Genomic DNA, 42,213 nt, shown 5'->3' with positions numbered 1-42,213 from the left:
TGATTTACAATACGCGACAAAAAATATGTTGATAACTTTCTCTGAGAACGAAGATGACAAAAAAATATCAGCTAAAAAACTAAAATATAAAATAATTAATAAACCTTTATATATCAGATATTTACTATGTAAAATTGTGGAAAACTAGCGCTAAAATTGATCTCTAAAAATAATTATTAACATTCCAAATTTATTTAAAAAAAAGAACAAAAAAAGTAGCAAACTAACTACGTCTCAGTCCTTAAGGTCTAAATCTAAATTAACCAAAATAATAGCTAATTACAATCTTTAGTTCATATATTTTTAATATTAAATTTATAAGAATTTAAAGCCAACTTAACATCATTGCTAATGGACGATTCAACTTATTTATGTCCAACTGTTAAACAAAAATCTATATAATCTATCCGGAAGAAAAAAACACATTGCAACATATGAGATTAATTGTGAGCTCCAAAAAGGCTATACTATAGAAACAAAAAAGGAGGTCCATATGGATCTCCTTCTTTGTTTCTATAGTGTATAACTTTTATCCGACCATTGAACTGGTCAATTTTCCATTACAAAGTTTTTTAGCTTCTGCTATGATCGCATTTGCATCGTAGTGCGCATTCTTCCACTGTGCATTTTGTTCAGCATGCTCAATGATCTTATCCGGAATACCTAAACGAACCACTTGACTATGATATCCATGATCTGCCATAAACTCCAATACAGCCGAACCTATGCCCCCTTGTAAACTTCCATCTTCAACCGTGATAATCTTATCAAACTTTTTAAAGACCTGATGGAGTAAGACTTCATCTAATGGTTTAGCAAATCGAAGATCATAATGTGCTGGGTGTATCCCTAATTCATTCAACTGCTGTACCGCTTTAACGGCTTCATTTCCTATAGCGCCAAAGCTCAATATAGCAAGCTCTTCCCCTTCTGTTATAAGACGTCCTTTTCCAATTTCTATTTCCGTAAATGGGCGACGCCAGTCTGGCATAACACCATTTCCTCTAGGATATCTAATAACAAATGGACCTTTATTGGGTAACTGAGCTGTATACATTAAATTTCGTAACTCTTCCTCATTCATCGGCGCAGAAACCGTCATATTTGGAACACAGCGCATAAATGCGATATCATAAGCTCCATGGTGTGTCGCACCATCCGCTCCTACCACGCCCGCACGGTCTAAACAGAAAACGACGTTCAGATTTTGCAATGCAACATCATGGATTACCTGATCATAGGCCCGTTGCATAAACGATGAATAAATATTACAAAATGGCAATAGTCCCTGAGTTGCAAGTCCAGCACTGAAAGTAACAGCATGCTGTTCGGCAATACCGACGTCAAATGCACGCTCAGGCATAGCTTTCATCATAATATTCATGGAAGAACCGGATGGCATTGCAGGTGTTATACCCACAATCTTATCATTCTCTTCTGCAAGCTCCACCAAGGTATGTCCAAAGACATCCTGAAATTTGGGAGCTACCGGTTTATCATTCGAAGACTTCTTGATCTCACCGGTAATTTTATCAAATAAACCTGGAGCGTGCCACTTCGTCTGGTCTTTCTCCGCCAACGCGAAGCCCTTTCCTTTGATAGTGACAGCATGTAATAATTTGGGACCTGGTATGTGTTTAAGATCTTCTAGCGTTTTAGCCAATTTTTTAACATCATGCCCGTCAACTGGCCCAAAGTATCTAAAATTTAAAGATTCAAATAAATTAGCATTTTTCAGCAAAGTTCCCTTTATGCTTTTTTCAAGCTTTTTGGCAATGCCAAGTGCATTGGGACCAACTTCTGAAATCTTTGTCAATACTGCTGCTATATCGTCTCTAAATCTATTGTATCGCTTAGAGGTGGTAATGCTTGTCAAATACTCCTTTAATGCACCAACATTCGGATCTATCGACATGCAGTTATCATTTAAGATCACCAAAAGATTTGATTTAGAAATTCCAGCATGATTCAATGCTTCAAATGCCATTCCTCCCGTCAAGGCACCATCACCGATTACAGCAATATGCTGACGGTCTTTCTCACCTTTTATCTGAGAGGCAACAGCCATACCCAGCGCAGCAGAAATAGATGTTGACGAGTGACCAACACCAAATGCATCGTATTTAGATTCAAAACGGTTCGGAAAGCCCGAAATTCCGTTCTCAATTCGATTTGTATGAAATATATCGCGACGCCCCGTTAGGATTTTATGTCCATAAGCCTGATGACCTACATCCCAGATCAATTGATCATACGGGGTATTCATTACGTAATGTAACGCCACCGTTAACTCGACGACTCCCAAACTTGCTGCAAAGTGACCACCATTAACCGAAACCTGATCAATAATAAATTGACGTAATTCCTGACTTAACTGTTCTAATTGGTCTTCCTTTAGCTTTTTAAGATCAGAGGGATCGTTTATTTTACTTAATAGTTCTCCAGCCTCAAACTGCATAGTACTGCTATTTACATGATATGTTCGTACAAAGTAACGACAATTTTATTTAATCTTTAAAATTAAATCGCATTTACATATTGAGGTACAACAAATAAAATAATGAATAGTTTGTATCGAAGTTATTCCAAAAGATTTTATATGTAAATTTGTATAAGATATGCAAGTAGAAGAAGGCTACGAAATCAAGCTTCCTCAATTTGAGGGACCTTTTGATTTATTATTATTTTTTATCGAACGGGATGAATTAAATATCCACGATATACCTATTTCAAAGATTACAGATGATTTTTTATCGTATGTGAGCCAAATGCAAGCGCTCAATATGGAAATGGCAAGCGAGTTTATCTTTGTTGCTTCGACACTGATGCGTATTAAAGCTAAAATGCTCTTGCCTCGTCTAGATCTTGATGAAAATGAGAATGAAATCGATCTTAGAGAAGATCTTGTTCAAAAACTTATTCTCTATAAGCAATTTAAAGAGACCTGTGACGATTTGAGAGTCTTGGAGGAGGATCGTCTCAAACTATACAATCGAGGCAACATACGCTATGATATCCAACAAAGACTAAAATTAGATTCTACCGGAGAAAATTTGGATAGCTTCGACCTTTATAGTCTAATGATGATTTACGAGCAAATGATGTATCAATTCCGTAATCGTCCCCCTGAAGTAACACATACAGTTTTCAAATATCCATACACCATTGAACAACAGAAGAAAGCAATAGCCGAACTAATTGAAATCAATAAAAAATTGGATTTTCAAGAAATTCTTAAAAACTCAGAAAATAAAATACAGTTTGTTTATAACTTTTTAGCAATTCTTGAAATGCTGCAACAGAGATTATTACAGATCGAAGTGGGCTTAGGCTATAACAATTTCAATGTAGGTGAAAGAGATCCAAATGAGGTAGAGGAACTCCGGCTTGAGGAGCAAGAAGCATAAAAAAAGACCTGTTTTGAACAGGTCTTTTTCGTATTAATCTTTTTTCTTAAAAGCATTCCAACCCTGGGCTGTTATCGGATAAAGATTCCCTGACTTGGAAATCATTTCACAGCCTTCAGTACTTGGGGTCATATAACCAATAATGCTAATATCCGGTAAGTTTTTGATTTTATCATGATCAGCCTGAGCTATTGTGAACAGTAGTTCATAATCTTCACCACCATTAAGTGCAGCTACGGTTGGATCAATACCAAATTCCCGCCCCGTATCATAAGTCATCTGATCCAATGGAATCTTTTCCTCATATAATCTGCAACCTTTGTCAGATTGCCTGCAAATATGTAGAATTTCCGATGCAAGCCCGTCTGAAATATCCATCATCGCTGTTGGCTTGATCCCTAGCTTGGCAAATAATTCAACAATGTCTTTCCGGGCTTCAGGTTTCAATTGACGTTCAACGATATAATCCTTTCCCTCTAAATCAGGCTGTACATTGGGATTTTCTAAATAGATATCCTTTTCACGCTCCAAGAGCTGTAAGCCCATATAAGCTGCCCCTAGATCACCAGACACACACAAGAGATCACCTTCCTGCGCACCACTACGATAAACGATCTGATCTGTATCAGCATAACCTATGCTTGTCACAGAAATAACCAAGCCTTGGGCTGAAGCGGAAGTGTCTCCGCCAATTAAGTCGACATTATATTTCTTACAGGCAATCAATGCTCCCTGATAAATCTCTTCTACAGCTTCCAATGGAAATTTTGAGGACAGACCTATTGAAAAGGTAATTTGTGAAGCTATTCCGTTCATCGCGTAAATATCGCTCAAATTGACCTGAACAGCTTTGTAACCTAGATGTTTTAACGGAACATATCTAAGATCAAAATGAATCCCTTCCAACAGTAGATCAGTAGATATCAAGGTTTTTTTACCTCCAAAATCTAGAACAGCAGCATCATCGCCAATCCCTTTAATTGTGGATTTTTCTGTTAATTCTACAGCTTTTTTTATATAATCAATCAAGCCGAACTCACCCATTTCTTCCAAATTGGTTCGCTCGGTGTTTTCAAAATCAAACATGCTAAAAAGTTTAAAAGTTTAATATAGATAATGCCTGCTGATAATCATCTCCCAGAGAGATATCCGGATGGCATTACAAAATAAGTTTTACTATAAGACCAATGCCCCCCTGCTTATACATTGGACTCTTTTCGTTGAACTGCATATAAACAGCTCAACGAAATCATTATTGACCATTGAAAACCAATCAGTTATTATCTTGGTATGATCAAAAATTATGCAGATTTCTATAAGCCTAAACTTGCCGATATTTCCAACATACGTTCAATAGGACGCTGGGCTCGGAGAATAACATCCTCGGGAAGAAGGATTTCAGGCGATTCATACTTCAGACAGTTATATAGCTTCTCAAGCGTATTAAGCTTCATATGCGGGCAATCATTACATGCACAGGCATTATTAGGAGGTGCAGGGATAAAAGTCTTATGTGGACTTGCTTTTTGCATTTGGTAGAGAATACCTGATTCTGTAGCAACAATATAAGCCTGGGCCGTATCTGTCTGGGTAAATTTAAGCATGCCGGCAGTCGATCCCACATAATCGGCTATCGCCAGTATATGATCTTCACACTCCGGATGGGCAATAAACTTAGCATCAGGGTGCTCGCTTTTCAAACGATCAATTTTATCTTGAGAAAAAATTTCATGGACCATACATGCACCATTCCAAAGCACAAGATCTCGTCCAGTTTTCTTTTTAACGTATGCTCCGAGATTACGATCCGGCCCAAAAATGATTTTCTGATCCGCTGGCAGGCTCTCTACGATCTGAACAGCGTTACTAGAGGTACATACGATATCGGAAAGCGCTTTCAATTCCGCTGTACAGTTTACATAAGTGATGACCAAATGATCAGGATATTGTTCCTTAAATTTAGCGAAAAGATGCGGTGGGCAAGAATCTGATAGCGAACAACCTGCTTTGGCATCTGGCAGAAGAACCTTTTTCGTCGGTGAAAGTATTTTAGCCGTCTCAGCCATGAAATGTACTCCAGCAAAAACAATTACATCTGCATCAGTTTTCGCAGCTTCCTGGGATAAACCAAGGCTATCTCCTATATAATCCGCTATATCTTGAATTTCAGACTCTTGATAATAGTGAGCCAAGATGACAGCGTTCTTTTCTTTCTTTAACCGTTGGATCTCTTTAATCAAATCCAGTGAGGGATCAATCGGAGCATCGATATAACCTTTTGCTTGAAGCTCATAATTTACAATTTCCATGCGAGTAGTTTCAACTTTTATGAACAGCAAAAATAAGCATTGTTAGATATATAAAAGTCAATTAAAAGCAAATTAATCAGGTCGTGGTAATATACCGCTCGCTTGAATGTGATGCATTATTAGATAATAACAGATAAAACACTGATATAAAACCTCTTATTAATCAATAATAGATTACAACGGATCTACCGAGTCTAGCTTATTGGATAATGTCAGTTTTCAAATTTGATCGAACAGCTACAACTGTTGCCCAATTACATGATCTTGCAGAACTGACAGTGAAATACCTATTTAAAAAATACAAATTAAACATTTACAAATATTAATAGTTAAATTAATTTATATAAAGTTTAATTACGCAATATTACGTCCATATAAACTCTTTTAGACTTGAATATTTAGGAAACTATTCGAACTCTTCATTTATACCAAAAGCTGAAAGGGTTTATTTCACATTATTTCGATCTTCGAAAATCAGTTTCATCCGCATCCAACCTTCATAGCCTAAGGAACGTTTTTAGGCATATTACAAAACAATGAAAAATATAGCAGAAAAGGAAGCTTTATTTATTAACATTTCAGATTAAAAAACGTTTTTGAGCTCGTATAGGCAAGATTAATGGATTCTGGATTGATCAATAATTTTATATCAAATTCTCAGCGGGTTTATTTTGTAAATTTGGAGTAAACTGTATATGCCTGCAGCATTGAAAGCGTACAAAATAGCTTCGAAAATAAAATAAACGCCCTCAGAATCGTCTATAGTATATTGTATCATCATCTTCCCTAAATATGCCATTCTAATCGCAAATATTTGAAGTTTATATATTTTCCATTTACCAACCACATACAGCAACGGAGGCCAGAATTGGGCGAAAATCAATTTTCATCAATAAAAATACGTCATAGACAATCAATACAAAACAATAATCTCTGGAATAAGTGCTTTTACATTTACATATAAAGATACTAACAGCTTATAGAAATGAATATAGGAATGTAGCGATGTAAATTTATGCCAATTCAGGGTCGATAGCGTTGAATGAAATAGTTCAAATAAACCCTATAAGAATTGGATATTTATAAGAAAATCTAAAAGAGTCAAGTAGAAGCGAATCTAGAAGAGAGTATTTCTCGGAAAATAAAATATATGACTAAATGATGCATACAGCATCCAAAATAAAGCGGATAAGAATTAAATATTGGCTACTATAATATAAGATAGTGAATTTATTTAATTCTAAGAGGCTTTAATGAAATTTTCACAATTCAATTTTACAAAATTCAAGAATAAATGATGGATCCCACCAAAATAGAATAAATTATACCGAGTATCAGATAAGAATCCAGTAAATAACTCCCTCAAAAGCTCAATATAACAGAATCCGAGCGTATATCCGGCTAGACCAAGCATCTAGCGATAATTATAGTATAAACCGCAAAAAATCCAACAAATATAACTTAAAAAATACTAATAAATATAATAACGAAATATAAACTTGTTAAAAAATATAAATTTTCACATTTATATTAAATTTAGTGAATTAAACCGCTTGATAGTCAAATATATAGATAATATTAAAAGATAACACTAAATATGCGACTGACAACGCATTTTCAAAGCAACTTAGTCGCTTAGAATTAAATATTCGAAACAAATAGCGAATCAAGTCAATATATTCAATCCATAAGGGCTTTATTTTAGAAAAATACGCTCTGAGAATGATATAAAAAGATACTCCATAACAATAATCCAGAATATTCGAATCTCACTGATCTAAATTTGGATAATTCCTCCATCTAAGGGATGTTGGGCTGCAAATATAGTAAGATTGTTTGTTCTACAATAAATTATTTGAAGAAATTATTTGCAATCCAAAATTATAAACAAGCTAATTTTAAAATTTCACTTAGATCGCAAAAAATTCACTATTTAAACGCATAGAATGCAATAAAAAGCACTGAAAACAAATTTTGTATAAATATCCAATTTTAACCGGGTTTATTTTTAAACAATAGGCTTGAGATTCTGTTTAAAATTCAATTCCGCCAAAACCAAACCGATATTATAGCCAATCCGAATACGATAAACCGATCCAGGAATAAAAATTCCAATAACCATTAAGGTTCAATTTTCATTTTGAAAAATTTGCTGATAAAATTATAAAATTTCGTAATCCAATTTAAACTCGTTGAGAAGGCCATATTCTAATATTTTTAAAAAAAATAAGCAAATAAGCAATCCTAAAACGACTTAAAATCCAAATAGCAAAATCAAGTAAATTACCTTTTTAAAGAAATTTCAAAGCAAAGATTAGTAGCTATTAGAATTCAATAAAAGAATTTATCTGGTTGAAAACCAAAAATATTGAAATCTCATAGCACCAAAATGAGAATTAAACCATTCCTTCATCAATTTCTATCAGTTACAATCCAATAAAATTGAAATAAGATCCAATAAGGGAAAATATCCAAGTATAAAACGGTTTAAAACTAAATTTTTCCTGAAAAAAATATAAATAACGCGCTGAAACTACTTTAAATCCATATACAAAAAAAAATAAAATAAATATCCAATCCTAAAGCGCTTCAAAAGCCAATAGGAAATTAAAAAAATAATATAAACTCAATTAGAATTAAATATTTCAATAGGGGACTTTATAATTCCCAGATATCGAAATCTAACCGCCTCTAATCGAACTTGACAAAACTAAACAAAGATTTTCGAACGTATTCCACAATCTTTTTTTTCAATAAATACTAATTACTTAAAATAGAAAATCTCTTATTGTTTATTATGGTGTGGAAAAGTGGTATAAATTAGGTTATTTCAATTTTGATTTTAGGTTTTTAATGAGTTTTCAACAATTTTTCAACAGGATTTATCTATTAAAGAGCTGATTTTTAAAATTCTAATTTATCGTATTTTTTATTTTCCATATATTTTTGTTGAATAGTTTTTGTTTAGAAAATGTGGAAATCTATGGATTTTTGTGCGGAAAAATTTTAGAAATAAGGCTTCGAAATAGGGGATTTGTGAATTGTTAAATACTTTTCATTTTTATTTAACCTTTTATTTACACGTTTTCCACATTTTTCGTTAATTTGAATCGTCACTTTTGGGGATAGTTTGTGAATTTTAATTTATATGGCAGATAGAAAGGTAGATTTTTTGGTCATTGGATCAGGTATTGCTGGATTGAGCTTTGCTTTAAAGGCATCGAAATTCGGTAAAGTATTGATAGTCACTAAGTCCAATGAGGATGAGTCTAATACAAAATATGCGCAAGGGGGAGTGGCTGCCGTTGTGGATAAGTCAGATAGCTTTGAAAAGCATATCATTGATACTCAGATTGCTGGGGATGGTTTATGCGATGTTGAAATTGTGGAAAACGTAGTAAGAGAAGCACCGGAACGGATAGCAGAACTTATTTCATATGGGACATCATTTGACAAGGAGGAATCGGGCTTGTATGACCTGGCAAAAGAGGGGGGACATTCAGCTCATCGTATTTTACATTATAAAGATATAACTGGTTACGAAATAGAGCGTGCATTATTGGCTCAAGCACATAGTGATCCCAATATTGAAATTGTAACACATTACTTTGCCATTGATTTGATTACACAGCATCATCTGGGTGAGTACGTGGATAAAAATAGGGAAGACATTACCTGTTATGGAATTTACGCTTTTAATACCTCATCACATTTAGTAGATCAGATTTTGAGTAAGGTCACCGTGATGGCCTCTGGCGGAGCCGGTCATGTTTATTCAAGTACAACAAATCCAACTATCGCGACTGGAGATGGTATAGCGATGGTGTATCGGGCAAAAGGTAAGGTACGTAATATGGAGTTTATGCAATTTCACCCTACTTCTTTATATAATCCAAAGGATTCGCCTGCATTTTTGGTATCCGAAGCTGTACGTGGATTTGGGGGAATTTTAAGGAGGATCAATGGTGAATCTTTTATGGAGGAGTACGATGAACGTGCTTCCTTGGCACCAAGAGACATCGTTGCTAGAGCTATTGATGCCGAGATGAAGAAATCAGGTATAGATTATGTTTACCTCGATATTACGCATCGGGATAAACAGGATATTATCAAGCATTTTCCAAACATTTATGAAAAGTGCCTTTCGATCGGGCTGGATATGGCGAAGGATTTTATACCAGTTACACCGGCTGCGCATTACCTCTGCGGGGGTATCTATGTCGATGATTTTGGACGCAGTAGCCTTGTTAATTTATATGCTTGCGGTGAATGTTCTTCTACTGGACTACATGGTGCAAACAGATTGGCTTCTAATTCGCTTCTTGAAGCACTTGTTTATGCGCATCGTATTTTCTTAGACGCCACAAAGTCGATAGGATTGATTAACCATATTGTTGACGTTCCGGAATGGGATGATTCTAAAACTTCACTTTCAAATGAGGATATTTTAGTAAGTCATAATTTGCGCGAATGCCAAAAGATTATGAGTGACTATGTTGGTATTGTTCGTTCCGATTTTAGGCTGGAAAGAGCCCTTAAACGATTACATCTGTTATATGAGGAGACTGAAGAATTTTATCGAAATACCAGGCTTTCTGTTAAATTGTGTGAATTGCGTAATGTTATTCAAGTCGCTTATATTGTGACAAAATCAGCTATGTTGAGGAAAGAAAGTAGGGGATTGCATTATACAACTGACTACCCTAAACATTCGGAAGTACTACAGGACACAATTTTTTAAGGAATATGGCACTTATTTTACCTGTTTTGGATAAATCTCCATTGATAGCCGAAGAATGCTTCTTAGCACCTAATTCAACGATTGTAGGCGATGTAGAGATTGGGCATCACTGTTCGGTATGGTTTAACGCTGTAATACGTGGAGATGTCAATTATATTCGTATTGGTAATTATACGAATATTCAAGATGGTGCTGTTATACATTGTACCTATAAGAAATGCGGTACAACGATTGGAAATTATGTAAGTATAGGCCACCAGGCTATGGTACATGGATGTATTTTGGAAGACCATGTACTCATTGGTATGGGAGCTATCGTTATGGATAATGCTATTGTTGAATCGAATGTTATTGTAGCAGCTGGAGCAGTGGTGTTAGAAAACAGCCGCTGTGAATCGGGATTTCTATATGCTGGGGTACCTGCGAAAAAGATAAAGGCACTTACTGAAGAGCAGAAAGATCTATTGCAGCAGCTACCACATAATTATGTTCTATACAGTTCTTGGTTTTAGCTTAATCGAATTAGCAGTGTTTTAAATTATTATTTTAGAATGGCCTCAGTTATTCTTTTTTGAGGCCATTCAATGAAAAACTATCTTTTTGTTCCCAATTAGCACGTATCGTAAATACTTTATTTAGATATATAACAGGTTCCGGAAAGGTTTTCTTTTCGACATCTCCGGTATCCCAGATTCCATTATCATTGTCGTCGCGAATTACACGTATGCTATACTTTCCTCCTGGATACTGTTTGTATACGACGGTCGGATTGTTCATGTTTATTTTGTCGACGCGGGAGACTTTATCTTTTTTCTCATTGATTAACTCTACCAGATATGTTATATTGCTATCTAGATCTGTAAAATCAAATGTCAGATCCCCATAGTTTTCACTATCGTCATAAGTCAAATCCAGCTTTTTCTCTTTATTCTGCTCGCCAAAATAGCCTGTTATGGCGCCTTCTGTAAACTCAATTTGGTACTTTTTATCTTTTCTCCAATTATATCGAATATGGTAGATATTGCTATTCGCTGTATCAACGGCAAGTTGGTAATTGGTTCGGACCAATGAGTCTTCTTTGAATTTCAACTTGGTTTTATCTATATTCTTGATCGGTGTGAATGCAGATACCTGAAGGTGTGTAATCCGATCTACTCGCCCATTATTCGGGGTAAAAATAGGATCAATTGTCTGCTCTATTTTTACATTCCCTTTTCTAATTAGAATGGTGTCCAATGGCCTTTCATTTTCTGTCAGAACCAGCTTTAGGGAGTCTATTTTTAAATTTGGAATAAACAAAGTAGCGGAGTCTGATGTATTTGAAAAGCGTACTATTTTATCCTTGTTGTTTACTTCATCATTTAGGATATTGAGTTTGGGTTTGTCCACTCGCCTGTTAAAAATAAGAAGTATACTTCCATTTTTTTCAAATTTCTTCTCTTGCGTTCTAAACTTTTTTGGGGTTCCTTTGAATATCTCCAAATTGATATTGTTTAAGTCTCGCGCTAGCACGATAGAGTCTTTTAGGAAACCTATTTCTTCATCAGCGCCATTATAGATCCTATCATTGTTCTTTTCTTGAAGTGCGTAAATGCGATAGGTTCCTTCTCTCAAATTGTTTAGTTTGTAATTGCCTGCAGTGTCTGTTGTCGTAAATATATTCGCTTTCTTCTTCCCGAAAATGGAATCTTGGCTAGTGGGGATCAATAAGACTTTAACATCTTTTTGGACCTCTTTGGTCACTGCGCTTTTTACATTACCGGATATACTGAGCGAATCTATTTTGTCTCCTGTTGCGAATACATAAGCATAATTGACCAGTGCATTTCCTGCGTTATAATCGACTAGTCCTTTACCGAAATATATGCTGTAAGTTGTATTTTTTTCGAGAGAATCAGGTAAGGTAATTTCTAGATTTTTTTTCTTGACCTTGAATTCTGGGTTACTCCCCATGTCTGGCGTAATACTGAATTCTTTTTGCTGATTTGCCAGTTTGATATACTCGTCGAAAGTGATAACTATTTTTTTTGCTGTAAAATTCTTCGAAAAATTCGTAGGACTTTCCAGTAGTATTTTCGGGGGAATGGAATCTTTTGGCCCCCCCGTAGGCTGTTGTATGCTCGCACATTGTATGGACAAGCCAATAAGCATAATAAACATGCTTAAAATAAGTAATCTTGTTTTTAAGCTACTTTTTAGCCTTTTTGAACCACTTTTATTTTCTTTTAAAGAAGTTGTCATAAAAAATAGAATATTGTCTTAAATCGCTTATTTTAAGCTATGTAATATTTTATATATAAGTATTTGTATATCAGTTATTTAACTCATATGTACCATCAATACAGTGATATCGGAAGGTGAAACACCCGAGATTCTTGAGGCTTGTCCCAGTGTACGTGGTTTTACCTTTGATAGCTTTTGTCTTGCCTCAATGGATAATGACGTTAGCAAGCTGTAGTCGAAATCAGGGTTTATTTCTCTATCTTCCATCTTCTTCATACGATTAACTATTTCCATTTCTTTATCGAAATAGCTTTCATATTTGAGATTGATCTCTGCTTGTTCGATGGTGTCGTTATCAAATTGGGATACATAATTTGCAAAGCCTTCATCTCCTTTCAGAATATCGTGGATACCAACTTGTGGTCTCGCAAGTACATTACTCAACCTTGTTTTCTGAGGAAGAGCGCTCGAGCCAACTTCTGCTAATACTGCATTCATCTTTTCGACATTGGTTGAATTTTGTTTTAGATACTCAATTATTTTAGTTGAGTTATCAATTTTGTCTTGCACTTTTTTGAGTCTTTCTTCTCCTACTAATCCCAATTTATAAGCTAATGGGGTTAGGCGAATATCAGCATTGTCCTGGCGCAAAAGTAGACGATGTTCTGCTCTTGATGTAAACATACGGTATGGCTCTTCAGTTCCTTTTGTTACGAGATCATCGACCAATACACCTATATAAGATTCGGATCGTTTTAGAATAAGTTCCTTATCATCGTTGATGCGTTGATGCGCATTTATCCCGGCTAGGAAACCTTGAGCGGCGGCCTCTTCATAACCAGTAGTCCCATTGATTTGTCCTGCAAAAAATAGATGTTTCACCAATTGGGTTTCTAGGGTTAGATCCAATTGCATTGGTGGAAAGTAGTCGTATTCTATGGCATAACCTGGTCGGTACATCTTTGCATTTTCAAAACCAGGGATTAATTGCAAAGCTTTTAATTGTACATCTTCCGGCAATGAAGTCGAGAATCCATTGACATAGATTTCTACTGTTTTAAAACCTTCGGGCTCCACGAATATCTGATGTCTTTCACGCTCGGCAAAGCGATTTATTTTATCTTCTATAGAAGGGCAATAACGCGGACCCAATCCTTTGATGCGTCCCGTAAACATGGGTGATTTTTCAAACCCAGTACGAAGCATTTCGTGAACTTTATCGTTTGTGTAGGTAATCCAACAACAGCGTTGCTCAGTAGGTATTTCTACATCTGTATAAGAAAACCGCCCTCTTTTTTCGTCGCCCCACTGTTCTTCCATTAATGCATAGTTGAGGCTTCTCCCATCTATGCGTGGTGGAGTTCCTGTCTTCATTCTTCCTGATTCGAAACCAAGGGAAACAAGTTGTTCGGTTAAACCTGTGGCTGCCTTCTCTCCTGTTCTACCGCCTCCAAATTTCTTATCGCCAATGTGAATTACACCATTTAGAAAAGTTCCATTGGTCAGTACCACAGCGTCCGATTCTATTTCTATTCCCATCGAAGTGATGACACCGCAAGCTTTTCCATTTTTGACGATAACTTCTTTTACGGTATCTTGCCACATATCTAAATTTGGAAGAGACTCCAATTGTAACCTCCATTCTTCAGCAAAACGCATTCGGTCATTTTGTGTACGTGGACTCCACATAGCTGGACCTTTCGAAAGATTGAGCATTCGGAATTGAATGGTTGATTTATCTGCTACGATACCAGTATATCCGCCCATAGCATCAATTTCTCTTACAATTTGTCCTTTTGCTACACCACCGATAGCGGGGTTACAACTCATTTGGGCTATTACTCCCATATTCATTGTGATGAGTAAAGTGGACGAACCTAAGTTAGCTGCTGCCGCCGCTGCCTCACATCCGGCATGCCCCGCACCAACGACAATTACATTATATTTTTTAAACATTTTTCTATTCTTGTTCCACGTGAAACGTGGTATTTTTATTTCTTTGTAAATTTACGTTTTCTTTGTGTTCCACGTGAAACCTCTGGTGAAATTTTACATAAAATCAGCAAGATATAACCATCTTTCGGATTTATCGTCTATCTGTTTTTGGATAGATTGAATTTCTTCCGCTAAGGAAGAAAGTTTTAGATGATCTGTTACCTGGTTTAGTTCCTCCGTTTTTAATGCTACTTGTGTTTCCAGTTTCTCGATTTCTTCTTCTAGTTTGTTATATTCCAATTGTTCCTTGTACGAGAGTTTTTTCTTTTCCTCTTTTACAATTGGCTTTACCTGTTCTTGGCTTATCCTTTTTTGTTTTTCCTTTTCTAATTTTTGAATTTCTTCCTGTTCAAGTTTAAAGTCGGCATAATTTCCATTGTATATCTGCACGATCCCCTTTCCTTCAAAAATGAAAAGTTGATCCGTCAATTTATCTAATAGATACCTGTCGTGTGATACTAATATGAGTACTCCTTTGTAGTTGTCAAGAAAATCGTCCAGCACGTTTAATGTATCAATGTCCAAATCATTGGATGGTTCATCCAGGATTAAGAAATTTGGATTCTTCATTAAAACACGCATTAATTGAAGTCTTTTTTTCTCCCCTCCACTTAATTTGTTAACGAAACCAAATTGTTTTTCAGGAGGAAATAAAAAGTGGGTTAGCAGCTGTGAAGCTGTGATTACTTCCCCATTTGCCATTTCAATATAGTCTGCTATATTTTTTACAACATCTAATACTCGATCGTTTTCATTTACTTCCAAACCTCCCTGTTTATAGTAGCCATATACTGTGGTTTCCCCTACTGCTATAGACCCTGTATCAGGTTTTTCTTCTCCCGTGATTAAATTAAGAAAGGTTGATTTTCCAGTACCATTTTTTCCAGCTAGACCAATACGATCACCTTTTTTAAAGGTGTATGAAAAATCATGTATGATTTCCTTTGCTCCATAACGTTTGGCAACATGTTCTAGTTCGAGTATTTTTGAACCCTGTCTGCTTACTTTTACACTGAGTTGTACCGAGTCGTTTCCTTTAATTGCTTTAGATTTTTCTTCCAAGTCATAGTATGCTTCAATACGTGATTTGGATTTGGTACCACGTGCCTGTGGTTGACGACGCATCCACTCCAATTCACGGCGAAGTAGATTTCTGCTTTTCTCAACCATAACCGCATCAATAGTTTCGCGTTCGGACTTCTTTTCTAGAAAATAAGAATAGTTACCTTTATAGGTAAAGAGATTGCCCCTATCCAGCTCTCGAATCTCAGTACAGATATTATCCAAGAAGTAGCGATCGTGCGTTACTAAAAGAACGGTTTTGCTACCTGTTGTTAGTAGTTTTTCTAGCCATTCAATAGTCTCTATATCCAAATGGTTGGTGGGTTCATCTAATATATAAATATCCGGATCGTCTATCAAAAGCTTGGCTAGCGCAAGGCGTTTTCGTTGGCCTCCTGATAAACTTTTGATATCTTGATGGAAATCCATAATGTTTAAACGATTAAGAATCGTCTTAATATTATGTTCATACTCCCAGGCATTCAATGAACTTATTTTTTCTGTAAGATCTTCTAATTTTTTCTGATCGATATCAGTTTCCAATAACAGCTCCTCGTACTCACGGATAAGACGTTGTTGATCGTTGTCTGTACTATAAATAAAATCGTTGATTGATTTTAATCCTGTGAAATCAGGATCCTGTTCTAAGAAACCAATTTTTATACCTTTTTCTTTTACAACTTTTCCTGAGGTTGGTAAGATTCGCTCTGCTAAAATAGCGAGTAAGGTTGATTTACCTGTGCCATTGATTCCGACCAAGGCCACACGTTCTCCCTTCTGGAGACCGAAATGTAAATCTTTAAAAAGCCATCGATCATGGAAGGAATGGCTTACTTGTTCTGTAGCTAAAATACTCACGTTATATCACCCTAAATTATATTCAGTCAATTTACACGCCAAAACACTACCAGGAGGTTTCTTCTCTAGGTAGTTTATATCGTGTTGATAATCAATACTTTATTTATATATCTATTGATTATCAGTTATTTATATATTGAATCAATAATCGTTTTGATTGTTGACTAATTTAATCTATCGGGTGGCATACGATCAAATGCTAGCATTTACCATCGGGTAAAATTAGTATATCCCGAGGTTGGCATGTTCATTTGGAATGCTCGCAAAAATAAAGAAATAGTTTCTTATTCGATGCGAAAAAAGCTTCGTTATTTGATTAATTGGCAATAATGATACTGCCTTGATAAAATTAATTCAATGCGTAATCAGCTATCAGATTGAAACGTGGTATTTCAACTTGAAAGCTGCCGTTGTCCAGTGTTCGGATCATATTGTAATATCCTTCCATGAATCCGAATTCGCTATTGAGATTGCAACCTGAGGTATACTGATGAGTCTGGCCAGGTTCTATAATAGGTTGTTCGCCTACTACCCCTTCTCCAGATACCTCCCTATAGTCTCCTTTTGCGTCAAAGATTTTCCAATAGCGACTTATCAATTGAACCGTGTAATCGCTGAGATTTTCTATGCTGATATGATAAGCAAACATGAAATGTTCACGGTCCGGATTCGAATACTCTGATTGATAGATGGTTTCAACCGAGATTTTTACGCCTTCTGTAATTTGTGTGATCATTTGAATGATGTTTATTGTTGCAATGAATATTTACGCTAAAATACTAATAATGAGTTTAAAAATCGAAATTATAATCATTTTAAAAGGTTAAATAATGCTAAGTTTAAAATTAGTATAGCCAAATGGACCTTAATTAGTAGGTTTGTATTATGGCAAATGGTATCTTATATTTAATTCCTGTTCCATTGAGTGATGACGCAGCTTTCCAATCGTTTACTGCATATTTAGTGGAAACAATCAATTCATTGGACGAGTATATTGTAGAAAATGAAAAAACGGCTCGTAAGTTTTTAAAACTTGCAGGTTTAAAGATTCCGCAGAGCGAACTAAAAATTCATGATTATGGAAAACATGCGCGGGATAAGGGAAATATAAACGACTTTTTGGGAGGCTTGAAACAGGGCAAAAATGTTGGTTTAATGTCTGAGGCAGGATGTCCTGGTGTTGCTGACCCTGGAGCTTCTATTGTAGCACGGGCACATCAATTGGGTATTAAAGTAGTTCCTCTTGTTGGACCAAGCTCTATTTTACTAGCGCTTATGGCTTCTGGATTTAGCGGTCAGAAATTTGCTTTTCATGGGTATTTACCTATCGATAAAATTGATCGAGCTAAGGAAATTAAAAATCTCGAACAACAATCAGCACGCGAAAAGCAGACTCAGATTTTTATTGAAACTCCATTTAGAAATAATCAGCTTTTGGCTGATCTACTAAAAATATGTAAACCTTCCAGCTTACTCTGTGTTGCGTCAAATGTGACTGCGGCCGATGAAAATATCCAAAGTTTGACGATTGGTGAGTGGAGAAAACGATCGTATGATTATCATAAAAAGCCTACTATTTTTTTACTTTATGCATGATGTTTTTATAGCTCCCCCCTACCCTATCTTCCTTGATGAAGTTTAGTTGAGAAGCTAAAAGCTGTTTTTATTCGATTGAATCATGTTTTATTAAAGTAAGTGAGTGGTCACATTTAGTTTTTAATAAAAATGTAAACTGGCTTATCTATACAGTTTCTGAACAGATTTTGTGAAGTGTAGAGTATGTTTTAATATATAACACAATGAATTACTGTAAATTACTGTTTATTATATTTTTCTTTTCATTAGTTGGATTCGGTAAAGATGTTTCTGCGCAGTCTTCTACGTATGTGATCGTCCATGGAGCTTGGGGTGGTGCTTGGCAGTTTAAAAATACTGCAGTTGAGTTAGCGAAGAAAGGAAATGAGGTTTACCGCCCTACACTAACAGGCTTGGGCGAGCGTTATCATTTAGCAGATACCTCTATTCGATTGCAAACTCATGTCAATGATGTTGTAAATACGATTCTGTTTGAAGATCTTCATGATATTATACTGGTGGGACATAGTTATGGTGGTATGGTAATTACGGCTGTGGCCGATAGTCTTCCGGATAGAATACGTAAATTGGTTTACTTGGATGCTATACTTCCAGAGGATCAGCAATCCGTAATAAACTTAATGGGGAAATCTACTGCAGCAAATGGGCTGTTAAAATTAGAAAAGGATGGTTATATTTTTCCTTTCTGGGTGAAGGACGTTAAGAAGCTTCCTAGAGATGTCCCCCACCCGCTAAAAACAATGACAGATAAGATTAATTTAAAAAATCCGAAACGACTTATGATCCCAAGTACATACATTTTGACTTATACGGATGGTACAGCAATTGAGGAGGACGATTTTTACCCGTTTTATAAGAAAGCTAAAACCATGGGTTTTAAAACAATCGAATTTGTTGGAGATCATAATCCACAAATAAAAAGGTTGAAAGAATTAGTAGATTTGTTGGAACAGGAATAATAAATAAGCAATAAATAGTTCAATGACGCAAGAGGAATTAATAAAAGAGTTAAGTAAGCCTGAAGTAATTTATACCGCTATGGGTATTGTGGCTATACGTATTATTGTATGGCTTTTATTTGCAAATACAATTCGAAAGACCTTAAAATTGGTCGCTAAAGAAAATAGATTAATGACGCCTAACCAATCCTGGTTAGCTGCCATTCCGCTGGTTAATATTTATTGGAATTTTCAGGTTGCTTCGCGTCTAAGGGATTCTTTGATCAATGAATTTTATGATCGGAAAATAGCTGTGGAAGAAAACCCTACGTTTAGGAAAGGATCGCTATATGCATGGATTTACTTGGCCACAAATATTCCACTCCCACTTTCCTTTTCCGGTGTACTGATCATTATGCATTTTGTGACCTTGGCTAATTATTGGTTTGAAATTAACGCGAATAGAAGAATTTTGGAAGAACATAATAAATTTAGAGAAAAGGAGGTAATTGTAGACCATGAAAATTAAAGAAGTCATTGATTATTTGGAGCAATTGGCTCCTTTAGATTTGCAGGAGTCTTATGATAATGCTGGGCTTATTGTGGGCGACGCCAATAGAGAGATTACAAAAGTGCTCATTTCTTTGGACTGCACAGAAGCTGTTGTAAAAGAGGCCATTGATAAAGGATGTAATTTAATTATTTCGCATCATCCTATTGTTTTTAAGGGCTTAAAAAAATTTAATGGAAAAAATTATGTGGAGCGTACGGTTATTAAAGCAATTGAACATAAAGTTGCATTATATGCCATTCATACAAATCTCGACAATGTTACCGGTGGAGTGAACACGAAAATTGCCGATAAATTGGGATTAGAAAATCAGGCTATACTGGAATCTAAAACAGATGTATTGCGAAAAATGGTCGTTTTTGTACCAAGGAGTCATGTTGAAGATGTCCGACAGGCATTGTTTGATGCGGGTGCAGGTAAAATCGGAAAACACTATGATCAATGTAGTTTTAATACGGCAGGTTATGGTAGTTTTAGACCTTTAAAAGGGGCCGATCCTACCATTGGAGAGATTGATGTTCAAGAGCGTGTAGAGGAAACACGAATTGAGGTTATCTACCTGAAATCTAATGAAAGGAAGTTACTTTTAGCACTCTATGAAGCTCATCCCTATGAGGAAGTAGCTTATGATTTGTTTGATATTCAAAATACGGCCACTGAAATTGGTGCTGGAATGATTGGAAATTTGGCTGAACCAATGGCTGAATTGGAATTTTTAGCTTATCTTAAGGACAAACTGAGGTTGAATGTCATTCGTCATACAGCCTTATTAGATAAAAAAGTTAGTCGTGTAGCTGTCTGTGGTGGCTCGGGTGGATTTTTACTTGGTGCAGCCAAACGTTCTGGCGCTGATTTTTTTGTTACAGCAGACTATAAATATCATGAATTTTTTGATGCTGAAGGTGAAATAGTGATTGCAGATACGGGACATTTTGAGAGCGAACAATTTACGCAAGAATTATTGTACGACATTATTACGAAAAAATTTCCTAACTTTGCAACCTTAACAACAGAAATAGATACAAATCCTATAAAATACTACAGTTGATGGAACAAACCGTAGAACAAAAATTGAAAGCATTATGGCTTTTACAAGCCATACATACTAAAATAGACAAAATTCGCCAAGTTCGTGGTGAATTGCCTATGGAAGTTGCAGATCTTGAAGATGAGATTGCGGGTTTAGAAACTCGTATTGAGAAGATCAGAATAGACTTAGACGATTTAGAAGATTCGATCGTTAAGCGTAAAAACATGATTAAGGATGCCCAAGCTGCTATCAAAAAATATGAGTCGCAGTTAAATGAGGTAAAAAATAATCGTGAATACGACGCTATTTCGAAAGAAATCGAAATTCAAGGTCTTGAGATTCAGGTTTGTGAAAAAAGAATTAAAGAAGCAGAATTCGAAATTCGCAACAAGACAGAAAACTACGATACTACTGTAGGTAATCTTGAGTATAGCAAAAACGAGCTTGAGGGAAAAAAGAAAGAATTGGAAACAATTACTTCTGAAACTCAAAAGGAAGAAGATGCATTATTGGCTAAAGCTGCTGAGGCCGAGGCTAATATCGAAGAACGCTTAGTAAAGGTATATTACCGTTTACGTAACTCGTTCAAAAACGGACTTGCTGTTGTTTCGATTGATCGCGATAGCTGTTCAGGATGTCATAATAAGATTCCTGCTCAAATGCAATCAGAAATACGTCAACGTAAGAAAATCATCATTTGTGAGCACTGTGGTCGCGTTTTGGTCGATGAAGGAATTGTGTTAGAAATCGAACAAGAATACGGTTTCTAATCTTCAATAGCTAAAGAAAAGTCCTGCTGAAAGCGGGACTTTTTTTTTGTCATATTTTTTATGCAACTTTGTGGATATACTAACTAGGTCCACTTTACAAAAGTGTAGTTTTGTGTGTGGTAAATTTAACCGTTAAACGTTTATGAATAAAACTCATTTCAAGTTATTTGCTGCCTTTTTGCTCGGGACATCCTTTCTGCAAACAAAAGCGCAAGAAACCCTATTACTTCGAAACCCAAGTATCAGCGCCAACAATATCGCTTTTGTGTATGGTGGTGATATTTGGATTGCCGACAAAAACGGAGCTAATCCGAGACGCCTTACAACAAATCCAGGGGTGGAACAGAATCCAATGTTTTCTCCAGACGGCAAGAAAGTAGCATTCACAGGAAATTATGATGGAAATACAGACGTATATGTAATCCCTGTAACGGGTGGAGAGCCAAAACGTATCACTTATCATCCCTCTTCGGACGTATTGCGCGGATGGCTCAATAATGATGAAGTATATTATACTACATCTCGTGATTTCACCTATGCTTTAAGTCCACGATTATACAGTTCCAATATTCAAATGTCGGGAATGGACAAGGCGCTCATTATGCCTGAGGCTACTCAGGGAAGCCCTTCTGCCGATGGTCGTTATTGGGCTTACATCAAGAATACTGACCCTACTGAAAGGGATCGAGTAGCCTTTAAGCGTTACCGGGGTGGTGGTATGCCAACCATTTGGATCTTTGACACCAAAACAAAAGAAATCGAGACTATTCCGAATGTTAAAAGTAATGATGTTAAGCCATTATGGTTGGGAACGAAGGTTTATTTCCTATCTGACCGCGATAAAATTGTCAATATTTTTAGCTACGACACCAAAACTAAAAAGGTTGAAAAACTAACAGATTTCAAAGATTATGATGTACGTTCCTTGAATGGGAATGGTAACGACTTGATTTTTGAATATGCTGGAGTATTGAATACACTGAATCTAAACGGAAATAAAATTACTCCTTTGCACATCACTGTGAATACAGATGTCATGTACAAAAGACCTTATTATAAAGATATCAAGGACGATATACGTTATGCTACATTATCTCCTACGGGTCAGCGAGCGTTATTTGAAGCACGTGGGGAGATCTTTACGGTACCAAAGGAAAAAGGAGAAGCTCGAAATTTATCTAATTCACCAGGTTCGCATGAACGTTTTCCAGATTGGTCTCCTAACGGTAAATGGGTTTCATATATCTCAGATAAAAATGGATCCTATCAGTTGGTACTGATGGATCAGTTCGGAAAAGATCAGCCCTTATACTTTAATTTAGGGGAAACCAATTTCTATTTTGAACCGACTTGGTCGCCAGATTCAAAGAAGCTTTTTTACAATGACGCGCATCTTAATCTGTATTATATTGATATTGCTTCCAAGACTGTTGTCAAAGTTGCCGATGACAAATTAAGTGGTCAAACCGGGCGTGTATCCAATCATTTCCAACCAAGCTGGTCTCCAGATTCAAAATGGATATCCTTTATACGTACACTGGAAAACGGTGCACCTGCTGTGTTCATGTATAACTTAGATACAAAGAAAACTCAGCAAATTACGGATGGTATGAGCTCTGCCCGCAGTACTGCATTTTCGCAAGATGGTAAATATTTATTTTTTACGGCGAGTACAAATACAGGTTTAACAAATTCTGGTTTACATATGTCCGCTGTACAGCGTAACGTAGATTATGCAGTCTATGCTTTTATCCTGTCGAGCAAAACACCATCATTCTTTAAAAACGATAGTGATGATGAGCAAATCCGTGAAGATAAAGCTGATAAAAAGGAAGAGGGAGAGAATAATAAAAAAGAACGTGTAAAAGAGAATGATAAAAAAGCTCCGAAAAAGGATAAGAAGGAAGAGTCAGTTGCAAGCAAGCCGGTTGACAAATCTATTCAGGTAGACTTTGATCGTATAGAGAATCGAATTGTTGCCCTCCCTTTGCCAGCCGGTCCTTACTGGAATTTAAATGGTTTGGTTCCGAATCAATTGACTTATCAACGTGGAGGAACAATCGGTGCATATGATTTTAAGGATCTTGAAAATAAAACTTTAGTGGAGAATGCACGTAGTTTTGTTATTAGTGCTGATGGTAAAAAGATGTTATATCAAACGGGAAATGGGTTCAATATTGTAACAGCTGGGCAAAAAGTAGCCTCTCCTACTGCTGGCGAGGTTAAGCTAGGTGGAATTCAGCAATTGGTGGATCCCGCAGCCGAATGGAAACAAGTATTCAATGAAGTTTGGTCAATGCAAAAAGACTATTTCTATGTAGAAAATATGCATGGTGCTGACTGGAAAGCGATGAAAACCAAATATGAAAAATTCTTGCCTTTTGTAAACCATCGTTCTGATCTTGGTTATTTATTGAACGAAATGATGGGAGAAATGGTCGTGGGACACAATTATATCTATCCAGGAGATCAACCTTCCACGCCATCAGTTTCAGTTGGTGTGTTGGGAGCAGATTATACGCTAAAGAATGGTTATTATCAGATCGCCAAATTGTTTACGCGTCTTGAATGGAATCCATCGTTCAAAGCCCCATTGGCTGAACCGGGATTAAACATAAAAGAAGGAGATTATATTGTTGCAGTTAATGGTACTGAATTGACTGAAGATAAGGATATTTATAGCCTATTCGACAACACTGTTGGTAAACAAGTTACGTTGAAGGTCAATTCAAAACCTTCTTTGGTAGGCGCACGAGAAGTAATCGTTAAACCGATCTCGTTTAGTGATGAAATGAACTTGCGTAACATGGAATGGGTCGAAAGGAACCGTAAAAAAGTAAATGAATTGAGCAATGGGCAAATAGCTTATGTGTACATGCCGAATACCGGTCCTGAAGGGTATACCTATTTCAATCGGTATTACTTCGCTCAGATGGATAAAAAGGCTCTTCTAATGGACGAAAGGAACAACGGTGGTGGTTGGGTTGCCGATTACGTGATTGATCTCTTATCTCGCGAGTTAATCGCTGGCTGGGGAATTCGTGATGGAAAAGGATTTACGACTCCAGGAAATGGCATTTATGGACCAAAAGCCATGATTATTAATGAAAATGCAGGCTCAGGTGGGGATATGATGCCTTATATGTTCCGTTTTAAAGGACTTGGTAAATTGGTCGGTCGTACAACAATGGGGATTTTGGTTGGCATAAGCGGTTACCCTCCTTTGTTGGATGGAGGCCGTATTACTTCACCAAACTTCGGTGTTTATGACCTAAAAGGAAATTGGATTATCGAAAATGAAGGGGTCGCTCCTGATGTATTTATCGAACAATTACCAAAAGATCTTTTGGAAGGCCGAGATCCACAGCTTGAAAGAACGGTGAAAATATTGTTGGAAGAAATGAAAACATATCCGTATAAAAATCTGCAGAAACCTGCAGACCCAATTCGAGTGAATTAGGATAATCTATATTAAAAAAAGGCTTTGGATTTTTCCAAAGCCTTTTTTTTGATCATATATGCTGTGTCAAATGTATTCATATTCGGGATGATCGAATACCTCTGTTGGAGTTTTTACTGTATTTGGATGATATCGCGCGTTGCCATTCGGCTAGTACAAACTAGACGGCAGAATTAGAATGAACGCGACAATTTTAAAAAATCTTGCTTTTATTGCTATCTTTAACTGATATTTAATAGCTATGTTTCCTGAACAAACACCCCATCCGTTTCAATCTTTGTTACGATTGATCTTAATGGTTATCGGTTTTACCATTCTTTCGCAGATTATTGCTATTCTGATTATTGCAAGTTATTATACATACACCAGGCAGGTCTTCTCACTGGAATCCTTAATGAATGGATCGGCCAATGAGATGCGCTTTATGTTGTTAATGAGCAGCTTGGGATCTTTTGTGGTACCGGCTTATCTGATGAATACACGCGAAGGACATGGCGTCACTTATTTTAAACTGAAAAAATGGCCTAGTGGAATGCAGTTTGGTTATATATTTTTGGCAATGCTTTCTTTTATGCCTTTGATGAGTCTGATCGGTCACTGGAATGAATCCTTACAATTGCCCGAGAGTATGCAATCGTTGCAGCATTGGATGGAGCGGAGTGAAAAGGAATCGGGTGATTTAATCAAGGGCATAATTATGGAGTCGAGTATATCCGGCTTTTTGTATAATATTGTTGTACTCGCCTTAATTCCGGCCATAGGTGAAGAATTGCTGTTTCGTGGTATTTTGCAAAAAATAATAGGAAGATGGTTGAGCAATCAGCATGTAGTTATATGGCTCGTTGCTATTATCTTCAGTGCAATACACCTGCAATTTTTTGGTTTTGTTCCCCGCATGTTATTGGGGGCTTTTTTTGGCTATCTTTATATATGGAGCAAAAACATCATATTGCCCATCTTTGGGCACTTTGTCAATAATGCCGGAGCCACAATTGGAGCATTTTATTACGTAAGACAGGGAAAGAGTTATGATGAACTCAATGCATTTGAGTTACAATCTTGGTGGATATATCTTGTAGCCTTCATTTTTACTCTTATTTTTGTATTCTTATTTTATCGATCAACGCAAAAAGAAAACAATGGAGAACGATTGGAAAAAAATTAAAACATATACAAATGCTATTCAAGCCGAGATAGTCAAACAAATGTTGGAAGAGAATGGTATTCCGGCTGTCGCGTTGAATAAACAAGATTCTTCTTATCTGTTTGGGAAAATTGAACTTTATGTCAGCGAAGGATCTATCGAAGCAGCCGAAAGGTTAATTGAGGAATCGGAAGGGGATTTTAGTTTATGAAAACAAGAGCAATAACCGGAGTAATCTTTGTGGCTGTTATGATAGCGGCTACTCTTTTGGGAGCTTATGTTTATTCCATCTTTTTTACCTTGCTAAGTACATGGTGTCTTTATGAATTCTATGGAATAGTTTCATCCGAAGAACGCGCTCCAAATAAAGTGATTGGTATCGCCCTGGCCATGGTACTGTTTGTTTTGGGATCCTTAATTTCGATGGATCTGCTTGCGGTAAAATTTTTAGCACTGATTATTCCGTTTATAAGTGTGACTTATATTATTTCACTGTTTCAGAAGAGAGCTTTTCCTTTTAATGATATTGCCTATACTTTTTTGGGAATAGCTTATGTTACATTACCCTTTTTCCTATTTTCCAAATTAGGGTTTATGCAAGGTGCTTTTAACCATGTGCTGCCCTTAGGTTTTTTGATCTTATTGTGGACAAACGATACAGGGGCATATCTCGCTGGACGAAGCTTCGGGAAACGTAAACTATTCGAACGGATCTCACCAAAGAAAACATGGGAAGGTTTTTTCGGTGGATTGATTTTGGCAATTGTTGCTGCAGTGAATCTAGAGAAGTATTTTGGTTATCTACCACTCTGGCAATGGGTAAGTATAGCGGCTATTATCAGTATTGTTGGAACATTGGGAGACTTAGCTGAGTCGATGTTAAAGCGTAGCTTGCACGTAAAAGATTCCGGAAATATATTGCCCGGACATGGTGGTTTTTTAGATAGATTTGATGGATTGTTATTAGCGGCACCTATGGTCTATGTTTTCTTAATTTTAATCAATTGATTGTATTATGAGTCACATTCAAAAATCTACATTTGATTTTTTAACGGAATTGAAAGCCAATAATTCTCGGGAATGGTTTGCCGATAACAGAGCTAATTATGAAGCTGCATTGGCCGATGTGAGAAATTTTTTGACAGATTTAATTGCCGCTTTGAGCGAGTTTGACCCTAAAATCAATACTTCCATACAAGCAAGTAAATGTTTGTTTCGGATTTACCGTGATACACGCTTTTCAAATGATAAAACACCTTATAAAAGTTGGTTTGGGGCAGGAATTTCAGTTGATGGAAGAAAGTTGCAGGGACCAGAGTACTATATTCATATTGGAGCAGAAAATTCATTTATTGCCTGTGGGTATTGGCGTCCAGAAAAGCAACATTTAGAGGCAATAAGACAAGAAATTGATTACAGCGGTAATAAATTGGATGAAATTTTAAAAACAGTATTGACAGGCGGTAATATTGCACTTTTCAAAGAAGATTTACTGAAGCGTGCCCCTGCGGGCTATAGTGAGGATAATCCTTTTATTGACTTTATCAAATTGAAAAGTTTTGTGTTGGATAGATCTTTAACTATTAAGGATTTATCTGCAAAAAATGCGTTAGATAATATCGTGGCTTCCTATAAAAGTATGCTTCCTTTTAAAGAGTTTTTACAAGAAGCCATCGATACGGACTAATTATTCCGGTAAGCTGATTTTGCCCATGCAGACAGCGGGCGAATCTTTAATTTGCGCTACATTGGATTTGTTGCCTACCAAAGTTTCATTTGCTAACAAAGCAAATAGGACGGCCTCTTTTGCATCTGGATTGATACCTAATGTTGCAAAGCTTTCAACTTTACAGGTAGGTAAGCTCCTTTTGATGTAATCAAACAGCAATGGATTGTGCAGTCCACCACCACTTATATATACAGCCACATCAGATAGTCCTTCTGACTGCTTTCGGATGCCGTTGACCATCGCAAGAGCCGCAAAGCGATTGAGGGTCGCCATGACGTTTTCATGTGGAATATGAGTTGTTTTCGAACGCTCTTGCGCCTTTTCGAGATAAGCGAGATTAAATAGTTCGGGCCCGGTGGTTTTTGGAAAGGGCAGTGTTAGAAATTCTTCTGTTAATAATTGATTTAATAGCGCATCATTTACTTCTCCCTTTTTGGCCATATAGGCATCTCTATCCATCTCCTGATTAAAATTAGCCTTCATGTATTGGTTCATCATCGTATTGCCTGGACCAAGATCTGTTGCATAGGCTTTCAATTTTGTTTGATGGCTTGGGATAAATGTGAAATTAGAAATACCGCCAATATTCAGTAAGAATCGATTCTCTGTTGCATGCGAGAAAAGTAGATAGTCGCCATACGCCGCCAAAGGTGCCCCTTCCCCTCCCGCAGCAATATGTTTCTGTCTAAAGTCAGAGAGGGTTATGATGCCGGTATTTACGGCAATATGATCTCCATCGCCGATCTGTAAGGTACTATTGGGCCAATTACGGTCTTTGGTCAATGATTGGGGAGCATGGTATACGGTTTGCCCATGGCTGGCTATACAATCAATCTCGCTGCTTGGTATATTCCACTGTTGTAATGCTGTATTGATTAATTTGGCATGTGTGACTCCAATATAAGCATTGAGTCCCGAAAATAATTGTTGGTCGATATTTCGTTTTGCAAAGACTTCACGGACTCGTGCTCTAAAATCATCCTCATAATCCATTGTAGCAAAATTCTCTAGCTGTATTTTTGTTGTTTTACCTGCATTTTCTATGCGGCATACTGCGATATCAAGACCATCCAGGGACGTTCCGGACATCAGGCCAATAATACGACGTTCTTTCTTTTGTGAAATTTGGTAAAGTCTTTCGATTTGAGGATTCATAGCTTAAAAATAAACACAAAAATGTTATGATGAATATCATTTTTGACAATTAAAGATATTTTGTAACTTCACGGCATTAAAAATCAAAAAATTAAATACAATGAATTTTCCAGCAGAATTGAAATACACCAAAGATCACGAATGGATTCGTGTTGAAGGTGATGAAGCAGTTGTAGGGATTACCGATTTCGCTCAACGTGAATTGGGTGACATCGTTTTTGTTGACATAAACACTGTAGGTGAGGAAGTTGCCGCTAATGAAGTTTTCGGTACAATTGAAGCTGTAAAAACAGTTTCTGATCTATTTTTACCTGTATCAGCTACGATTTTATCGGTTAATGAAGCTATTGATGCATCTCCTGAATTGGTCAATTCTGATCCTTATGGTGAAGGTTGGATTGTTCGTATTAAATTGAACAATGTTGCTGATGTAGATGCTTTGTTATCTGCTGATCAATACAAAGAAGAGATCAACGCATAAATTTGATATATAACAAAAAAATAGGGGCCTATTGGCCCCTATTTTTTTTGCTATAGTCGTTTATTGACTTTTTAATGTGGTCTTTATTTTTGCTTCAGGCATATCCACGGCACTTGTCATTTCTGTTATCTTGGTAAGGCAGGTGTTTTTATCCAGGACATAGAACCCCTGTACGTTGCCTACCTGATTTGCATCCGGGCCGAACATTTTTCCTTCAACATTTACTTTATAGCCTAGCTCATTTGCTTCTATTAAAGTCATTGTGCTCTCCACCGAAATGCCTGAATCATCAGATTCCGTTTTGGATGTCCATGAGTCACCGATTTTAACAGGCTGTTCAGGTAATACTGTACTTATATTTTCGAACATACTTTTATCAAACGGCATGTTAATACCCTCAGGTAACTTGATGTCAGAAGATTTGCCAAGTTGATCAACATTAAAGCTAATGCTATTTTCTAGCAATTTGCCTAAGGTAGCATGCATCTGTTTGGAAAACTCATTGGCTTCGGGGTTTTTCGAGTCGTAGGACATGTCCATTCCCGCCATATTCATTTTCATGTTTATTCCGGTATATTTAAGGTCAAACGCGAAGATATTGTCTTTTTTCGTTGTATTGGTGATATCAAAGCCCATATTAAGGTCTGTAACCATTTTTTGGCCAGCAGCGTCAATATCCATTGTCATCACAAGGTTTTGCGATATTTTTTTCCCCGAATCGGGATTTACACGTAGTGTGTATTTCTTTTGTGCGGAAGCAGATATCACTAGAAATACAAATACGGCCATCAAAGAGGCAATTCTTAATTTTTTCATATATGGAATTTTAATTTTTTTAATAAGCAACAATCGGCCAGCTTAAATATAAAAAAAAATCCCTTTTACAGGGTAAAAGGGATTTTAATTTTTTAAGAATGTAATTCGTATTACTTCTTGATATAAGATACTTCTTTCACAGCTTTAACAACTTTCTCAACGCTAGGTAAAGCAGCTTCGATCAATGTTGGAGCATAAGGAAGAGGTACATCTGCACAATTTACGCGGATAACAGGGGCATCTAAATAATCAAATGCGTTACGTTGTACATTGAATGCTAAATCCGTCGAAATAGACGCCAATGGCCATGCTTCTTCCACGATTACCAAACGGTTTGTTTTCTTAACAGACGCGATGATTGTAGGGTAATCAATAGGACGTACCGAACGCAAGTCAATTAATTCAACGCTGATACCTTCTTTTTTCAATTCTTCAACTGCAGGAATGACAACGCGAGGAAGCATTTTACCAAAAGACACAACAGTTACATCTGTACCTTCTTGGATAATATTAGCTTTTCCGATTTCCAAGTAATATTCTTCTTCAGGAACTTGTCCTTTATCACCATACATTACCTCAGATTCCATGAAGATAACAGGATCTGGATCGATAATAGCTGATTTCAATAAACCTTTAGCTTCATATGGGTTCGAAGGAACCACAACTTTTAAACCTGGTGTATTTGCAAACCAGTTCTCAAAGTTTTGAGAGTGTTGTGCTGCAAGCTGACCCGCATTTCCTGTAGGACCACGGAAGACCATCGGAATAGAGAACTGTCCACCACTCATCGAGTGAATTTTAGCTGCCGCATTGATTACTTGGTCAATTGCAACAAGTGAGAAGTTGAATGTCATGAATTCAACAATTGGCTTCAAACCATTCATTGCAGCACCAACAGCAATACCAGCAAAACCAAGTTCCGCAATAGGTGTATCAATGATACGCTTTGCACCGAATTCATCAAGCATACCCTGACTTACTTTGTAAGCTCCGTTATACTCAGCAACTTCTTCTCCTAATAAAAATATTTTGTCGTCTTTACGCATTTCTTCGTTCATTGCTTCACGAAGTGCTTCTCTGAATTGTATTTCTCTCATCAGTTGTAAAATAGTGTCAATTTTTAGATTACAAATCTACTATTTAAAATTGATATTTTGAAGATTTGAACCCGCTAATTCTATAGTTTTATGTCATTTTTTAATAAGTAAATGACTTTTGTATTAAATTTTTGAATATAAGTTGTTCAGATATTCCAATGTTTTTATAAGTGCCTTATTACTATTAATTATCGCTAACGGAATGTTCCACGTGGCACGGTTCCTTCTTTCCACGTAATTTGAAATACCGCGAATCTCAATCACGGGAATTGTCATTTTATCGGCGGCATAGAAAACGGCAGCTCCTTCCATACTTTCAACAAGACTATTGGGATGCAGTTTTTTAATTTTTTCGATACTTTCTGTGCTACCATGGACTTTGTTTACGGTAATTCCTTCCCCCTGTTGTAGAAAAGGAAGCCTAAGCTCCTTGTCATTCAGTAAACACGAGGTAAATGTAGACCTGCCATAGCCCAATTGATCTATTGGAATAAAATTATGACCGTCTTCCGCACCTAGTTCAACAAATGACTCTGAAACGACCTGAATAACCGAGCCTATTTCAATCGTATGATCCAAACATCCTCCTATCCCGACATTAATAAGGAGATCATATTTTTTTTCGTGCAGCATTCTTCCCAGCTCAAAGCCTGTGGCGACCATGCCTACACCAGTTACTAGGGTATCGCATTGATCGTAATTTGATACCACTTCCAGAAAAGGCTGCAATTCAAATGAAGTAGCCGCAATAATTAATATTTGCATGACGAGCTCGTTTTGGATTGAAAATTACAAATTATCTTGCAAGCGCATCTCTTTTTAACATAAAAATATCATGCTTGCAATGAGTCCTGCTTAGAAACCCGAGCTTGATGTTAATAGCGCGAACTGTTTTTTTGCTATGATCTCCTCTTTTATAATGCTGCACGAACTGTATAGTTTTTGTCCTGATGCTACTGGAAACAATACTAATCGAGCGATATAATAGTTTAAATTAGTTTAGATTTTATATATCCTTAGTTTAGATTTTAGTTAGGGTTACTTTAGGTAAAAGCTATATAAAACCTAAACAAACCCTAACTAAACCCTAACTAAACCCTAACTAAAGGTAAAAGAAAATTGGCCTTAAAAATCAGCATTCGTTGTCGTTCTTTTTAAACAGCGAGTGTTTACACTCCGCTACAAAATTTTATATCAAATCATTCTTGAAAGCGGGTTATGAGTAAGGATAAAGTGCTTAGATTTTTGTCTGTTTGTTCAATAAGAGAGAAAGCACTTCATTATATTACTATATTCTGACGGCATTCCTTAAATTGAGATGTTTTAATTGCACTTAAAGCCTTATCTTTGTATCATTATGGTATTTATAACTCGTCGTGAACGTTTCTGTGCTGCGCACAAGCTCTATCGTGAAGACTGGAGTAAGGAGCAGAATGAGCAGGTATTTGGTCTTTGCTCCAATCCAAATTGGCATGGACATAATTATGATCTTTATGTAACAGTTAAAGGAAAAGTCAACCCGGAGACTGGTTTTTTGATCGATTTAAAGATCATGAAAGAAATAATCAACCGTAGTATCATAGACAAAGTCGATCACCGTAATTTCAATTTAGATGTTGATTTTATGAAAGGAGTCATGGCTTCTACGGAAAATATCGCAATCGAAATATTTAAGATCTTAAAACCGCTGTTTGACGAACAGGGTGTGATCTTGCATAGTGTCCGTTTGCATGAAACAGAAAATAATTACGTCGAATATTTTGGCGATTAATCTTTAATACATTTAAATAGTAGAAACTATGAGTCAACACTCATTTGACAACGAAGAGTTGGATGGATATATTAAGATCGACAAATACAATACTGAAAAGGTAGATCGCATCGCTGCTCATTATACAGATATATTGGAATGTCTGGGGGAAGATCCAAAACGCGAAGGTTTAGTGAAAACACCAGAACGTGTTGCAAAGGCACTGCAATTTCTGACACATGGCTATGATATCGATGCTGCGGAGGTATTACGTGGTGCTATGTTTGAGGAAGACTATAGTCAAATGGTCGTCGTTAAGGATATTGAAGTATATTCTCTTTGTGAGCACCATATGTTACCTTTCTTTGGTAAAGCCCATATTGCATATATTCCAAATGGCCATATTGTAGGTTTAAGCAAGATACCACGTGTCGTTGATATTTTTGCGCGTCGTCTGCAGGTTCAGGAACGTCTCACCAATGAGATCAGAGATTGTATTCAAGAAACTTTAGGCGCTCGTGGAGTAGCTGTGGTTATGGAATGCAAGCACATGTGTATGGCGATGCGTGGAGTTCAGAAACAGAATTCCGTAACGACTACTTCTGCATTTACTGGAGCATTCCAAAATGATGTGACAAGATCCGAATTTTTACGCTTGATCACTGCTGATCTTGCTTAGTATATTTGTTGTTTAATAATAAAAAAGCCCCCCTAAAAGATCATCTTTTAGGGGGGCTTTTTTTTGATGAAATTTGGAAACAAAATAGAAAATCAAAAAATGGCAATATGGCTTTTTTATGCATCTGACGCGATTTCCGAAAAATGCTCTTTACAAAAGGATAATTGTATTTTGCTGATATTCAGCTTTTTGTAAAAAAAAGTTTTTATCATAAAAATGTTTTTTGGTACCTTTGTGGTTATGGAAATTGTTGCCGACGATTTAGAGTCCTATTTGGAACATACTACAGACGAGGAAAATTCGTTACTGAAAAGGGTAAATCGGGAGACATATTTGAAGGAAACAATGCCCCATATGTTATCTGGACACTACCAGGGAAGAGTTCTTTCTTTATTGAGTAAATTGGTTGCTCCGAAACGTATCTTGGAGATAGGAACGTTTACGGGATACGCAACGTTGTGTCTCGCAGAAGGGCTGCAGGAAGATGGGATATTACATACTATCGATATCAATGCAGAGCAACAAGAACGCGTCCAAGGTTATTTTGATGAATCGGCATTTGCTGATAAAATCAACTATCATATTGGAGATGCAGCGGTAATACTACCTACATTAGATGAAACATTTGATCTGGTATTTATCGACGCGGACAAAAAGAGAAATTTATATTATTTCGAAACGATAATAAATCAAGTTCCGTCTGGGGGACTTATTTTGATTGACAATGTCTTATGGAAAGGTAAGGTGTTAGATTCAAAACCAGACAACCAAACAAAGCAGATCATTGATTTGAATGCACGTTTAGCTCAGGACAAGCGCGTAGAAAAGGTAATATTACCGATTCGAGACGGACTTTTTGCCTTACGCAAGAAGTAATTTGTGAACTAAAACATTCTTCATGAATTTAAAACAATTAAAAAGCTTTGTACTGTTACTAGCTTTGGGAACTTTTGGATTAACAAAAGTTTCAGCTCAAAGTAATGCGGCATATGTCGATAAGTACAGTCCAATAGCAAAAGAAATGATGGAGGAACACGGTGTTCCAGCATCGGTTATCTTAGCCATCGCTATGCATGAAAGCGGAAATGGTGGTAGCAGGGTAGCAAAAAATTTGAATAACCATTTTGGTGTCAAAGGAAAAAACAACAGTACCGTTATTCGGTCAGCTTACAAAGGTTATCGGTCTGTCATGGACTCGTATGATGATTTTGTAGGAATAGTAAAAAGAAAAAAGACTACTCAAAGTCTTTTTGAAAAACATCCTGGTGAAAAATACGAAGCTTGGGTAAAAGCGATTGCTCGTTCGGGTTACTCGACGAGTAAAGGTTGGACAGCAAAAGTACTCGCTACTATTAGACAATATCATTTGGATATGTTTGATAATGATGCTAAGCAAAATAGATTCTCGTCAACAAAAAAATAAGCGCGATAGTATTGCATGAAGAAGTTTTTTTATGGCATGTTTGTATTCATGATGTTGATTACATCATGTTCAAGCCGGAGAGGCACAATATCCTCCTCTAAATCTGGCTCCAATTCAAAAACTTCTTCATCCTCTTCTGTGGGACGACCGACCATGGCTGGCAACGACTATATTGCTCATTACAAAGATGTGGCCGTTGCAGAAATGAATAAATATGGTATTCCTGCGAGTATTAAACTTGCTCAGGCTTTACTGGAATCCGGTAATGGTAACAGTTATCTTGCGCGTGAGGCTAATAATCATTTCGGTATTAAATGTGGCGGAGTTTGGAAAGGAAAATCCGTGACTCGTCCCGATGATAATATCAATGACTGCTTTCGTGTTTATGAAAATCCCGAACAATCTTTTCGGGATCACTCAGAGTTTCTGTTACGACCGCGATATGCGGCACTCTTTAAGTTGAATAAGAACGACTATAAAGGCTGGGCCAAAGGCTTGAAAGCGGCTGGATACGCCACCAATCCGCGTTATCCTGAATTGCTGATCGAAATGATCGAAAGATATCATCTTGATCAATACGATCGCGGTGAATCGCCACGTGAAAAGGTTGTACGTGAAGAGACTGTTCAGGTCGAGATCGTGCAGAATGTACAAGAAACCCCTCCTACCGTCGTAAAGACAGAAGAAATCAAGAGCCCGGTAGCTATGCGTATTCATGAGGTTAAAGCGCAGGATACGTTATATTCGCTCAGTAAGCTGTACAATGTATCCGTTGATCAGATCAAATCCCTAAACGGTCTTACCGATGATGCGCTATCTTTAGGGCAGCTATTGGTTATATCTAAATAGTTACGCTTTAAAAGATGTTAAATATTTCGCTTTTGTACAGCGATATAGTAGTTTTACGAAAGTGATACTATTGCGATATATTTTTCTACTTATTGCCCTTGTGGGCTTTACCTCTCCACTTTTTTGCCAAGATAAAAAAGTCGAGGGTATCGTTTTTGATAAAAATACCAAACAACGTATTGGAAATGTAAGGCTGGCCAACTTACGTACTGGCGAGGTCAATTATAATACTATTAAAGGAGAATTTGTCTTTAATGCACAACTAGGAGATCATATTGTTGCGATATGTAAAGGCTATTTTTCAGATACTCTTCAGGTGGATAACCGCGGATTGTTGCTGTTTCATTTGGTACGTGAATCGTTTTATATTGATGAAGTTCAGGTTTTTGCACGCAAGACACCGGAAGAGATTCTGAAAAAAGCAAAAGAGGATTATGAGAAAGCGTATCGTCTTGCGGGTTATGGTGATGTATTTTCTGTTGGCCCCAATGGTGCTGGATTAAGCATCAATTCGATCTATAGTTTATTTAGCAAGGAGGCTAAGAGAGCACGTCGACTAACTAAAACCATTGAAAACGATTATAAGGAAAATGTGATCGATTACAAATTTACGAAAGAGCTTATCAGTAAGATTACAGGATTAAATAGCGAAGAGGCTGAACGATTTAGAAGGATATTTAGACCCTCCTATTTCTTTATTCTCTCAGCGAGTGATTATGAACTGGTGAATTATATCAAAGATTGTTATTCACGGTATCAATTGAACCCTTCGCAATATTTTATTGAGCCTTTTCCAACAATTAATTATAAATTAGTACCGTAAACAAAAAATAGACGTTTTCAGAATGAAGTTATTCAATTTTGTCGGCATGGCTCTGCTTTGCCTTTCTATTACCAGCTTAAAAGCACAAGATCTGAAAGATCTTCGAGCAAAACCAGATACCGTAATTTCTGTACAGAAAGAGCAACCATTAAATATTAAAACGATTCGTCCTATAGTTCCAAAACTAAATTTAGAGGTAGACTATTGGAAACATTGGACAAAATTCGGGATCAATTTAAACCAGGCGTCATTTAATGATAATTGGAAAGGTGGGGGTGTTGGTTCTATTGCTGTAGGATTGAATGCGAATCATAAATCGGATTATACGAAGGACAATTTCAATTTTGTGACCGAAGTTGATTTACGTTATGGAAAGATAAAGAATACCAATAATATTGCGAAGAAGAATAATGACCGTATATTTTGGGATAATAAGCTTTCTTATAAATTGTCTGCCAATTGGGCATTGTTTACGTCGGTGACATTTGAGTCACAATTTGATGCGGGTTATAAGTATAAAACGGTTAACGGCAGAGATACAATAGACTATATTGAGAATGCTTTCATGGCACCAGCTTATCTGACAGAATCTTTCGGTCTTGAGTATAAGCCTAGTAACGAATTTTCCTTGCGTTTTGGTACGGGTACTGCACGTCAAACTTTTATCTTGGATGAACGTGTTAAGCCTCGTTCTGGAGAAGGTTTCTTTGAGAAATATGGCTATTATAGAGATCCTAACAATCCAAGTGCGGGTACTGGTGAACGATTTGGTGTAAAGGAAGACCGCTCTTTTGCCAATGCACTGGCATTTCAGCTAACAGGTAACCTGGACAAAAACTTCACAGATAAACTGAATGTAAAGGCTCGTTATAACCTTTTTGCTGACTACGAGAAACTTTCCAACCCTACACACCGTTTGGATGTAACTGTAACAGCAAAAGTCACGAGAGTCATCAATGTGAACTTAAATGGTATCATGATCTACGATCCAGATGTTATTTCAAGAGTGCAGTTGAGTCAGTCGTTGGCGATGGGTATAGTCTATAGTTTACCAAAATAATGTTTAGGCCTGTGTCAATAGGGATATTGCTTTGTTCACTGCTGTCTTTGGCAAGCTGCAAGTCGAAGATACAGCCGGTGGTTGCAAAGCCGCTAGTTGCGTCATTTGCTTCTGCATTGGTTGTGGAAGAAAAGGTCGAAGCTAAGCCAGATACCAATTTATTGACACCGGAGGAAAGAAAGGTTGTTTTTTTACAGAAGTCTGGAAACCATCCTTATTGGCGCCAAGAGGAAGCCATACATTATGATGTTCGTAAACCTAACTATGTCATTATTCATCATACAGCACAAGATAGTATTGGGCAGACAATCAAAACCTTTCAGATTCCAAGAACTAAAGTGAGTTCACATTATGTCATTGGCCGGAATGGGGAGATTATACAAATGTTGAACGATTATGTTCGGTCTTGGCATGCAGGGGTGGCAAAATGGGGTTCTATTGTCGACATGAACTCCTGTTCTATTGGTATAGAATTGGATAATAATGGTAGGGAGCCTTTTCCTGAGGCACAAATTAATTCATTGATGACTGTGCTTGATACCTTGAAATCGCGTTATTTAATTCCAGCAAATAATTTTATTGGCCATGCTGATATCGCTCCATCACGCAAGAATGATCCAAGCGTTTTTTTCCCGTGGAAAAAGCTTGCAGAACGGGGTTTTGGAATATGGTATGATGAAGGACAGCTTGTGGCCCCTCCTGATAGCTTTAATGCGATAGACGCGCTTAAAATTATTGGTTATGATACGTCCAATCTAAAAGCCGCTATCGTTGCCTTTAAACGAAAATTTGTCGTTCGGGATACAACCCCCGAATTGACCATATATGATAAGAGTGTATTGTACAATATCTATAAAAAATACTGAGCCTGAGCAATCAGGCTTTTTTTTATTCAAGATCCCTTTTGACCTCTATAGGACTAGGTGCTTTCGTCCCCAGTTGTACGATATAGGCGATTAACATGACAGCTAGGCAGCCAATAAGATTTAGCCAGAGAAAAGGAATCTTATTCATCGTCCATACTGCTATCACTATAATTTCGGAAAGAATAGCTGCAAGAAAAACAGCTTTGCCTTGGATTTTCTTCATGTAGAAGGCGACGATAAAAATCCCTAGGATAGTACCATAGAATAGTGAGCCCAAGATATTGACCGCTTCGAGGAGATTACCCAATCTGTTCGCATACAAAGCAACAATAACAGTAAATGTACCCCAGATCAACGTAAATAAACGCGACCACAAAAGGTCTTGTTTTTCAGATGAGTTAGGATTAATAAATCTTTTGTAGATATCAATGGTCGTTGTTGAGGCCAATGAGTTAATAGCACTTGCCGTAGAACCCATGGATGCGAGAAAAATGACCGCTATGAGTAGCCCAATTAGACCCTTTGGGAAGACGCTTGTCACAAAAGAAAGAAAGACATAATTATTGTCATTCGTTTCCGCTGTTGGGTTGTTTTTTTTGATTAAGTCCAAAGTCCCTTCTTTTACGACCTGCATTTTTGCATTAAGTTGACCGAGTGAGGATCGATAATCAGCAATTCTTTTTTCATCGTCGTGATCCAATGCTGTATTAAGCTGCTGAACAACAGATTCACGTGTTTTAAATAGCTCGCTATGCTTTTGTTCGAGAAGCTGGTAGTCAGGAGCATATTTGCTTTCTTTGAGCTTCTTGATCTCGACTTGATTAAAAAAAATGGGCGGCTGATGGAATTGATAATAGGCAAATACCAGAACTCCAATCAACAGGATAGCAAATTGCATAGGGATTTTCAATAGACCATTCATAATTAATCCCATGCGACTTTCTTTGATCGAAGCCCCTGTCAAATAACGACCTACTTGACTTTGGTCGGTCCCGAAGTAGGAAAGCTGTAGGAAAAAACCACCGATTAGTCCTGTCCAAAGCGTATAGTTATTATTGAGATCAAAAGTGAAATCCAATGCATTGGTTTTTCCTGATTTTCCTGCAATATGAAGTGCTTTTGATAATCCAATAGACTCTGGCAACAGATGGATAACTAATATACCTGCTACGAGTAATGATCCAAAGATAATGCTCATTTGAAGCAACTGTGTGTGAGACACGGCTTTGGTTCCTCCATAGGTCGTATAGATAACAACAAAACTTCCTATGGCCAATGTAGTCCATGTTAGATCAATATGAAGGATGGTCGATATAATTAAAGCCGGTGCAAAGATGGTAATACCCGTTGATATTCCCCGCTGTATCAAAAAAAGAATGGCGGTGAGCCCTCTGGTTTTGACATCAAACCGTTTTTCTAGAAATTCGTAGGCTGTAAATACTTTTAGCTTATGAAAAATAGGGACAAATGTAATGCAGAGCACAATCATGGCCAACGGAAGACCAAAGTAGAATTGGACAAAACTCATTCCAGAAGAATAGGCCAGCCCAGGGGCAGATAAGAAAGTAATGGCGCTCGCTTGTGTCGCCATTACCGATAATCCGACATGATACCAAGGTAAAGAACGATTACCTAGAAGATATCCGTCAATATTTTTTATACCCCTACTCTTATAAACGCCATATAGGACAATAAATAAGAGTGTCAGAAATAAAACGATCCAATCTGCTGTACTCATGAATAGTGGTTCGTGAAAATGTACAGAAAAAGGATGAATACGAATAGCCAGATAACGACCAACCAGTAGAAACGCTTCCAGCTATTCATCTTTCTTATCTATCTGAAGGCTTTTGAGGATAAATAACGCTATTAAAAATAGCAGCGATAATCAATCCGCCAATAGCACCTCCAAAGATGCTTAAAAATGTCTCGTTTGCAGTGAATCCAATTAATGCACCAAATACTACAGCAACTAAAAGAATGATTCCTTTTGCTTTGCCAGCATCAATTGTCGTGCAGCTGTTGTCAATCTGATTTTCCATTATTATATTATTTTGATTTTGATAGCAAATTTACGAATAATCTGTAAGCTCCGGGAATCCCGGCAGGCAATTGTCTGAAAAAAGACAAAGATGTATAAACAAATTTACCTTTTCCATATTGAGCAATGAGTAATGAGCCATTATGTAACGGTTCGCCGGGATCTTGCATGGTGATCGGGGTGCGGTACTTTTTATCGATATCTTCCGCAAAGTAGAGTCCCCGCTCCTGCACCCAGTGTTCGAAGTCAGCTTCGCTGATCTTGTTCGGGTAATTAAAAATCGGGTCATTTTTATCGAAATGTACCGTTGCAAGTTCGTCTGTTACACGGCTTCTGCCGATGCTAAAAGGAAAAGGGCCAAAGTTTTTTGAGAACAGTCCATTGTTTACATTGTACTGTTCCAGGACCGTTCCACCCAGGTTCACATACGCAAGTAGTCTGTTTTGGAGCTGTGCAATTTGCTTGTTGACATTGAATATTCGTACACCCAAGATTACAGCATCGTAGCTAGAGAGATCTGCTTTTAATGCCTGTTCGTTACTTAATACATCGACTTTAATACCAATGGCCGCCAGCGACTCCGGAATTAGATCCCCTGCCCCATGGATGTATGCCACTTTCTTTATGTCGTTGATCAGGTTGACATTGCTCATTTTTATAGCGACATCTGGGAAATAAACAATATTAGGTATATGATTGTAATCGATGGATTTTATCTCTTTTAAGTGCTCTTTGTTTGCTAAGAGGAACCCAAGGGTATCAATGGAAGATTTAGAAGCATCTGATGGTTTTATGCTGATCTCTTTGGAAATTGTACGTTCGCCTTTGTCAAAAGATAGGTCAAAAGATGCCGGTGAAACTTCCCAGCCTTGGGGTACATTCGGTCTGACGTTAAACGTGGTTGTGTTTGCTTGTCCGTTTTTCTGAAAAGTCAGATTCACTTTGACAGTGTGGGCATTTTGTGTAAGTGCCAAAAGGCTGGAACTTTTTGCCGTCAACTGTGGGACGATCACAATGGGGACGTAGATTTCGCCACGAACAGGATCGGTATATTTATATTTTATGGGTTGACTGAGTGTGATATTTTCACCATTGATCCGGAGTTGAAATGATACCTCTGGAGCATAGGGGTTTTCTGGATAGCCAGTCAGGTTAAAATCACTGACATTAAATTTGCCTTTTCCATGTGGTTCAATCAACCAGTATGGTTGTGTCGTCCTGTCGGCAGGTATAAGAACCGAGTCTCTTTGTAGCTTGTTTATTTTTAGTGTTTCATGAATGCTTTTTCCATTTATTTGAGTCAGCTCAACCGTTACATTTGGACGCCGAACAATAATGGA

At 37.0% G+C, this 42,213-nt stretch carries 36 protein-coding genes (1 of these 36 running past the window's edge); 22 read left to right on the top strand and 14 right to left on the bottom strand.

Annotated features, from left to right (window positions below; all coding sequences use genetic code 11):
- Nucleotides 1-529: 529 nt before the first annotated feature.
- A complete protein-coding gene (gene dxs / locus CBM24_RS27095) occupies nt 530-2,458 on the bottom strand; it encodes a 1-deoxy-D-xylulose-5-phosphate synthase (RefSeq protein ID WP_088163404.1) in 1,929 nt (642 codons plus the stop codon).
- 160 nt (nt 2,459-2,618) lie between these two features.
- Between dxs and CBM24_RS27090 the strand changes: the two genes are divergently transcribed.
- Nucleotides 2,619-3,407, top strand: a complete 789-nt coding sequence (locus tag CBM24_RS27090) for a segregation and condensation protein A (protein WP_088163403.1) — start codon at nt 2,619-2,621, stop codon at nt 3,405-3,407.
- Between the two features lie 33 nt (nt 3,408-3,440).
- Here the strand turns inward: CBM24_RS27090 and thiL are convergent, their stop codons facing one another.
- Both thiL and nadA read right to left on the bottom strand, forming a co-directional pair.
- Nucleotides 3,441-4,493: a thiamine-phosphate kinase gene (gene thiL, locus CBM24_RS27085; RefSeq protein WP_088163402.1), complete on the bottom strand. Its 1,053-nt coding sequence runs from the start codon at nt 4,491-4,493 to the stop codon at nt 3,441-3,443.
- A 227-nt stretch (nt 4,494-4,720) separates the two neighbouring features.
- A complete protein-coding gene (gene nadA, locus CBM24_RS27080; RefSeq protein ID WP_088163401.1) occupies nt 4,721-5,716 on the bottom strand; it encodes a quinolinate synthase NadA in 996 nt (331 codons plus the stop codon).
- 3,148 nt (nt 5,717-8,864) lie between these two features.
- Between nadA and nadB the strand changes: the two genes are divergently transcribed.
- Complete coding sequence (gene nadB, locus CBM24_RS27070; protein ID WP_088163399.1) at nt 8,865-10,457, top strand: L-aspartate oxidase; 1,593 nt, start codon at nt 8,865-8,867, stop codon at nt 10,455-10,457.
- A gap of 5 nt (nt 10,458-10,462) precedes the next feature.
- Complete coding sequence (locus tag CBM24_RS27065; RefSeq protein ID WP_088163398.1) at nt 10,463-10,969, top strand: gamma carbonic anhydrase family protein; 507 nt, start codon at nt 10,463-10,465, stop codon at nt 10,967-10,969.
- 49 nt (nt 10,970-11,018) lie between these two features.
- Here the strand turns inward: CBM24_RS27065 and CBM24_RS27060 are convergent, their stop codons facing one another.
- From CBM24_RS27060 to apaG, 4 genes are all read right to left on the bottom strand, one after another.
- Nucleotides 11,019-12,698 (bottom strand): Ig-like domain-containing protein, encoded by a 1,680-nt coding sequence (locus CBM24_RS27060; RefSeq protein WP_088163397.1) that lies wholly within the window; start codon nt 12,696-12,698, stop codon nt 11,019-11,021.
- Between the two features lie 78 nt (nt 12,699-12,776).
- Nucleotides 12,777-14,636, bottom strand: a complete 1,860-nt coding sequence (mnmG, locus tag CBM24_RS27055) for a tRNA uridine-5-carboxymethylaminomethyl(34) synthesis enzyme MnmG (RefSeq protein WP_088163396.1) — start codon at nt 14,634-14,636, stop codon at nt 12,777-12,779.
- Nucleotides 14,637-14,729: 93 nt separating this feature from the next.
- Nucleotides 14,730-16,595, bottom strand: coding sequence for an ABC-F family ATP-binding cassette domain-containing protein (locus CBM24_RS27050; RefSeq protein WP_088163395.1), 1,866 nt, complete (start codon nt 16,593-16,595; stop codon nt 14,730-14,732).
- Nucleotides 16,596-16,944: 349 nt separating this feature from the next.
- Nucleotides 16,945-17,331, bottom strand: a complete 387-nt coding sequence (gene apaG, locus CBM24_RS27045; RefSeq protein WP_046673176.1) for a Co2+/Mg2+ efflux protein ApaG — start codon at nt 17,329-17,331, stop codon at nt 16,945-16,947.
- Nucleotides 17,332-17,480: 149 nt separating this feature from the next.
- Here apaG and CBM24_RS27040 point away from each other — a divergent pair, with 149 nt between their 5' ends.
- From CBM24_RS27040 to CBM24_RS26995, 10 genes are all read left to right on the top strand, one after another.
- Nucleotides 17,481-18,191: an SAM-dependent methyltransferase gene (locus CBM24_RS27040; protein ID WP_088163394.1), complete on the top strand. Its 711-nt coding sequence runs from the start codon at nt 17,481-17,483 to the stop codon at nt 18,189-18,191.
- A gap of 203 nt (nt 18,192-18,394) precedes the next feature.
- Entirely contained in the window at nt 18,395-19,150 is a 756-nt protein-coding gene (locus CBM24_RS27035) for an alpha/beta hydrolase (RefSeq protein ID WP_088163393.1), read from the top strand.
- A 22-nt stretch (nt 19,151-19,172) separates the two neighbouring features.
- Nucleotides 19,173-19,658, top strand: a complete 486-nt coding sequence (locus CBM24_RS27030; protein ID WP_088163392.1) for a hypothetical protein — start codon at nt 19,173-19,175, stop codon at nt 19,656-19,658.
- On the top strand, nt 19,648-20,748 hold the full coding sequence (locus CBM24_RS27025; protein ID WP_088163391.1) for a Nif3-like dinuclear metal center hexameric protein: 1,101 nt from the start codon (nt 19,648-19,650) through the stop codon (nt 20,746-20,748). Before CBM24_RS27030 ends, CBM24_RS27025 begins: the two co-directional genes overlap by 11 nt.
- Nucleotides 20,748-21,500 (top strand): zinc ribbon domain-containing protein, encoded by a 753-nt coding sequence (locus CBM24_RS27020; protein ID WP_046673181.1) that lies wholly within the window; start codon nt 20,748-20,750, stop codon nt 21,498-21,500. The genes CBM24_RS27025 and CBM24_RS27020 overlap by 1 nt, the downstream gene beginning before the upstream one ends.
- Nucleotides 21,501-21,642: 142 nt before the next feature.
- Nucleotides 21,643-24,960, top strand: a complete 3,318-nt coding sequence (locus CBM24_RS27015) for a S41 family peptidase (RefSeq protein ID WP_088163390.1) — start codon at nt 21,643-21,645, stop codon at nt 24,958-24,960.
- Nucleotides 24,961-25,201: 241 nt separating this feature from the next.
- Nucleotides 25,202-26,125: a CPBP family intramembrane glutamic endopeptidase gene (locus CBM24_RS27010; RefSeq protein WP_088163389.1), complete on the top strand. Its 924-nt coding sequence runs from the start codon at nt 25,202-25,204 to the stop codon at nt 26,123-26,125.
- Nucleotides 26,100-26,315 (top strand): DUF2007 domain-containing protein, encoded by a 216-nt coding sequence (locus CBM24_RS27005; RefSeq protein WP_083663420.1) that lies wholly within the window; start codon nt 26,100-26,102, stop codon nt 26,313-26,315. The genes CBM24_RS27010 and CBM24_RS27005 overlap by 26 nt, the downstream gene beginning before the upstream one ends.
- On the top strand, nt 26,312-27,112 hold the full coding sequence (locus CBM24_RS27000; protein WP_088163388.1) for a phosphatidate cytidylyltransferase: 801 nt from the start codon (nt 26,312-26,314) through the stop codon (nt 27,110-27,112). The genes CBM24_RS27005 and CBM24_RS27000 overlap by 4 nt, the downstream gene beginning before the upstream one ends.
- Nucleotides 27,113-27,119: 7 nt before the next feature.
- Nucleotides 27,120-27,791, top strand: coding sequence for a DUF2461 domain-containing protein (locus CBM24_RS26995; protein ID WP_088163387.1), 672 nt, complete (start codon nt 27,120-27,122; stop codon nt 27,789-27,791).
- Here the strand turns inward: CBM24_RS26995 and CBM24_RS26990 are convergent, their stop codons facing one another.
- Nucleotides 27,792-28,988 (bottom strand): anhydro-N-acetylmuramic acid kinase, encoded by a 1,197-nt coding sequence (locus CBM24_RS26990; protein WP_088163386.1) that lies wholly within the window; start codon nt 28,986-28,988, stop codon nt 27,792-27,794.
- A 100-nt stretch (nt 28,989-29,088) separates the two neighbouring features.
- Between CBM24_RS26990 and gcvH the strand changes: the two genes are divergently transcribed.
- On the top strand, nt 29,089-29,469 hold the full coding sequence (gene gcvH, locus CBM24_RS26985) for a glycine cleavage system protein GcvH (protein ID WP_075990412.1): 381 nt from the start codon (nt 29,089-29,091) through the stop codon (nt 29,467-29,469).
- 60 nt (nt 29,470-29,529) lie between these two features.
- Here the strand turns inward: gcvH and CBM24_RS26980 are convergent, their stop codons facing one another.
- The 3 genes from CBM24_RS26980 to mqnB all read right to left on the bottom strand — a co-directional run bounded on the left by CBM24_RS26980 (nt 29,530) and on the right by mqnB (nt 32,147).
- Entirely contained in the window at nt 29,530-30,285 is a 756-nt protein-coding gene (locus CBM24_RS26980; RefSeq protein WP_088163385.1) for a DUF6263 family protein, read from the bottom strand.
- A gap of 110 nt (nt 30,286-30,395) precedes the next feature.
- Entirely contained in the window at nt 30,396-31,382 is a 987-nt protein-coding gene (locus CBM24_RS26975) for a pyruvate dehydrogenase complex E1 component subunit beta (RefSeq protein WP_046673190.1), read from the bottom strand.
- Between the two features lie 123 nt (nt 31,383-31,505).
- Entirely contained in the window at nt 31,506-32,147 is a 642-nt protein-coding gene (gene mqnB / locus CBM24_RS26970) for a futalosine hydrolase (RefSeq protein WP_088163384.1), read from the bottom strand.
- A 592-nt stretch (nt 32,148-32,739) separates the two neighbouring features.
- Here mqnB and CBM24_RS26965 point away from each other — a divergent pair.
- From CBM24_RS26965 to CBM24_RS26930, 8 genes are all read left to right on the top strand, one after another.
- The gene (locus CBM24_RS26965) at nt 32,740-33,153 is read left to right on the top strand and encodes a 6-pyruvoyl trahydropterin synthase family protein (protein ID WP_070562714.1); all 414 of its coding nucleotides are present in this window, start codon (nt 32,740-32,742) and stop codon (nt 33,151-33,153) included.
- A gap of 28 nt (nt 33,154-33,181) precedes the next feature.
- On the top strand, nt 33,182-33,811 hold the full coding sequence (gene folE, locus CBM24_RS26960) for a GTP cyclohydrolase I FolE (RefSeq protein ID WP_046673193.1): 630 nt from the start codon (nt 33,182-33,184) through the stop codon (nt 33,809-33,811).
- 240 nt (nt 33,812-34,051) lie between these two features.
- A complete protein-coding gene (locus CBM24_RS26955) occupies nt 34,052-34,687 on the top strand; it encodes an O-methyltransferase (RefSeq protein ID WP_075994564.1) in 636 nt (211 codons plus the stop codon).
- A 22-nt stretch (nt 34,688-34,709) separates the two neighbouring features.
- Nucleotides 34,710-35,234 (top strand): glucosaminidase domain-containing protein, encoded by a 525-nt coding sequence (locus CBM24_RS26950; protein ID WP_046673195.1) that lies wholly within the window; start codon nt 34,710-34,712, stop codon nt 35,232-35,234.
- A 15-nt stretch (nt 35,235-35,249) separates the two neighbouring features.
- Nucleotides 35,250-36,083 carry a glucosaminidase domain-containing protein gene (locus tag CBM24_RS26945; protein WP_088163383.1) on the top strand — a complete coding sequence of 278 codons (834 nt, stop codon included), beginning with the start codon at nt 35,250-35,252 and terminating at the stop codon, nt 36,081-36,083.
- A 70-nt stretch (nt 36,084-36,153) separates the two neighbouring features.
- Nucleotides 36,154-36,906 (top strand): hypothetical protein, encoded by a 753-nt coding sequence (locus tag CBM24_RS26940; protein WP_232475647.1) that lies wholly within the window; start codon nt 36,154-36,156, stop codon nt 36,904-36,906.
- 22 nt (nt 36,907-36,928) lie between these two features.
- Complete coding sequence (locus tag CBM24_RS26935; protein WP_088163381.1) at nt 36,929-37,966, top strand: DUF3078 domain-containing protein; 1,038 nt, start codon at nt 36,929-36,931, stop codon at nt 37,964-37,966.
- Between the two features lie 11 nt (nt 37,967-37,977).
- Nucleotides 37,978-38,832 (top strand): N-acetylmuramoyl-L-alanine amidase, encoded by an 855-nt coding sequence (locus CBM24_RS26930; RefSeq protein WP_232475646.1) that lies wholly within the window; start codon nt 37,978-37,980, stop codon nt 38,830-38,832.
- A 22-nt stretch (nt 38,833-38,854) separates the two neighbouring features.
- Here the strand turns inward: CBM24_RS26930 and CBM24_RS26925 are convergent, their stop codons facing one another.
- The 3 genes from CBM24_RS26925 to CBM24_RS26915 form a co-directional block, all read right to left on the bottom strand.
- The gene (locus tag CBM24_RS26925; protein ID WP_088163379.1) at nt 38,855-40,570 is read right to left on the bottom strand and encodes a sodium:solute symporter; all 1,716 of its coding nucleotides are present in this window, start codon (nt 40,568-40,570) and stop codon (nt 38,855-38,857) included.
- A gap of 94 nt (nt 40,571-40,664) precedes the next feature.
- Complete coding sequence (locus CBM24_RS26920) at nt 40,665-40,874, bottom strand: hypothetical protein (protein WP_088163378.1); 210 nt, start codon at nt 40,872-40,874, stop codon at nt 40,665-40,667.
- A gap of 7 nt (nt 40,875-40,881) precedes the next feature.
- Nucleotides 40,882-42,213: the 3' portion of a PIG-L family deacetylase gene (locus tag CBM24_RS26915; protein WP_088163377.1), read on the bottom strand. Its footprint extends 1,122 nt past the window's final position; only the last 1,332 of its 2,454 coding nucleotides appear in the window; its start codon lies off the right edge, out of view; the stop codon is at nt 40,882-40,884.

Source organism: Sphingobacterium sp. G1-14 (assembly GCF_002196555.1).
Classification (GTDB): Bacteria; Bacteroidota; Bacteroidia; order Sphingobacteriales; family Sphingobacteriaceae; genus Sphingobacterium; species Sphingobacterium siyangense.
This window is presented reverse-complemented; position numbering and strand designations above follow the sequence as displayed.

Coding starts and splice junctions, on each gene's coding strand:
- CBM24_RS27040 (WP_088163394.1), top strand. CDS start 17,481: ATGGCAAATGGTATCTTATATTTAATTCCTGTTCCATTGAGTGATGAC.
- CBM24_RS26945 (WP_088163383.1), top strand. CDS start 35,250: ATGAAGAAGTTTTTTTATGGCATGTTTGTATTCATGATGTTGATTACA.
- CBM24_RS27025 (WP_088163391.1), top strand. CDS start 19,648: ATGAAAATTAAAGAAGTCATTGATTATTTGGAGCAATTGGCTCCTTTA.
- CBM24_RS26980 (WP_088163385.1), bottom strand. CDS start 30,285: ATGAAAAAATTAAGAATTGCCTCTTTGATGGCCGTATTTGTATTTCTA.
- CBM24_RS27035 (WP_088163393.1), top strand. CDS start 18,395: ATGAATTACTGTAAATTACTGTTTATTATATTTTTCTTTTCATTAGTT.
- CBM24_RS27030 (WP_088163392.1), top strand. CDS start 19,173: ATGACGCAAGAGGAATTAATAAAAGAGTTAAGTAAGCCTGAAGTAATT.
- nadB (WP_088163399.1), top strand. CDS start 8,865: ATGGCAGATAGAAAGGTAGATTTTTTGGTCATTGGATCAGGTATTGCT.
- apaG (WP_046673176.1), bottom strand. CDS start 17,331: ATGATCACACAAATTACAGAAGGCGTAAAAATCTCGGTTGAAACCATC.
- mqnB (WP_088163384.1), bottom strand. CDS start 32,147: ATGCAAATATTAATTATTGCGGCTACTTCATTTGAATTGCAGCCTTTT.
- CBM24_RS27010 (WP_088163389.1), top strand. CDS start 25,202: ATGTTTCCTGAACAAACACCCCATCCGTTTCAATCTTTGTTACGATTG.
- CBM24_RS26950 (WP_046673195.1), top strand. CDS start 34,710: ATGAATTTAAAACAATTAAAAAGCTTTGTACTGTTACTAGCTTTGGGA.
- CBM24_RS26975 (WP_046673190.1), bottom strand. CDS start 31,382: ATGAGAGAAATACAATTCAGAGAAGCACTTCGTGAAGCAATGAACGAA.
- CBM24_RS27005 (WP_083663420.1), top strand. CDS start 26,100: ATGGAGAACGATTGGAAAAAAATTAAAACATATACAAATGCTATTCAA.
- folE (WP_046673193.1), top strand. CDS start 33,182: ATGAGTCAACACTCATTTGACAACGAAGAGTTGGATGGATATATTAAG.
- CBM24_RS26925 (WP_088163379.1), bottom strand. CDS start 40,570: ATGAGTACAGCAGATTGGATCGTTTTATTTCTGACACTCTTATTTATT.
- CBM24_RS26955 (WP_075994564.1), top strand. CDS start 34,052: ATGGAAATTGTTGCCGACGATTTAGAGTCCTATTTGGAACATACTACA.
- CBM24_RS27020 (WP_046673181.1), top strand. CDS start 20,748: ATGGAACAAACCGTAGAACAAAAATTGAAAGCATTATGGCTTTTACAA.
- CBM24_RS26965 (WP_070562714.1), top strand. CDS start 32,740: ATGGTATTTATAACTCGTCGTGAACGTTTCTGTGCTGCGCACAAGCTC.
- CBM24_RS27000 (WP_088163388.1), top strand. CDS start 26,312: ATGAAAACAAGAGCAATAACCGGAGTAATCTTTGTGGCTGTTATGATA.
- CBM24_RS27060 (WP_088163397.1), bottom strand. CDS start 12,698: ATGACAACTTCTTTAAAAGAAAATAAAAGTGGTTCAAAAAGGCTAAAA.
- thiL (WP_088163402.1), bottom strand. CDS start 4,493: ATGTTTGATTTTGAAAACACCGAGCGAACCAATTTGGAAGAAATGGGT.
- dxs (WP_088163404.1), bottom strand. CDS start 2,458: ATGCAGTTTGAGGCTGGAGAACTATTAAGTAAAATAAACGATCCCTCT.
- CBM24_RS26935 (WP_088163381.1), top strand. CDS start 36,929: ATGAAGTTATTCAATTTTGTCGGCATGGCTCTGCTTTGCCTTTCTATT.
- gcvH (WP_075990412.1), top strand. CDS start 29,089: ATGAATTTTCCAGCAGAATTGAAATACACCAAAGATCACGAATGGATT.
- nadA (WP_088163401.1), bottom strand. CDS start 5,716: ATGGAAATTGTAAATTATGAGCTTCAAGCAAAAGGTTATATCGATGCT.
- CBM24_RS27015 (WP_088163390.1), top strand. CDS start 21,643: ATGAATAAAACTCATTTCAAGTTATTTGCTGCCTTTTTGCTCGGGACA.
- CBM24_RS27090 (WP_088163403.1), top strand. CDS start 2,619: ATGCAAGTAGAAGAAGGCTACGAAATCAAGCTTCCTCAATTTGAGGGA.
- CBM24_RS27065 (WP_088163398.1), top strand. CDS start 10,463: ATGGCACTTATTTTACCTGTTTTGGATAAATCTCCATTGATAGCCGAA.
- mnmG (WP_088163396.1), bottom strand. CDS start 14,636: ATGTTTAAAAAATATAATGTAATTGTCGTTGGTGCGGGGCATGCCGGA.
- CBM24_RS26990 (WP_088163386.1), bottom strand. CDS start 28,988: ATGAATCCTCAAATCGAAAGACTTTACCAAATTTCACAAAAGAAAGAA.
- CBM24_RS26995 (WP_088163387.1), top strand. CDS start 27,120: ATGAGTCACATTCAAAAATCTACATTTGATTTTTTAACGGAATTGAAA.
- CBM24_RS26920 (WP_088163378.1), bottom strand. CDS start 40,874: ATGGAAAATCAGATTGACAACAGCTGCACGACAATTGATGCTGGCAAA.